General features: G+C 67.2%; 53 protein-coding genes (1 of these 53 only partly in view). 38 read left to right on the top strand and 15 right to left on the bottom strand.

Annotated features, from left to right (window positions below):
- The first annotated feature begins 29 nt into the window (after nt 1-29).
- Both GQY20_RS19500 and GQY20_RS19495 read left to right on the top strand, forming a co-directional pair.
- Nucleotides 30-740: a ParB-like protein gene (locus GQY20_RS19500; protein WP_232476158.1), complete on the top strand. Its 711-nt coding sequence runs from the start codon at nt 30-32 to the stop codon at nt 738-740.
- A gap of 42 nt (nt 741-782) precedes the next feature.
- A complete protein-coding gene (locus GQY20_RS19495; RefSeq protein WP_232476157.1) occupies nt 783-1,601 on the top strand; it encodes a universal stress protein in 819 nt (272 codons plus the stop codon).
- Nucleotides 1,602-1,760: 159 nt separating this feature from the next.
- On the opposite strand, the gene GQY20_RS19490 is transcribed toward GQY20_RS19495, so the two are convergent.
- Both GQY20_RS19490 and GQY20_RS19485 read right to left on the bottom strand, forming a co-directional pair.
- Nucleotides 1,761-3,308, bottom strand: a complete 1,548-nt coding sequence (locus GQY20_RS19490) for a bifunctional aminoglycoside phosphotransferase/ATP-binding protein (protein ID WP_157218810.1) — start codon at nt 3,306-3,308, stop codon at nt 1,761-1,763.
- The gene (locus tag GQY20_RS19485; protein WP_408641130.1) at nt 3,308-4,306 is read right to left on the bottom strand and encodes a zinc-dependent alcohol dehydrogenase family protein; all 999 of its coding nucleotides are present in this window, start codon (nt 4,304-4,306) and stop codon (nt 3,308-3,310) included. The genes GQY20_RS19490 and GQY20_RS19485 overlap by 1 nt, the downstream gene beginning before the upstream one ends.
- Nucleotides 4,307-4,564: 258 nt before the next feature.
- Here GQY20_RS19485 and GQY20_RS19480 point away from each other — a divergent pair, with 258 nt between their 5' ends.
- The 3 genes from GQY20_RS19480 (at nt 4,565) to GQY20_RS19470 (ending at nt 6,755) form a co-directional block, all read left to right on the top strand.
- Nucleotides 4,565-5,206, top strand: a complete 642-nt coding sequence (locus GQY20_RS19480; protein WP_157218809.1) for a hypothetical protein — start codon at nt 4,565-4,567, stop codon at nt 5,204-5,206.
- Between the two features lie 57 nt (nt 5,207-5,263).
- Nucleotides 5,264-5,875 carry an ATP-binding protein gene (locus GQY20_RS19475; protein WP_157218808.1) on the top strand — a complete coding sequence of 204 codons (612 nt, stop codon included), beginning with the start codon at nt 5,264-5,266 and terminating at the stop codon, nt 5,873-5,875.
- A gap of 76 nt (nt 5,876-5,951) precedes the next feature.
- Entirely contained in the window at nt 5,952-6,755 is an 804-nt protein-coding gene (locus GQY20_RS19470) for a universal stress protein (RefSeq protein ID WP_157218807.1), read from the top strand.
- 8 nt (nt 6,756-6,763) lie between these two features.
- Here the strand turns inward: GQY20_RS19470 and GQY20_RS19465 are convergent, their stop codons facing one another.
- The 3 genes from GQY20_RS19465 to GQY20_RS19455 all read right to left on the bottom strand — a co-directional run bounded on the left by GQY20_RS19465 (nt 6,764) and on the right by GQY20_RS19455 (nt 8,626).
- Entirely contained in the window at nt 6,764-7,114 is a 351-nt protein-coding gene (locus GQY20_RS19465) for a hypothetical protein (protein ID WP_157218806.1), read from the bottom strand.
- A 190-nt stretch (nt 7,115-7,304) separates the two neighbouring features.
- On the bottom strand, nt 7,305-7,868 hold the full coding sequence (locus GQY20_RS19460) for a hypothetical protein (RefSeq protein ID WP_157218805.1): 564 nt from the start codon (nt 7,866-7,868) through the stop codon (nt 7,305-7,307).
- Nucleotides 7,869-7,885: 17 nt separating this feature from the next.
- A complete protein-coding gene (locus tag GQY20_RS19455; RefSeq protein ID WP_157218804.1) occupies nt 7,886-8,626 on the bottom strand; it encodes a DUF72 domain-containing protein in 741 nt (246 codons plus the stop codon).
- A 54-nt stretch (nt 8,627-8,680) separates the two neighbouring features.
- On the opposite strand from GQY20_RS19455, the gene GQY20_RS19450 reads away from it, so the two are divergent.
- The 4 genes from GQY20_RS19450 to GQY20_RS19435 all read left to right on the top strand — a co-directional run bounded on the left by GQY20_RS19450 (nt 8,681) and on the right by GQY20_RS19435 (nt 11,391).
- Nucleotides 8,681-9,196 carry a 2'-5' RNA ligase family protein gene (locus GQY20_RS19450; protein WP_157218803.1) on the top strand — a complete coding sequence of 172 codons (516 nt, stop codon included), beginning with the start codon at nt 8,681-8,683 and terminating at the stop codon, nt 9,194-9,196.
- Nucleotides 9,197-9,265: 69 nt separating this feature from the next.
- Nucleotides 9,266-9,616 (top strand): VOC family protein, encoded by a 351-nt coding sequence (locus GQY20_RS19445; RefSeq protein ID WP_157218802.1) that lies wholly within the window; start codon nt 9,266-9,268, stop codon nt 9,614-9,616.
- 59 nt (nt 9,617-9,675) lie between these two features.
- Nucleotides 9,676-10,377, top strand: a complete 702-nt coding sequence (gene ung / locus GQY20_RS19440; RefSeq protein WP_157218801.1) for a uracil-DNA glycosylase — start codon at nt 9,676-9,678, stop codon at nt 10,375-10,377.
- A gap of 84 nt (nt 10,378-10,461) precedes the next feature.
- Nucleotides 10,462-11,391: an SDR family NAD(P)-dependent oxidoreductase gene (locus tag GQY20_RS19435; RefSeq protein WP_157218800.1), complete on the top strand. Its 930-nt coding sequence runs from the start codon at nt 10,462-10,464 to the stop codon at nt 11,389-11,391.
- Here GQY20_RS19435 and GQY20_RS19430 read toward each other — a convergent pair.
- Nucleotides 11,388-12,149 (bottom strand): HpcH/HpaI aldolase family protein, encoded by a 762-nt coding sequence (locus tag GQY20_RS19430; RefSeq protein WP_157218799.1) that lies wholly within the window; start codon nt 12,147-12,149, stop codon nt 11,388-11,390. The two genes, GQY20_RS19435 and GQY20_RS19430, sit on opposite strands and share 4 nt — an antisense overlap.
- Nucleotides 12,150-12,245: 96 nt before the next feature.
- Here GQY20_RS19430 and GQY20_RS19425 point away from each other — a divergent pair, with 96 nt between their 5' ends.
- The 4 genes from GQY20_RS19425 (at nt 12,246) to GQY20_RS19410 (ending at nt 17,167) form a co-directional block, all read left to right on the top strand.
- Nucleotides 12,246-12,986 carry an IclR family transcriptional regulator gene (locus tag GQY20_RS19425; RefSeq protein WP_157218798.1) on the top strand — a complete coding sequence of 247 codons (741 nt, stop codon included), beginning with the start codon at nt 12,246-12,248 and terminating at the stop codon, nt 12,984-12,986.
- A gap of 178 nt (nt 12,987-13,164) precedes the next feature.
- Complete coding sequence (locus tag GQY20_RS19420; protein WP_157218797.1) at nt 13,165-15,231, top strand: hydantoinase/oxoprolinase family protein; 2,067 nt, start codon at nt 13,165-13,167, stop codon at nt 15,229-15,231.
- 3 nt (nt 15,232-15,234) lie between these two features.
- Nucleotides 15,235-16,782: a hydantoinase B/oxoprolinase family protein gene (locus GQY20_RS19415; RefSeq protein ID WP_157218796.1), complete on the top strand. Its 1,548-nt coding sequence runs from the start codon at nt 15,235-15,237 to the stop codon at nt 16,780-16,782.
- A 49-nt stretch (nt 16,783-16,831) separates the two neighbouring features.
- A complete protein-coding gene (locus GQY20_RS19410; RefSeq protein WP_157218795.1) occupies nt 16,832-17,167 on the top strand; it encodes a cupin domain-containing protein in 336 nt (111 codons plus the stop codon).
- 19 nt (nt 17,168-17,186) lie between these two features.
- Here the strand turns inward: GQY20_RS19410 and GQY20_RS19405 are convergent, their stop codons facing one another.
- Nucleotides 17,187-17,897 (bottom strand): extensin-like domain-containing protein, encoded by a 711-nt coding sequence (locus GQY20_RS19405; protein ID WP_157218794.1) that lies wholly within the window; start codon nt 17,895-17,897, stop codon nt 17,187-17,189.
- A gap of 11 nt (nt 17,898-17,908) precedes the next feature.
- Entirely contained in the window at nt 17,909-19,195 is a 1,287-nt protein-coding gene (locus tag GQY20_RS19400) for a YihY/virulence factor BrkB family protein (protein WP_157218793.1), read from the bottom strand.
- 217 nt (nt 19,196-19,412) lie between these two features.
- Here GQY20_RS19400 and GQY20_RS19395 point away from each other — a divergent pair, with 217 nt between their 5' ends.
- From GQY20_RS19395 to GQY20_RS19375, 5 genes are read left to right on the top strand one after another with little or no spacing between them, the layout of a single operon-like run.
- On the top strand, nt 19,413-20,324 hold the full coding sequence (locus GQY20_RS19395) for a MurR/RpiR family transcriptional regulator (RefSeq protein ID WP_157218792.1): 912 nt from the start codon (nt 19,413-19,415) through the stop codon (nt 20,322-20,324).
- Nucleotides 20,321-21,670, top strand: a complete 1,350-nt coding sequence (locus GQY20_RS19390; RefSeq protein WP_198351068.1) for an aspartate aminotransferase family protein — start codon at nt 20,321-20,323, stop codon at nt 21,668-21,670. The genes GQY20_RS19395 and GQY20_RS19390 overlap by 4 nt, the downstream gene beginning before the upstream one ends.
- A complete protein-coding gene (locus GQY20_RS19385; RefSeq protein WP_157218791.1) occupies nt 21,667-23,733 on the top strand; it encodes an oxidoreductase in 2,067 nt (688 codons plus the stop codon). Before GQY20_RS19390 ends, GQY20_RS19385 begins: the two co-directional genes overlap by 4 nt.
- On the top strand, nt 23,730-24,932 hold the full coding sequence (locus GQY20_RS19380; protein WP_157218790.1) for a DmpA family aminopeptidase: 1,203 nt from the start codon (nt 23,730-23,732) through the stop codon (nt 24,930-24,932). The genes GQY20_RS19385 and GQY20_RS19380 overlap by 4 nt, the downstream gene beginning before the upstream one ends.
- A complete protein-coding gene (locus GQY20_RS19375) occupies nt 24,929-26,500 on the top strand; it encodes an aldehyde dehydrogenase family protein (protein WP_157218789.1) in 1,572 nt (523 codons plus the stop codon). The genes GQY20_RS19380 and GQY20_RS19375 overlap by 4 nt, the downstream gene beginning before the upstream one ends.
- A gap of 48 nt (nt 26,501-26,548) precedes the next feature.
- Here GQY20_RS19375 and GQY20_RS19370 read toward each other — a convergent pair whose 3' ends face one another.
- Complete coding sequence (locus GQY20_RS19370; protein ID WP_157218788.1) at nt 26,549-27,484, bottom strand: glutaminase; 936 nt, start codon at nt 27,482-27,484, stop codon at nt 26,549-26,551.
- 144 nt (nt 27,485-27,628) lie between these two features.
- Here GQY20_RS19370 and GQY20_RS19365 point away from each other — a divergent pair, with 144 nt between their 5' ends.
- Nucleotides 27,629-28,021: a VOC family protein gene (locus GQY20_RS19365; protein WP_157218787.1), complete on the top strand. Its 393-nt coding sequence runs from the start codon at nt 27,629-27,631 to the stop codon at nt 28,019-28,021.
- A 221-nt stretch (nt 28,022-28,242) separates the two neighbouring features.
- On the opposite strand, the gene GQY20_RS19360 is transcribed toward GQY20_RS19365, so the two are convergent.
- The 3 genes from GQY20_RS19360 to GQY20_RS19350 form a co-directional block, all read right to left on the bottom strand.
- Nucleotides 28,243-29,853, bottom strand: coding sequence for a choline dehydrogenase (locus GQY20_RS19360; protein WP_157218786.1), 1,611 nt, complete (start codon nt 29,851-29,853; stop codon nt 28,243-28,245).
- A 21-nt stretch (nt 29,854-29,874) separates the two neighbouring features.
- On the bottom strand, nt 29,875-30,702 hold the full coding sequence (locus tag GQY20_RS19355) for a hypothetical protein (protein ID WP_157218785.1): 828 nt from the start codon (nt 30,700-30,702) through the stop codon (nt 29,875-29,877).
- Between the two features lie 146 nt (nt 30,703-30,848).
- The gene (locus tag GQY20_RS19350) at nt 30,849-31,763 is read right to left on the bottom strand and encodes a LysR family transcriptional regulator (protein WP_157218784.1); all 915 of its coding nucleotides are present in this window, start codon (nt 31,761-31,763) and stop codon (nt 30,849-30,851) included.
- A 130-nt stretch (nt 31,764-31,893) separates the two neighbouring features.
- On the opposite strand from GQY20_RS19350, the gene GQY20_RS19345 reads away from it, so the two are divergent.
- Nucleotides 31,894-32,601 carry an SDR family oxidoreductase gene (locus GQY20_RS19345; RefSeq protein WP_157218783.1) on the top strand — a complete coding sequence of 236 codons (708 nt, stop codon included), beginning with the start codon at nt 31,894-31,896 and terminating at the stop codon, nt 32,599-32,601.
- Between the two features lie 24 nt (nt 32,602-32,625).
- Here GQY20_RS19345 and GQY20_RS19340 read toward each other — a convergent pair whose 3' ends face one another.
- Nucleotides 32,626-33,519 carry a Coq4 family protein gene (locus tag GQY20_RS19340; RefSeq protein ID WP_157219008.1) on the bottom strand — a complete coding sequence of 298 codons (894 nt, stop codon included), beginning with the start codon at nt 33,517-33,519 and terminating at the stop codon, nt 32,626-32,628.
- A gap of 147 nt (nt 33,520-33,666) precedes the next feature.
- Here GQY20_RS19340 and GQY20_RS19335 point away from each other — a divergent pair, with 147 nt between their 5' ends.
- From GQY20_RS19335 to eutC, 17 genes are all read left to right on the top strand, one after another.
- A complete protein-coding gene (locus tag GQY20_RS19335) occupies nt 33,667-34,419 on the top strand; it encodes a peptidase (protein ID WP_157218782.1) in 753 nt (250 codons plus the stop codon).
- Between the two features lie 101 nt (nt 34,420-34,520).
- Complete coding sequence (miaB, locus tag GQY20_RS19330; RefSeq protein ID WP_157218781.1) at nt 34,521-35,837, top strand: tRNA (N6-isopentenyl adenosine(37)-C2)-methylthiotransferase MiaB; 1,317 nt, start codon at nt 34,521-34,523, stop codon at nt 35,835-35,837.
- 416 nt (nt 35,838-36,253) lie between these two features.
- A complete protein-coding gene (locus GQY20_RS19325) occupies nt 36,254-37,249 on the top strand; it encodes a PhoH family protein (protein ID WP_157218780.1) in 996 nt (331 codons plus the stop codon).
- Between the two features lie 48 nt (nt 37,250-37,297).
- Nucleotides 37,298-37,807 carry an rRNA maturation RNase YbeY gene (ybeY, locus tag GQY20_RS19320; protein ID WP_157218779.1) on the top strand — a complete coding sequence of 170 codons (510 nt, stop codon included), beginning with the start codon at nt 37,298-37,300 and terminating at the stop codon, nt 37,805-37,807.
- A 9-nt stretch (nt 37,808-37,816) separates the two neighbouring features.
- Entirely contained in the window at nt 37,817-38,710 is an 894-nt protein-coding gene (locus GQY20_RS19315; protein ID WP_157218778.1) for a hemolysin family protein, read from the top strand.
- A gap of 26 nt (nt 38,711-38,736) precedes the next feature.
- The gene (locus tag GQY20_RS19310) at nt 38,737-40,065 is read left to right on the top strand and encodes a PQQ-dependent sugar dehydrogenase (protein WP_198351067.1); all 1,329 of its coding nucleotides are present in this window, start codon (nt 38,737-38,739) and stop codon (nt 40,063-40,065) included.
- Nucleotides 40,066-40,390: 325 nt separating this feature from the next.
- A complete protein-coding gene (lnt, locus tag GQY20_RS19305; RefSeq protein WP_408641129.1) occupies nt 40,391-41,884 on the top strand; it encodes an apolipoprotein N-acyltransferase in 1,494 nt (497 codons plus the stop codon).
- A gap of 79 nt (nt 41,885-41,963) precedes the next feature.
- Entirely contained in the window at nt 41,964-43,145 is a 1,182-nt protein-coding gene (gene metK, locus GQY20_RS19300) for a methionine adenosyltransferase (RefSeq protein ID WP_157218776.1), read from the top strand.
- 85 nt (nt 43,146-43,230) lie between these two features.
- Nucleotides 43,231-43,509, top strand: coding sequence for a hypothetical protein (locus GQY20_RS19295; RefSeq protein WP_157218775.1), 279 nt, complete (start codon nt 43,231-43,233; stop codon nt 43,507-43,509).
- Nucleotides 43,510-43,800: 291 nt separating this feature from the next.
- Nucleotides 43,801-44,826: a hypothetical protein gene (locus GQY20_RS19290; protein ID WP_157218774.1), complete on the top strand. Its 1,026-nt coding sequence runs from the start codon at nt 43,801-43,803 to the stop codon at nt 44,824-44,826.
- A gap of 76 nt (nt 44,827-44,902) precedes the next feature.
- Nucleotides 44,903-45,703 (top strand): hypothetical protein, encoded by an 801-nt coding sequence (locus GQY20_RS19285; RefSeq protein ID WP_157218773.1) that lies wholly within the window; start codon nt 44,903-44,905, stop codon nt 45,701-45,703.
- Nucleotides 45,704-45,746: 43 nt separating this feature from the next.
- Nucleotides 45,747-46,430, top strand: a complete 684-nt coding sequence (trmB, locus tag GQY20_RS19280) for a tRNA (guanosine(46)-N7)-methyltransferase TrmB (protein WP_157219006.1) — start codon at nt 45,747-45,749, stop codon at nt 46,428-46,430.
- Nucleotides 46,431-46,498: 68 nt separating this feature from the next.
- On the top strand, nt 46,499-46,957 hold the full coding sequence (locus tag GQY20_RS19275; RefSeq protein ID WP_157218772.1) for a DUF4126 domain-containing protein: 459 nt from the start codon (nt 46,499-46,501) through the stop codon (nt 46,955-46,957).
- Nucleotides 46,957-48,336 carry an FAD-containing oxidoreductase gene (locus tag GQY20_RS19270; RefSeq protein ID WP_157218771.1) on the top strand — a complete coding sequence of 460 codons (1,380 nt, stop codon included), beginning with the start codon at nt 46,957-46,959 and terminating at the stop codon, nt 48,334-48,336. Before GQY20_RS19275 ends, GQY20_RS19270 begins: the two co-directional genes overlap by 1 nt.
- Before the next feature lie 48 nt (nt 48,337-48,384).
- Entirely contained in the window at nt 48,385-48,906 is a 522-nt protein-coding gene (locus GQY20_RS19265) for a CcdC protein domain-containing protein (protein ID WP_157218770.1), read from the top strand.
- Between the two features lie 50 nt (nt 48,907-48,956).
- Entirely contained in the window at nt 48,957-50,357 is a 1,401-nt protein-coding gene (locus GQY20_RS19260) for an ethanolamine ammonia-lyase subunit EutB (RefSeq protein WP_157218769.1), read from the top strand.
- On the top strand, nt 50,350-51,093 hold the full coding sequence (gene eutC / locus GQY20_RS19255; RefSeq protein ID WP_157218768.1) for an ethanolamine ammonia-lyase subunit EutC: 744 nt from the start codon (nt 50,350-50,352) through the stop codon (nt 51,091-51,093). Before GQY20_RS19260 ends, eutC begins: the two co-directional genes overlap by 8 nt.
- Nucleotides 51,094-51,107: 14 nt before the next feature.
- On the opposite strand, the gene GQY20_RS19250 is transcribed toward eutC, so the two are convergent.
- Together GQY20_RS19250 and GQY20_RS19245 are read right to left on the bottom strand one after the other, a co-directional pair.
- Entirely contained in the window at nt 51,108-51,560 is a 453-nt protein-coding gene (locus tag GQY20_RS19250; protein WP_198351066.1) for an Lrp/AsnC family transcriptional regulator, read from the bottom strand.
- Between the two features lie 8 nt (nt 51,561-51,568).
- On the bottom strand, nt 51,569-53,503 hold the full coding sequence (locus GQY20_RS19245; protein WP_157218767.1) for an isoaspartyl peptidase/L-asparaginase: 1,935 nt from the start codon (nt 53,501-53,503) through the stop codon (nt 51,569-51,571).
- A gap of 130 nt (nt 53,504-53,633) precedes the next feature.
- Here GQY20_RS19245 and GQY20_RS19240 point away from each other — a divergent pair, with 130 nt between their 5' ends.
- Nucleotides 53,634-56,422, top strand: the 5' portion of a protein-coding gene (locus GQY20_RS19240) for a TonB-dependent receptor domain-containing protein (RefSeq protein WP_157218766.1). 46 nt of this gene lie beyond the right edge of the window; 2,789 of the gene's 2,835 nt are visible here — the first part of the coding sequence; it begins with the start codon at nt 53,634-53,636; its stop codon lies beyond the right edge, outside the window.

Here is a 56,422-nt window from a genome sequence, read left to right as displayed (position 1 = left end):
CGGAATCATCAGGGGACCATCGGCGCATCATGACCGCCAATCCATGCATGGACGATCCATCGCCCGCCATCCTCACCGGGCCTGTGCCCCAGCACGATGGCGGGCGCTATGGCAGCTTTGCAATCGACGCGCTGCGCCCGACACAGATGACACTCGGTTATGATCTCGTGGCGCGCAAGCGGAGGCGATGGCGGTCCTACAACGGAGCCCAGCGCCGCGTGACGTTGCGCGCGCATCCGCTGCAGGTCGTGATCGATCCGGACGGCGCGCCCTGGATGATCGACCGTCACCATCTCGTCCGTGCGCTTCACGAGGAAGGGGTGGCTCGGATCCCCGCGCGCATCCTCCGTCTGCCCAGGCGCATGGCAGGCATGCCCTTTCCGTACGCGCTGCAGGCGCTGGGATGGCTGCACCCGTTCGACGCGGGCGGGCGACTGCGCACGCCGGACGAGCTGCCGCACCATATCGGCGCGCTGGTCGACGATCCCTATCGCTCCCTGGCAGGCCGGCTGCGCGATGCCGGCGGCTATACCAAGGCCGGGGCGCCCTTCGCCGAATTCCGCTGGGCTGATTTTCTGCGCTGCCACCTGCCGCCCGAACGGCTCGCCGCCGATCCGCAGGCGGCGTTACGCGAGGCGCTGTGGCTGGCACGCAGCCCGGCTGCGGCGGATCTGCCCGGCTGGCGCGGTGAGACCGCTCCCGATGCGTATTATTCCTTACAGATCGCCGCCGCGTCCTGAGTCATCACTCTATCGCCGGCCGCGCGGAAGGATATGCGGCCCATGCTGGAGGTTCGCATGAAGAATATCCTGCTGCTCGTGCATGACGATCCCGGTGAAGAAGCGCGGTTGCAGGCGGCGCTGGATCTCACCCGTGCCCTTTCGGGCCATCTGAGCTGTATCGACGTGGTCGAGATGCCGGTACTGGTCGGCGCCGGCTATATGATGGCGGATGCCGAACTGGCGCTGCTCGAGGATGCACGCGAACGCGAGGCGCGCAACCGCGCGCGGCTGGAAGCGCGGCTCGCCAGGGAAGACGTGTCCTGGGACATGAAGGACGCCACCGGCGGCTTCGTCGAGACAATCAGGGAGGTTGCCGGGCTGAGCGATCTCATCGTGCTGAACACCGCATTCGCCGACCGCCAGCCGCCCGACATGCGCGCCGTTGCGGCCGATCTGGTGATGAGCGCCGGCCAGCCGATCGTCGCCGTACCCGCCGATGCGCATGGACTGGATGTGGGCGGCGACGTGCTGATCGCATGGAATGGTTCGGCGCCCGCACAGGAGACGCTGCGCGCCGCGACGCCGCTGCTCGCGCTGGCCCGCTCGGTGACGCTCGCCGAGTTCGGCGAAATCGCCGGCCCGGCGGCAGAGGACGCCGCCGCCTATCTGTCGCGCCATGGCATCCATGCGGATATCCAGCGCCGGCCGATCGGCGGGGACGGGGTCGCCGCCACGCTGCTCGCGGCCTGCCACGCGATGCATCCCGCTTATTGCCTGCTCGGCGCCTATGGCCATTCCCGGCTGCGCGAGGGCCTGTTCGGCGGCGTCACCCGGGCGATGCTCAAGGACAGCCCGGTTCCCTTGCTGATCGCACATTAGATCTGCGCGATATGGGAGTCGCACAGCTTGCTTTTAGCCTTGGGGTCGCATCGTTTGCGAAGTTGGTGGGCTAAGCTGTTGGCCCGGAAATCCGGGTAGCGAAAGCGCTGAGAGCCGTGATGTTCGGCTGATCGATACGTAAATCCCAGTTCGTCACCCTCAAGCACGATCGTCCGGCAGGGACAGGCGTGCACATGCCCGCGCTGTCACCTCCCGCATGTCCCCATCGGACGGCACGATCTGCCAGGCGCCCAGGGCCCCGACGTCGAGCCGGGACTGCGCCCGGGCGATGGCGCCATCGGCGTCCGAGGCGTCGCCCTGTCGCCGCTCGACGCGCACGACGCGTTCGGCTTCGTCCGAATGAAGCCAGAGTCCATCGAAACGGGCACCGGCGGTCGCAGCGACATACGCTATGGCCGCGCGTTCTCCCGTCCGCGCGAACACCGCATCCGCCACCACGGACTGGCCACCGGCCAGCGCGTCGGCGGCGAGCCGGTCCAGCAACGCGAAGACGCGCGCCGTGACCGGAGGCGTATAATGCTCCGGCCCGAGCCGGGTCTCGGGCGGGCGTCCGGCGAGCCGCTTGCGCAACACGTCGCTGCGCAGGATGCGGGCGCCGGGCGGCGGATCGAGCCGGTAGGCGAGCGCGCGCGCCAATGTCGACTTGCCTGTGCCGGAAAAGCCGCCGATCGCGACGAGCCGTGCCGCGCATGGCGCCAGCAGGTGCTCCGCCAGCGCCAGATAGGACGTCGCCTCCACCTCGGAAGCCCCGTCCGCCGGATCACGCACCGCCTCCCCCGCGGCAATATGCGCCCGGATCGTGGCACGTATCGAAAGAAAGAGCGGCATCAGGCACAGGCCGTCCTCATCCTCCGGCGAGAGATCGAGATAGCGGTTGAGCAGGATGTTCGCCTCGCGCTGCCGCCCGCGATGCCATAGGTCCATCACCAGGAAAGCGAGATCGTAGAGCAGATCTGTCGTCGCCAGCGCGTCGCTGAATTCCAGGCAGTCGAACGGCGTGGCCGCGCCGTCGATCAGCGCGATATTGGCGAGATGGAGGTCGCCGTGGCCCCGCCGCACCCGCCCGGCGCATGCGCGCGCATCCAGCCGGTCGGCGAAGCGATCGATCCACTCATGCTGTAGCCGGCACAGGGCCTCGACGCGATCGGGCCGCAGAACCGCGGCACTTTCGGCCATGCTCTCGGCATTGCCGTCGACGATCGCGCGCATCGCCTCGGCACCCGGCACGCCGCGATCGGCGGGGGCCGCGGCGTGGAGCGCGCGGATACGATCGGCGAGCGGCAGGATCAGCCCGTCGTCGATCGGTCCACGATTTGCGAGCCGATCGAGCAGCGCGTCATCGGGGAAGCGGCGCATTTCGAGCAGCCAGTCCGCCGCCGCGCCTTCGCCATCCAGCCGGTAGCCGCCGTCAGGATCGCCCGCGACGACGTGGACGGCCAGATAGAGATCCGGCGCGGTCCGCCGGTTGAGCCGCAGCTCCGCCTCCAGCGCCTGATGCCGCGCCTCGGCGGTGGAGAAATCGAGATAGGAATAATGCGCCGCGCGCTTGAGCTTCCAAGCCCGGTCCCGCGTCAGGAAGACCATCGCGGCATGGGTATCGATCCGTCTTTCCACCGGCGCGCCGAGCCCACCGCCTTCGAGGAAGGCGATCACGCCGTCCTGCGGCCCGGTCTGTCCGGCCGCCATCAGGACGAACGGGAAGGCGGCACGAGAACCGCCGCGCCTTCGATCCGGCCGTCGCGCAGCATCGCCATCGCCTCGTTCGCCCGATTGAGCGGGAAGCTGCGGGTGACGGTGCGCACGCCAGCCCGGACGGCGACGTCGAAGAAGCTCGTCCCGTCCTCCCGCGTCAGGTTCGCGACCGAGAGGATCGAGCGCTCGCCCCACAGATCGGCATAAGGAAAGGCGGGGATGTCGCTCATGTGGATGCCGGCGCAGACGACGCGCCCGCCCTTGCGCACCGCCTTCAGCGCCGCCGGCACCAGCGCGCCGACCGGCGCGAACAGCAGGGCCGCATCGAGCGGCTCCGGTGGCAGCGTGTCCGATCCGCCGGCCCAGCAGCAGCCGAGCGAACGGGCGAATGCCTGGCCCTCTTCATCGCCGGGGCGGGTGAAGCCATGCACCGACCGCCCCTGCCAGACCGCGATCTGGGCGAGGATATGCGCGGCGGCGCCAAAGCCGTAGAGGCCGATGCTCCGCCCCTCGCCCGCCAGCCGCAGCGCCCGCCAGCCGATCAGCCCCGCGCAAAGCAGAGGCGCCGCCTCGATATCCCCGAAAGCCGCGGGGATCGCAAAGCAGAAGCGCGCGTCGGCCACCATATGGCTGGCAAAGCCGCCATCCCGGGTGCAGCCGGTGAATTCCGGCGCATCGCACAGATTCTCCTGCCCGTCCCGGCAATAGCGGCACTGGCCACAGCTATGCCCGAGCCAGGGCACGCCGACGCGATTGCCGATCGCGAAACCCTGCACCGCAGCGCCGATCGCCGAGACCCGCCCGACGATCTCATGGCCGGGCACCACCGGATAGCGCGCCGCAATGTCCCCATCGGCAACGTGCAGGTCGGTGCGGCAGACGCCGCAGGCGGCGATCTCGATGAGCAGTTCCTCCGGCCGCGGCACAGGCAAGTCCCGCCTCACCGGGCGAAGCGGCCGGTGCGGCGCCTCGCAGACCATGGCTTCCATCATCGGCATGGGTTCATATTGCACCCCTCCGCGGTTCGCGTCGCTCCGTATCCTCCCGTAGGATCGTACGACAACCCGGCGGCGGCACGGCCGTTCCCCTGTCCTCATTTCGTCACGCATCCCTCCGTATCTCTGCGGATGGCCACGCCGCACGGAAGCGGCGATCAGCGCCCATACGGCTCGACGCAGGGAGACACGCGTGCACGTCCATCTCGCTTTCCACGCCGGCTGGCGGGCCCCGCGCCGCGAGGTCCAACCCGCATGACCAAGCGCATGGAAGAACTGGCGCGGGAGATCGTCCGCCTGCAGGCGGAGCTGGACCGAGAGATATACAGGCGACACAAGCAGCTCGGCTGGTCCGTCAAGGAACGGCTGGTCGAATTCGAGCATGGCGTCGTCGCCGAACAGAAGCGGCTGCGCACCGGCATCGCGGCCTATTTCGCGGATGCGCCGCTGGCTTCTATTCTGTCTTCGCCGGTGATCTATTCGCTGATCATACCGTTCGCGCTGATCGACCTGTGGGTGAGCGCCTATCAGGCGATCTGCTTCCCCATCTATCGCATCCCGCGCGTGCGGCGATCCGCCTACATCAGCTTCGATCGCAGGCGGCTCGCCTATCTCAACTGGGTGGAGGCACTGAACTGCGCCTATTGCGGCTATGCCAACGGCGTCGCCGCCTATGTGCGCGAAGTGGCCGCGCGCACCGAGCAATATTGGTGCCCGATCAAGCATGCGGTGCGGATCAGCGATCCCCATCATCGCTATTTCACCTTTCTCGAATATGGCGATGCAGAAGGCTATCGCGAGCGGCTCGAAAGCTTTCGGGAGCGGCTTCGCAGCGTGAGGGAGGAGCAAGACGGGGAGGCCCCGGCCAAGCCCGGCGGCCCGCCGGCTACGCAATAATCCGGATGGAAGGGCGCGATTTCCGTCGCCACTCTCGCGCAGAGCGAGGAGACAGCGATGCAGCCGAGACCCGTCCCGTTGCAACCCGCGCGCCGCAGATTGAGGGCGGCGGGCAAGCCGCGCCCGGCGCTCGCGCTCGTCGCATCAGATGGAGCCGGACCGGACGACGCCCTCGTGCAACGCCAGCGGCTCGGCCTGCTGGAAGCGGTCGAGGAGGCAGCCCGGATCGCCGCGAGCGCGGCCGGTGCCGAGCGCGAAGAGACGCTGCGCACCTTCGATCTCGGCCAGCGGCTGAGGCAGCTTGAGCCCATGATCCGCGCCTTGGCCGGCCAGCGGATCGACACCGCCATCGACTGTGCGGAGCGCGCATTGCCGGTGCGGCTGGATCCGGCGGCGTTCGATGCGCTGTTGATCGAGCTGCTTACCCGCAGATGCGCGGCGATGCCCGGCCATGGCTATGTGATTCTGCGCGCGCGGCGCGCCCGCGGGCGCATCTGGCTGATCATCGCTGACAGCGGCCGCAATCCGGATCCAGCGCACGCCTCGCTTGCCCACGGCGCGTTGCAGACCGTGCATGGCCGTGCCTATGCGCGCAGCCGATCCGGACACGGCAATATCACAGCGATCAGCCTGCCCGCGATACTCACCCTCTCGACCGGCGACGGCTGATCCACGCCTCCGTACAATCCCGCATTTCCGGTGCGGCCGCATCGGCATAGCGTCGCCTCCCGATGGAGAAGATGCGATGAAAACCGTGCTCTTGCTAATCCATGCGGATCCCGGCCAGGAATCGCGGCTGCAGGCGGCACTGGACCTCACCCGCGCGCTGCGCGGCCATCTGAGCTGCCTGGACGTCACCAGCCCGCTGCAGGTGATGGGCGATTTCTACAATACCGCCGGGAACCTGATGATCCTGGAGGAGGAGCGCGAGCGTGAAGCGCATAATCGCGCCGCGATCGAGACGCGGCTCGCCCATGAGGACGTGCCTTGGGACTGGACGGACATCACCGGCGAGATCGCCCACAGCGTCGTGGACAAAGCGCGGCTCGCCGATATCGTCGTGACCAGCCGGCTGCTCGACACGGCGCTGCTGCCCGACATGCGCGACATCACCGGGCGGATCGTCACCCAGACGCGCAAACCCGTGCTCGCGGTGCCGCAGGCGATGACCCGCTTTGCCGCGACCGGGCGCGCGCTGATCGCGTGGGACGGCTCGCGCACCGCCACCGAGGCGATGCGCGCCGCGATTCCTCTGCTCGCCCTTGCGTCCGACGTGCGGCTGTTCGCGGTGGACGATGGGCGCCGTACACTCTCGCTCAGCGAAGCCGCGGCCTATCTCTCGCGCCACGACATTCATGGCAGCGTCCAATCGGTGCGCGACGGGATCCACGCGGCCGACCGGCTGATCCAGGCGGAATGCGAAGCCTGGCACGCCGATTATGTCGTGATGGGCGCCTATGGCCATGGCCGGCTGAGCGAAGCGGTGTTTGGCGGGGTGACGCGCAGGATGCTGAGCGACAGCCGCCTGCCGCTCCTGCTCGGCCACTGAACCGGCTGTCAGACGATCAATATCGTGCCGAGCGCAAGGCCGACGAGCAGCGCATAGATCAGAAACAGCGCGCGCAGCCCGGCCACGCTCAGTCGCTCGACAGCCGGCGCGGCGGCGGTCGTCGCCAGGAGGAAGACGGGTGCGAAGAGCAGGAGCGTGCCGGACGGCGTCAGGCCCCATTCCGAAACCACCATCGCCTGCAACGGAAGGCTGATCAGCATCACGCCCGCCGCGGCCGCGGAAATCGCTATGGCGAGCGCCATCTGCAGCAGCACCGAGACGAGATGAGCCCCCAGGGCGCGTTCATGGGGCCGCGGCTCGGGAACCAAGTCGACGAGATCGGGAATCGGCCAGCCCATGAAACATCTCCGGCAGGCAAGCACCGGCCCGCCTCGCCTCACTTTCCTGTCGCAAAGGCGCAGGCAGACAAATCCGCAATGCTACTTAGAGCATCATGCGCCAAATCAGATGTCGGCCAGATTGAACGCGCGATGCTGCAGCGTCTTCCCAGCAACGGGATTGCCAGCCCTCCGCCCGTCCCTCACGCGCTTACATCGAGGGTTTCGATGCCGGGCAATCGCCGTCCCGCTTTTCGGGCTCGCCCCCGCCGGCCGGATACCAGAGCGAGCCGCCGCCGCTCTTTTCGGCATCATGATAGCACAGCGCGGCTTTCGCGCCGTCCGGATCGACCAGCAACGTCCAATTGTGATCGCCGCAATTATGCTGCTGGCAGGACCAGGCGGCGATCTTGCCGTCCTTCCGGTAGATGGTGTCGCTCGGCCCCGCATCGGGATCCGTCACCCAACGCAGGATCGCCTTGTCGGTCACGGTCCGGGCGATCGCCGCCTTGACCTTGGGATTTTCGATGAAGCTGACGCCGCCGACCTTGTCGAACGGATAATGGCCCACATAAGCGCCGAGATCGCCCTGATCCGCCCCGCCTGCTTCTTCTGCCGGAGCAGACACCATGGCATTCACCGGCCCACTCTCCGGGACCGTCACCACGTTGCCAGCGGTGACGTCGGCCGAGGCGGCATTGTCCGCCGCGGGCTTGGAACAGGCAGCCGCACCCAGCGCCAGCGCTGCCGCGAGGCAGATCCGCAATCCGGTCATCGTCCCTTCCCCCCTCGTCAGGAAAGCCGTGCGATCAGAGCCTGGGCAGCCGCCGGCGCACGCACTTTCGCCCCATTGATCATGAACAGGAAAATCTCGCGCGTCTTGCGCCATTCCCGCACCTTCTCCGCCCAAGCGTCGAGTTCGGCAGCGCTGTAGCCTGTCTCCTCCTCCTCGCGCGCCTGCTGCAACCGCACATAGGCGAAATCCGCCGTATCCTCGGCTATCTCGGGATAGGTGGCATGATCGGCATGGACGATCGCCGCACCGTGCGCCTTCGCCAGATCGACAAACGCCGCATCGCGGAAGCTCTCGTGGCGCACCTCCAGCGCGTGGCGCAGCGGCAGGCCGTCCAGCGTCTTCGGCAAGAGCTTCAGGAAAGCTCCGAAATCCTCCGCATCGAATGTCTTGGTAGGCGCGAACTGCCAGAGGATCGGCCCGAGCTTCGGCCCCAGCCGCGTCAGTCCCTGCGCGAGGAACTTCTCGATCGACGGGCCGGCTTCGGCCAGCACGCGCCGGTTTGTGGCGAAGCGCGAGGCCTTGACCGTATAGACGAAGCCCTCCGGCGCGGCATCGGCCCATTTCTGGAAGCTGTCCGGCTTCTGCAGGCTGTAATAGGTGCCGTTCACCTCGATCGCGGTCATTCGGGCCGCGGCATATTCGAGCTCTTTCGACTGGACGAGGCCCTTGGGAAAGAAGGTTCCGCGCCAGGGTTCGTAGGTCCAGCCGCCGATGCCGATATGGACGGGGTGGGTCATGGGCCATTCTCCGCGCATGGAATCGGGAGCGCGACCGTGCCACAGCCTGGCGTCATGGCAAAGACCATGCCGATCATCCTCACCGCGACGATGGGCGCGGCCGATTTCGCCTGGGCCGACGCGCAGCGCCGCGCCCATTTCCCGGCGGAGCGCAACCTCGTGCCTGCGCACATCACCCTCTTCCATCATCTCCCGCCCTCGCTGGAAGAGGAATTGATCGGCCGGCTGCGGCGGATCTGCGCGGAGCCGGCGCCTGCGGCGCGGATCGGGGGCATATTGCGGCTCGGCGGCGGCGTCGCCTATCGCGTCGAAAGCCCTGCCCTGCTGGCGATCCGCGACACGCTGGCCGAGGCGTTCGGGCCACTGCTCCAGCCGCAGGACCAGGCCCGTCCGCGGCTCCACATCACCATCCAGAACAAGGTGCCGCCGCAAGCCGCGCGCCGTCTCGCCGATGCGCTGGAAGCCGGCTTCCGCCCACGTCCTCTGGTCGTCGCGGGGCTCGCCGCCTGGTATTATGCCGGCGGCCCCTGGCAGCCGATCCGCAGCCTCTCCTTCCGCGGCCGGCCGTAGCATGCGCCCGCCGCGCCGCGGCACCCATGGCCCGCGCCGCGCGTTGTCCGGGAGCAAGGAGAAAGCGCGATGAATGTCGACAAAGTCTATTCCGTGATCGCCGTGTCCGATCTGGATCGGGCCAAGACCTTCTACATCCGGCTGTTCGGCCGCGATCCCGACGCCGCGCCGATGGATGGCCTCAGCGAATGGCATATGCCGGCGGCGGGGGTGCAGGTGCTGCGCGATACGGACCGGGCCGGCCGCTCCATGACGACGCTCGTCGTCGACAGCCTCGCCACGGTGCGCACGCTGCTCGCCGATCGCGGCCTGACGCTCGGCGAGACGATGAGAGGCGACTTCGCCAAGGTGGCGCAGATCGTCGATCCCGACGGCAATCGCATCAGCTTCGCCGAGCCGGTGATGGCACCGGCGCGATGACGCCACCCCGACGCACCATAGCCGATTGACTCCGTCACGCCCTTCCGGGACAGGGGGGCATGGCCGACGCGATCAAGCTCCATCCCAGCTGGCTCGACCCGCTCCGTCCCGAGTTCGAAAGCCCCTATATGGCGGCGCTGCGCAGCTTCCTCGTCGGCGAGAAGGAAGCGGGCAAGCGCATCTTCCCCAAGGGCTCCGAATGGTTCCGCGCTCTGGACCTGACCCCGCTGGAGCAGGTGCGCGTCGTCATCCTCGGCCAGGATCCCTATCATGGCGTCGGCCAGGCGCACGGCCTGTGCTTCAGCGTGAAACCCGGCGTCGCTGCGCCGCCCAGCCTGGTCAACATCTACAAGGAACTGGAGAGCGATCTCGGTATTCCGCGCGCGCGGCACGGCTTCCTCGAACATTGGGCGAAGCAGGGCGTGTTGCTGCTCAACAGCGTACTGACCGTGCAGATGAGCCAGGCCGCCTCGCATCAGGGCCGCGGCTGGGAGAAGTTCACCGACGCTGTGATCCGGCTGGTCAATGCACGTACCGAGCCCGTCGTCTTCCTGCTGTGGGGCAGCTATGCACAGAAGAAGGCGGCCTTCGTCGACAGCATCGACAAGGGCGGGCGCCACCTCGTGCTCAAGGCGCCACACCCCTCGCCCCTCTCCGCGCATAACGGCTTCTTCGGCTGCAAGCATTTCTCCAAGGCCAATGCCTTTCTGAAGGAACGCGGGCAGAAACCGATAGACTGGGCGCTGCCCGAATTGGGCTGACGCCCGCAAGGGCTTGCCGACCGGCCCCAAACCCGCGACACCAGCCCTCGCGCCCGACCGTTCGGGCAGCGGGAGTGGTCGCACATGTCGCTCTATGCCCTGATCAAATCCAATGGACCGAGCGGTTTCGGATATCGGTCGACCGCCGAGGACGTCACCGCCGGCGTGTCGCTGGCCGGAAAACGGATCCTGGTGACAGGTTGCAATTCCGGGCTCGGTTTCGAGACGATGCGGGTGCTTGCGCAGCGCGGCGCGCATGTCGTCGGCACGGCGCGTACCACCGGAAAAGCGCGGGACGCCGCGATGAGGATCCGCGAATCGGCGGAGGGAATCGCATGTGAGCTCTCCGATCCGGCCTCGATCCGCGCGTGCGTCGCCGCGCTGAAGGCGGAGGGCGTGCCGCTCGATGCTATGGTCTGCAATGCCGGCATCATGGCGTTGCCGAAGCTGGAGCAGGCGTTCGGCTATGAGCTGCAATTCTTTACCAATCATATCGGGCATTTCATGCTGGTGACGGGCCTGACCGACCTTCTCGCCGAAGACGGGCGGGTCGTGATGCTGAGCAGCGCGGCGCATCGCATGGCGCCGAAGGAAGGCATCCAGTTCGACAATCTCTCCGGCGAGAAGGGCTACAAGGCCGGCATGGCCTATGGCCAGTCGAAGCTCGCCAATCTGCTGTTCGCCAAGGAATTGGCGCGTCGCTTCGCAGGCAGCGAACGGACCGCCAACGCCGTGCACCCGGGCGTCATCGCGACCAACCTCATGCGCCACATCCCCGTCCCGCGCCCGATCCTCGCCGGCATCATGGGACTGCTCTCCGCCGTGGCCTTCAAGACCGTCCCGCAGGGCGCCGCGACGCAATGCTATGCCGCGGCCAATCCGCAGGCGGCCGCGCTGAACGGCCAGTATCTGGCGGACTGCAACATCGCGCCGGCCCGGCCCGATGCGGAGGATGCCGCCCTCGCGGCCCGCCTCTGGGACGTGTCGGAACAGATTGTGGCGAAGCTGCCCTAAGCGATCGCATCCTTCAGGGATCGGGCCATCGCCCGTCCCGCCGCGGCGAGATGGCTCTGGTCGCTGCCGCAGGCAAAGACGGTGATGCCGAGCGCCAACAGGTCGGGCACTTCCGCCATCGATGCGACGAAGATGCCAATGGTGCGATCATACCGCCGGCCGGCCTCGGCAACGGCGCGCACCGCATCGGCAATCGCGGCGTCGCCAGGCGCCACGCCCATCGCCATCGCCAGGTCCGCCCGGCCGATGAACAGGCAGTCGACCGCCTCCACCGCGGCGATTGCGTCGATCGCCGCCAGAGCGGCGGGATCTTCGATCTGGCACCATATGCCCGTGCCGGCGTCGGCGCGTTCGGCATAGCCCGTCGGGCCGTCAGCGCCGTAGCGGGCGGCACGGGTGGACGGCGAATAGCCCCGCCGCCCGCCATGGTAGCGCGCCTCGGCCACGGCGGCCGCTGCGGACGCCGCATCGGCGACATGCGGCACGACGATGCCGGACGCGCCGAGATCCAGCATCTGGCCGGCCAATGCCGGCGCCAATGCGGGCAACCGCACCAGGCAGGGCAAGGCGGCGCTGCGCGCGCCCAGCACCATGCGGTCGATCCGGTCCAGCCCTAGCGGCGCATGCTCCGCGTCGATCACCGCGAAATCGATGCCGGTGCCGCCCAGCAACTCGGCAATCTCGTGCGCACCCGACTTGATGAAGGTGCCGACCAGCGGTTCGTGCCGCCGCACCCGTTCGCGAAACCTCACGTCCATGGCCGCCCTCCCGATGCTTGACAGAACAGCCGCCGGACGCGACAAAGTCAATGATCGAAATGATATTCCGTTGAGCGGAATGATTCGGAGGATCTTTTGGCAAGCCGCGCGCTGGAAGAGGACAAACTGGAATCGGTCGATCTGGTGCTCGGCATGCTCGAGCTCCTGTCCGGATCGCCGCAGCCGCGCTCGCTCGGCGACATCGCCCGCGCCCTCGACATCTCGAAGCCCCGCGCCCATCGCCATCTGCGCGCGCTCCTGCTGCGCGATTATGTGCGCCAGGACGAGGATACCGATCGCTACGAGATCACCGCCCGGCTGCTCGGCCTCGGCGAGGCGGTGCGTAGCCGCATCTCCTTCGCGGGCACGGCACGCCCTGCGATGACGCGGCTGCGCGATGCGACCGGACAGGCGGTGACCGCCTCGACCATGGTCGCGGGCAAGGTGACGATCGTCGAACTGCTGCACGGCCGCACTCTCGTCGAGTTCGCAATCCGCCCCGGCACGGTGATGGACCCGCTGCTTTCGGCGCACGGCCTCGTCGCGCTCGCCTTCGGGCCGAGCGAACAGATACTGGCCGAGGCCGGTCTCTCCGGCGCGCCCGAGGCGGAGCTGGCGCAGGTCTATGGACAAGGCTGGGCCACCGCGCCCGGCCGGATCGTCACCGGCGTCAACGCGCTGGCGGCGCCGGCCTTCGGATATGACGGGACATGGGCGGGGACGGTTGCGATCGTCGGATCGGTCGACACCATCGCCGCCGAGCCGGACGCCTATCTGATCGACGCCGTGCGCACGGCCGCCGCGGATATCTCGGGGCGACTGGGATGGCGCGGATGAGCTGCTTCTTCATCCTCCCCGGAACGGGCAGGGGGACCACACGAAGTGTGGTGGAAGGGCCGCCGCTCACCGCAAACGCATCGCTTGCCGTAGGCAGTGGCCCCTCCACCGCCGTTCCGACGGTCCCCCTCCCCCTGCGGGGGAGGATGAAGAACAACCCCTCAGCACAGGACGCATCATGAGCTATTCGCTGGCGATCGATATTGGCGGGACCTTCACCGATGCGGTGCTGCGGCGCGCGGATGGTGCGCTGATCGTCGACAAGACGCTGACCACGCACGACAATCTGCTCGACGGCTTCTTCCGGGGTGTCAGCCTGGTGATGGAGAAGGCCGGCGCGACACCGGCCGACGTGACCGGCGTCGTCGTCCACGCCACCACCGTCGTCACCAATGCGCTGATCGAGCGCAAGGGCGCCGTCACTGCGCTGCTCGTCACCAAGGGCTTCCGCGACATCCTCTCGATCCGCAATGAGCATCGCTACGAGATGTACGATCCGCAGATCGAATTCGCCGACCCGCTCGTCCCGCGCGAACTTACCTTCGAGATCGACGAGCGCGTGCTGGCCGATGGCGAGCAGCTCCGCGCGGTGGACGAGGCGGAGGTCGCCGGGCTGGTCGACGCGATCAAGGCAGCGGGCGTCAGCTCGATCGCGATCTGCTTCCTCAACAGCTTCCGCAATGCCGCCAACGAGCAGGCCGCGGCCCGGGTGCTCGCGGAGAAGCTGCCGGGCGTCAGCCTCTCCCTCTCCTCCGCCGTCGCCCCGCAGATCCGCGAATATCCGCGCGCCTCGACCACCGCGGTCAACGCCTATACCGCGCCGATCACAGAACCCTATCTGCAGGGTCTTGCAGCCGGCCTCGCCAAACGCGAAATCGGCCATCGCCCGCTGATCATGCTGAGTTCGGGCGGGATCATCGGCGCCGAGGTCGCCGCGCGCAATCCGGTGCGGATGATCGAGAGCGGCCCGGCCGCCGGTGCGCTCGCCGCCGCCTATTTCGCAGAACAGCTCGGGCTGGACCGGCTGCTGGCGTTCGACATGGGCGGCACCACCGCGAAAGCCTGCCTGATCGAGAACAGGGAGCCGCTGGTCACCGGCAGCTTCGAGGTCGACCGCATCTACCGCTTCATGGAAGGCAGCGGCATGCCGCTCACCATCCCCTCGGTCGACATGATCGAGATCGGCGCGGGCGGCGGCAGCATTGCCTCGATCGACGATCTCGGGCTCTTGAAGGTCGGCCCGCGCAGCGCCGGATCGATGCCCGGCCCGGTCTGCTACGGCCGCGGCGGCACGTCGCCCACGGTCACCGACGCCGATCTGGTGCTCGGCCTGCTCGACGGCGCCAAGTTCCTCGGCGGCGACATGCCGCTCGACCTCGCTGGCGCCAGCGCCGCGATCGAAAAGCTGGGCAGCGCGCTCGGCACCACAACGATGCAAACCGCTGGCGGCATCTTCCGCATCGTCGCCGAGACGATGGCGGCCGCGGCGCGCACCCATGCCACCGATCGCGGCTTCGACTATCGCGGCCTGCCGTTGCTCGCCTTCGGCGGCGCCGGGCCGGTGCATGCCTGCGCTGTGGGCGAACTGCTGCAGAGCGCCTCGGTGATCTTCCCGCCGCAGGCGAGCGTGCTCTCCGCCTTCGGCACGCTGGTGACGCCAGTACGACTCGATCTGGTGCGCAGCGCGCTCGGCCGTACCGAGGCGATGGACTGGGCCGATGTCGACAGCATCCTTTCCGAGCTGATCGCCGAGGGCGAGGACGCGTTGACCGCGGCCGGCGTGCCGGCCGATGCGGTGCGGCTGCGCTTCGGCGCGGACCTGCGCTATGTCGGCCAGCAGAACGAAGTTGCCGTAGAGCTGCCCGAAGATCCGCGCATCGCAAAGGATGTCGCGGCGCTCAGCGAAGCGTTCGAGACTGCTTATTTCGCGCAGTACGGCGTCAATCCCTCGCATGTGCCGATCGAGATCGTGAGCTGGCGCGTCACCGCCGAGGGGCCGCGCCCCGAATTCGGCGGCGTCGCCCGCCCCGGCCACACGCATGGCGCAGCCAAGTCCGCCCGCCCGGTCGGGCTGTGGCCCGAGGCCGGCGACGTGCCGGTCTATGATCGCGTCGCCCTCGGCGTCGGCCAAACCATCGCGGGGCCGGTGATCGTCGAGGAGCGCGAGACCACCATCGTCGTGCCGCCCGGCTGGACGGTCGTGGTCGACGATATCGGCTGCCTCATCGCAACACGGAGCGCCTGACCCATGGACGGCATCGAACTCGAAATCCTCTGGTCCAACCTGATCGGCATCGTCAGCGAGCAGGCCAAGGCGCTGCAGCGCATCGCGTTCAGCCCCGTGGTGCGTGAGGCTGGCGACCTCGCCAGCGGTCTGTTCGACGCACGCGGCCGCATGGTGGCGCAGGCCAATACCGGCACGCCGGGACACATCAACTCGCTCTGCGCGGCGGGCCTCGCCCTCTCGAAGCATTTCGAGGGGAAGCTGGTGCCCGGCGACGTGGTGATCACCAACGATCCCTGGATGTCGGCGGGCCATTTCTTCGACATCACCGTGCTCTGCCCGATCTTCTGGGACGAACGGCTGATCGGCTATATCGGCTCGACCATCCACCACACCGACATCGGCGGCTACGGCATCGGTGCCGGCGCGCGCGACGTGCATGAGGAAGGCCTCTGGATCCCGCCGTCCAAGCTCTACGAGGCGGGCGTGCCCAGCGCGCTGCTGCACGACATCATCAAGCATAATGTCCGCACGCCCGACCATGTCTTCGGCGATCTCGCCGCGCAGGTCTCCAGCGGGCGGAGCGGCGGCGAGCGGCTGATCGCGCTCTGCAAGCGGCAGGGCATTGCCGACATCGAGGCGCTGTCGGACGAGATCATCACGCGCTCCGAGGAGGCCACCCGCCGCGCCATCCGCGCGTTGCCGGCCGGCACTTTCCGCGGCGAGAGCCGCTTCGACGTGCCGGGCGGCACGATGATCGACCTCAAGGCGGCAGTGACGATCGACAATCAACTGGGCGAGGTGACGATCGACTTCACCGGCAGCTCGGACGCGAGCCCGATCGGCATCAACGTGGTGATGAACTATACCCACGCCTATTCCACCTTCGCGCTGCGCAGCACGCTCAATCCCGAGCAGCCGAACAATTTCGGATCGCTGGCGCCGATCAAGGTGAAGGCGCCGGAGGGATCGATCGTCAACGCCAAATACCCCTCGCCGCTCAATGCGCGCCATGTGGTCGGCATGTTCGTGCCGATGCCGATCCTGAAGGCGCTGCACCAGGTGATCCCCGACCGCGTGCTGGCCGAGGGATCGGGCGCGGTGTGGACCGTGCAGGTGCAGGGCAAGCGCGAGAATGGCGAGGCCTTCACCTCCTCGATGTTCAACTATTCGGGCGGCATGGGCGCCCGCGCCGCCAAGCCGGGGCCGAGCGCCACATGCTATCCGACGGGCGTCGCGGCGGTGCCGGTCGAGATCCTCGAAGCGGTGATGCCGATCGTGTTCGATCGGCGCGAGCTGCGGGTCGGATCCGGCGGCGAAGGCCGGGTGCGCGGCGGCGACGGGCAGATCATCGGCTTTCACATGCGGACCTCATCGCCGTGGCTGCTCAACGCCGTGCCGAGCCGCCTCGATCGCGGTCCGGAGGGGCTGGACGGCGGCGAGGAAGGGGCTGCCGGGCGCTTCCTAGTGAACGGCCAGCCGATCTCCGAGGTGCGCAAAATGGCGATGGAGCCGGGCGACGTCGTGCTGCTCGAGACGCCGGGCGGCGGGGGATATGGCGCGGCGGCATAATTTCATCCTCCCCCTCCCCGTTCCGGGGAGGATAAGAAAGGAGAACGAAATGGATATCTCCACGATCAACTGGAACGACATCGAATGGGAGCATGTCCGCGAGGGCGTCTCCCGCAAGGCCTTCTCGGGCGAGGGCGCGACCGTCTCGATCAACCGGCTGATGCCTGGCCACGAGCCGCGGCCGCACGATCATCATTACGAGCAGATCGTCTACATCCTCGCCGGCCAGATCGATTTCCACATCGAGGACAGCGTGACCCGGCTCGGCGCCGGCGGCCTGCTGGTGGTGCCGCCCAATGCCCGTCACTGGGGCGTCGTGGTCGGTGACGAGCCGGTGCTGAACCTCGACGTCTTCACGCCCAAACGCGCGGAATATGCAAGCTGATTTCCTTCGCTGAATTGCGTCAACGGCATGCCCGCCAGCCCCATTCGCCCCGCCTCGCCTGATCGAGATGGAGATGGTCGGCATGGGCGGCGTTGTAATCCGGCGAGAGCACGGTGGAGAACAGCTTGCATGCGCCGTTGCGCGCGACGTGAAGGAAGGTGGCGCGTGCGTCATCGCCCTTCCAGTCGCGCTTGATGGTGATCCGCGTGCCGTCGGCGAAGCGGAAGCCGGCGACGTCGATCGCGTCGGCGGTCGCATGCTCGCTCCACGGCCCCCTGTTCGCGCCGTACATGCGCCGGCAATTGTAGCTGCCATAATGGTCGACGGCGACGACGCGGCTGCCAATATAATGTTGCGCCGCAGGTTGCACCACTTCCCATAGCCAGACCGAGAGACCGGCCGCGACCGGACAGGCGGTCTTCAGTTCCGGACGCCACGCGGCCGCCAGCGCGCCACCCGGATCGAGCTCCACCAGATCATCATAGCCGCAATGGCCGCCCTCCCGCCTTGCCGGCTCGGCGGTGAAGCGCACGCCTGCGCGATCAAGCAAGGCGCGGCAGCGCGCGGGCGCCTGCGTCAGCCCGGCGAGTTTGCGGCCGGTGAACAGGCCGATCGGCTGTCCCAGATCCAGCCGCGTCCAGGGCATGTCCTGCGGTGCGCGGCGCGCGTGCACGAACACGACAAAGGCGGCTGCGACAAACAGCGCGAGCACGACGAGGAAGCGAAGCATTATGCTCCAGTCTAGCGTCCGGCGGGCTTGGAGGCATCCCCCGTGCGGTCGCGGCTCAGCCAGGCAAGGCCGCCGCCGGCCGCAAGCAGTATCATGCCCACCGGCTCGCGCCCGCGCCGCCGCAGCATCGCGAGCGCACAGGTGGTGAGCAACGCCGGCACGGCGCCTACCTTCTTCGCGCCGAGGATCCGGCTCACGCGGTTGACCAGCCGTCCCGCAACATAATCTCCCGCGATCGAGCGCGGCGCGGGATCCGCATTCCCGGGGAATGGCGACTCCTTCACCACCTCCTCCGGCGCGTCGGAGAGGGGCGAGGCGCGGCCCTCGGCGGAAAGGCTGTCACCTGCGACATGGTCGGCGACCCAGGCACCGCGCTGGCCGAGCGGCCGTTCGGCACCCGCGGTAGTGTCGTGCTCGGTCTGATGTTCCAACTCGGAATTCAGCTCCGCGCCGAGCAGCAGCACATAGCTGGAGAAATAGAGCCAGGTGAGCAGCACGATCACCGCGCTCAGCGATCCGTAGGTGGCGCCATAATTGCCGAAATTGGCCGCGTAGAGACCGAAGCCGAGCGTCAGCAGCAGCCACGATACCGCCGCGCCGAGCGACCCCGGGGTCAGCCATACCCAGCGGGCGCGGGCGCGGTCCGGGCCATAGCGGTAGAGCGTCGCCGCGCCCGCCGCGCCAGCCAGCACCATCACCGCATAGGCAGCAATCTTGCCGATCGTGAGCACCCAGTCCGGCATGGTCGGCAACAGCGCTTCCAGATGGCCCAGCGCGGCCACGGCAAACAGCGCGATCATCATTACGACCACCATCGCCGCAGTGATGACCAGCGCCAGCAGGTTGAGCATCAGGAAGCTGCGTCGCTCCGTCTCCTCATAGGCGATGTTGAGCGCCGTGACGATCGAGGAGGCGCCGTTGCGCGCGCCGTAGAAGGAGATGGCGAGCGCGATCAGCAGCCCGAACCCCTTCTTCCCGGACGAACTCTGCACGACGTTCATCAACTGCTCGCCCACGAGCTTGGCCGCATCGGCCGGCATCACGTCGGTGAGGGCGTGCATGTCGCGGATCACCGTCTGCGGATCGGCGACGAGACCGTAGGAGAGCACGATAGCGCCGAGCAGCGGCACGAGCGCCAGAAAGGCGTAAAAGGCCACGCCTGCCGCGACGAGGCCGATATTGTCCTGCGACGCTTCGTTGAAGGTGCGGATCGCCACCTGTTTCCAAGCAGCACCCGGCAGTTTCCATGGATTGGTCGCCCTGCGGCCGGGCGGCGCCTCGGCGGTCAGACTGGTCATCTCATCGTCCCCTGTTCGTCACGGCAGGCCATGCGGCCGCCGACGCCGCGCGCCTTTCTGTCCTCTCAGACGCGGCAAATCGCCTCCCGTTCCGCCGATCCTCAATTATGCGCGGGCGAGGTGAAGAAACATATGACTTTTCTATCGGGGTATGAGAAACATCTGTTTTACAGGCGGAGTCGATGTTGATGGCGTGCGTCCATAGGGGAAATCGCGATTGCCGCCGCGTGGCGCGCACGAAGCCATGACGGCGCAGGGCATCGACGCCGCCGGCGCACGGATATTGGCGGAACTGCCCGCGCTCGCGCCGCAGCTTGCGGAAGGCGCGCGTTTCCTGCTCGATCATCCCGAAGCGGTCGCCACCTCATCGATGCGCGAGATCGCCGGGCGCATCGGCGTGGCCCCGGCGACCCTGCTGCGCCTCGCCCGCGCCCTCGGCTTTACCGACTGGTCGAGCATGCGCGACGTCTATGTCGCCGATTTCCGTGCCTCATCCCCGCTCTATGCCGAGCGCGCGGACGCGCTCGTGCGGCGCGAGGGGGGAACCGCACTCGCCAAGGACATGCTGCACGCGCAACAGGCCGGGATCGGCCACGTCCTGGCCGCCAACCCAGCCGAGGCGATCGAGGAGGCGGCACGCATGCTCGCCGCGGCCCCGCGCATCTTCGTCGCCGCCTTTCTGAGCTGCCGCGCGCCCGGCACCGCCTTCGCCTATATCTGCCGGCTGTTTCGATCGAACATCGTCATGCTGGGCGGCGAGGGATCGTCGCTGGCGGCGGACCTAGCCGCGATAGGGCCGGACGATGCCGTGCTGGCGATCAACTTCCGCCCCTATGCGCGCGAAATCCACGCCATCGCGGAGGCGGTGCGGCGATCCGGCGCGACTCTAGTTTCGATCGCCGATAGCCGCGCGACCCCGCTCGCCGCGCAGGCTCGATCGATCCTGCTGTTCGGCACCGAAAGCCCGTCCTTCTTTCCGTCGATCACGCCCGCAATGGCGCTGGTAGAAAGCCTCGCCGCGGCGATGCTGGCCCATGCCGGCGATGCCGCCGCCGCCCGCATCGGCGCGATCGAGCAGGCGCTCTACGACAGCGGCGCCTATGCGGCCACGCCGCGGGGCGGATCGTGACGCCGCCGGGCCATGTCTTCCACCGCGCGGCGCAAGGCCGCCCGCCGATGGCGGTCGGCGGCGAGGGACTGTGGCTGATCGATGCCGAGGGGCGGCGCTATCTCGACGCCTGCGGCGGCGCCGCGGTCTCCGCACTGGGACATGGCCATCCCGCCATCGCCGCCGCGATCGCCGAGCAGGCAAGGCGCATGGCCTATGCGCATAGCGGCTTCTTCACCAGCGCCCCGGCCGAAGCGCTGGCCGAGCTGATCGCCGAAGCGACGCCGGGATCGCTCGACCGGATATGGTTCACCGGCAGCGGATCGGAAGCGATCGAGGCCGCGATCAAGCTGGCCCGCCAATATCATCTCGAACGCGGCGAGCCGCAGCGCACCCGTGTGATCGCGCGCCGGCAAAGCTATCACGGCAACACGCTGGGGGCGCTCTCGGCAGGCGGCAATGCCGTGCGGCGGGCGCCCTATGCGCCGCTCCTGATCTCCGTCTCCCATATCGAGCCGTGCTTCGCCTATCGCCACGCTCTCCCCGGCGAAACGGCCGAAGCCTATGGCGCGCGCGCGGCACAGACGCTGGAGGAAGAGCTCGACCGTCTCGGCCCGGAGACGGTGATGGCCTTCCTCGCCGAGACGGTGGTGGGCGCGACCGCAGGCGCGGTGCCGCCCGCACCGGGCTATCTGCGGCGCATCCGCGAGATCTGTGATCGCCACGGCGTGCTGCTGATTCTGGACGAGGTGATGTGCGGTGCAGGCCGCACCGGACATTTCCTCGCCTGCCAGGCAGACGGCGTGGTGCCGGACATGGTGGCGCTGGCGAAGGGGCTGGGCGCGGGCTATCAGCCGATCGGCGCGCTCGTCTGCACGGCGCAGGTCCATCGCGCGATCGCGGAAGGATCGGGCGCCTTCCAGCACGGCCAGACCTATGGCGCGCACGCGATCGGCTGCGCCGCCGCACTGGCGGTGCAGAAGGCGGTGCGGGACGAGCATCTGCTGGCACGGGTGCGGGACGGGGGAGCCCACCTCGCGCGGCGGCTGGGCGAGCGCTTCGGCGCACATCCCCATGTCGGCGACATACGTGGCCGCGGTTTTCTTCAGGCGATCGAGCTGGTGACGGAACGCGACGGCAAGACGCCGTTCGATCCGGCCTTGCAGCTGCACGCGCGGATCAAGGCCGAAGCCTTCGCGCGCGGACTGCTGGTCTATCCGGGGGGCGGCACGATCGACGGCCGGCGCGGCGATCATGTGCTGCTGGCCCCGCCCTATATCGCCACCGATACCGAGATCGACATGATCGTCGATCGGCTTGGGGACGTCCTCGATGCCACCCTCTCCTCCATCGGAGCTCTCGCATGACCCGCGATCCGCGTTACGACATCCTCTTCGAGCCCGTGCGGATCGGCCCGGTGACGGCACGCAACCGCTTCTACCAGGTGCCGCATTGCAACGGCATGGGCTGGACGCAGCCGCGCGCGCTGGCGGCGCTGCGCGGCGTCAAGGCCGAGGGCGGCTGGGCGGTGGTGACGACGGAAGAGGTGGAGATCCACCCGACCTCCGATTGCGAGCCTTTCCACGAGGGCCGGCTGTGGGACGATCGCGACATGCCTGCACTCGCCCTGATGGCGGACGCCGTGCATCGGCATGGCGCGCTGGCGGCGATCGAGCTCATGCACCATGGCGCCTCCTGCGCGAACTGGGGCACGCGGCTGGCGCCGATCGCGCCTTCGCACCGGCCGATCATCTATTATGCGCCGGTGCAGGCACGCGCGATGGACAAGAGCGACATCCGCGCCCTGCGCCAGTGGCACCGCGACGCGGCACTGCGCGCCAAGCAGGCCGGGTTCGACATCGTCTACGTCTATTGCACGCAGGATCTTTCGATCGCCCAGCATTTCCTGGAGCGGCGCAAGAACGACCGGATCGACGAATATGGCGGCAGTCTGGAAAACCGCGTCCGCCTGCTGCGCGAACTGATCGAGGATACCAAGGAGGCGGTGGGCGATCGCTGCGCCGTGGCCGTGCGCTTCGGCGTGGACGAGCTGATGGGCGATGCCGGCATCACCCATGACGGCGAAGGCCGCGACGTGATCGAGATGCTGGCCGACCTGCCCGACCTGTGGGACGTCAATCTCTCCACCTGGGCCAATGACAGCCAGACCTCGCGCTTCGCGAAGGAAGGCTTCCAGGAACGCTACACCGCATTCGTGAAGCAGGTGACGGGCAAGCCCGTGGTCGGCGTCGGCCGTTTCACCTCCCCCGACATGATGGCGAGCCAGATCCGGCGCGGGATCATGGATTTCGTCGGCGCGGCGCGGCCTTCCATCGCCGACCCCTTCCTGCCGAAGAAGCTGGAGGAAGGCCGGATCGACGAGATCCGCGAATGCATCGGCTGCAACATGTGCGTTTCCAGCGACTATACCGAGACCAATTTGCGCTGCACCCAGAACCCGACGTCGGGCGAGGAATGGCGGCGCGGCTGGCACCCGGAAATCATCGCGCCCCGCAAATCCGAAGGCGCGGTGCTGATCGTAGGCGCGGGACCGGCCGGGCTGGAGGCCGCGCTGTCGGCGGCGCGGCGCGGCTATCAGGTGCATCTCGCCGAGGCCGGAACCGAGCTGGGCGGGCGTGTCACCCGCGAGGCGAAGCTGCCCGGCCTCTCCGAATGGGCGCGGGTGCGCGACTGGCGGGCCGGTCAGATCGAGCGGATGCCCAACGTCTCCATCTATCGAAACAGCCCGCTCGAGGCGGCGCATGTGCTCGAGTTCGGCGCGTGGCATGTGGCCATCGCCACCGGCGCGGTTTGGCGGCGCGACGGCGTCGGACGCGACAGCGGCTTTCCCGTCCCCGGCTTCGACGGCCCGGGCATCTACACGCCGGACGACATCATGGCCGGCCGCCTGCCGGCATCCGGCCCCGTGCTGATCTGGGACGACGATCATTATTATATGGGCGGCGTGCTCGCCGAGCGCTGCCGCGCCGCGGGGCTGGAGGTCGTGCTGGCGACGCCGGCCTCGATCGTTTCCGCCTGGACGGTCAACACGATGGAAGCGCTGCCGATCGCGCGCCGCCTCGCCCGGCTCGGCATCGGGATGCTCACCTACAGCAGCCTCACCGGCTATCGCAACGGCGCGGCGATCCTGCAGCACGGCGTTACCGGCGCCGTCACCGAACATGCCGCCGGCGCGATCGTGACGGTGACGGCACGGCTGCCGGTCGAGGCCCTGTACCTGGATCTTGCCGCGCGCGAGGCGGAATGGGCCGGCGCGGGCATCGCCAGCGTCACCCGCATCGGCGACTGCTGGTCGCCGAGCACCATCCAGCAGGCCGTCTATTCGGGCCACAAGCTGGCACGCGAGCTTGATGAAGCGCCCGAGGGCGATGTGCCGCGGGAATTGCCCATCCTCGAGGGCATGGCATGAGGGGAGGATCGTTCGCGCTGCTCCTCGCGCTCGCCATGCCGGCTCATGCCGAACGCGCGCGCGATCTCGGCATTCCCTTCGAGGGTACGCCCGGCAAGCTCAACGCGATCACGGACGTGCCGGGCGTCGAGGTCGGGCAGGTCACGCTCGTCTCGGGCGAAGGCCCGCTCGTCGTCGGCAAGGGGCCGGTGCGCAGCGGCGTCACGGCGATCTTCCCGCGCGGCCGCGCCGACGGCCGGCCGGTCTACGGCGGCCATTTCGATCTCAACGGCAATGGCGAGATGACAGGCATCGCCTACATGCAGGATTTCGGCGTGATCTATGGACCGATCGGGATCAGCAACACCAACGCCATCGGGCAGGTTTATGCTGGGATCCAGCAATGGTCGCAGCGGCGCTTCGGCCACGCCGGCTTTCCCGTGGTGGCGGAGACCTGGGACGGCTGGCTGAACGACATCGAAGGCTTCCACATTACGTCCGAAACGGCGATCGCCGCGCTCGAGGCGGCAAAGGGCGGGCCAGTGGCGGAGGGGGCGGTCGGCGGAGGCACCGGCATGCAGTGCTTCGGCTTCAAGGGTGGCATCGGCACCGCCTCGCGCCGGGTGAAGATCGCGGACAAGAACTATACGGTCGGCGTGCTCGTCCAGTGCAACACGGGCGACCGCGCGGTGCTGCGCATCGCGGGCGTGCCGGTGGGCCGCGAGATCGGGCAGCGCTGGATTCCGTGCTACGATCCCCGGCTGGCGCCTGCGGACAAGCAGCCCCGATGTTCCGGCGAGGCGCGCGCCGGGCACATGCCGGGCGACCGGGGATCGATCATCATCATCGTCGGTACGGATGCCCCGCTGATGCCGGTGCAGCTCGGCCGCGTCGCGAAGCGGGCCGCGATGGGGCTGGCTCGGCTCGGATCCTATTCCGGCAACGGCTCCGGCGATCTCATCGCCGCATTCTCGACGGCGGCCGCCGAGCCGAACCATCCCGACCAGGCCGCCCCGACGCCGATCGCACCGGTGCCCAGCGCCGCGATCGACGGGCTGTTCGAAGCGACGGTGGAGGCCACCGAGGAAGCGATCGTCAACGCGCTGACGGCAGCGCGGACGATGACGGGCGCGGACGGCTATCGCCTCTTCGCGCTGCCGCACGACGAGCTGCGCGCGATCATGAAGCGCTATGGACGACTGGAAGGACCGGCGAGATGACTGCCCTGCCCCGCGTCACCTACAGCAATATCGCCGAGGATTTTTCCGGGGTGCACGCGCATCTCGACGCACTGATCCCCGAGGTGGAAACGCGGCTGCTCGGACGCCGCCATGGCGCGTTCGTCGCCGGACGCGATCGCGACGAAGGCAGGATCGCCGTGCTGGCGAGCCCGATCGACCGCAGCTTGATCCTCGGCGAATTTCCGATCTCGTCACCCGCGCTGGTCGAAGAGGCGGTAGCGGCGGCGCGCGGAGCCTGTTCGAGCTGGCGCGCCCTGGGTTGGGAAAAACGGATCGCGATCCTGCGCGCCGGGGCCGCGGCGCTCGCCCGGCGCAAATATGAGGTCTCCGCCGCCTGCCTGATCGAGGTCGGCAAGTCGCGCATCGAGGCGGTGGGCGAGATCGAGGAGGCGATCGACCTCATCGGCTATTATTGCGCGGAGATGGAGCGGAACGACGGTTTCGCCGCCCCGCGCCCCGCCGCCGTGCCGGGGGAGAGCTCCCGCGTGGTGCTTCGTCCCTATGGCGTATTCGGGGTGATCGCGCCGTTCAACTTTCCGGTCGCGCTCTCCCTGGGCATGATGAGCGCGGCGCTGGCGGCCGGCAATACGGTGGTGTTCAAGCCGGGCGAGGCGAGCGCCCTTACCGGCCGGCTGATCGTCGAGGCGCTGATCGAGGGCGGCATGCCGGACGGCGTGGTGAACCTGATCTATGGCGGCCGCGAGACCGGCGAGGCGCTGGTCCGCTGCCCGGGCGTCGACGGCTTCGCCTTCACCGGATCCAATGCGGTGGGCATGGCGATCCTGCGCCATGCGGCATCGTCGCGCGGCAACCGCCCGGTGCTCGCCGAAATGGGCGGCAAGAACCCGACCTTTGTGACCGCTTCCGCCGATCTCGACGTCGCCGCGCAGGGCATGGCGCGCTCCGCCTTCGGACTGCAGGGGCAGAAATGCAGCGCGGGATCCAAGGTCTATGTCGCGCGCGCCGTGGTGGATGCCTATGTCGAGCGGCTGATCGCGATCACTGCCCGGCTTGCGGTCGGCGATCCGCGTCACGCCGGCATCTTCATGGGGCCGATCGTCAATGCGGCGTCGCTTGCGCGCTTCCACGGCGCGGTGGAGGAGGCGCAGCGCGACGGGCGCGTGCTGCACGGCGGCAGGCACCTTTCGGGCGATCTCTTCGATCGCGGTCCCTATGTGGCGCCGACGATCGTCGCGGGCCTCGACAACGATCACCGGCTGAACCGGGAAGAGCTGTTCCTGCCCTTTCTGAGCGTGCTGCCGTTCGACGCGCTGGACACGGCGATCGCGGATGCCAATCGCGATGATTACGGCCTGGCCGCCGGTATCTACACGCGCGAGGAGACCGAGCTCGATCGCTTCCTCACCACGATCGAGGCCGGCGTGCTCTACGCCAACCGGCCCAGCGGAGCGACGACGGGCGCCTGGCCCGGAATCCAGACCTTCTGCGGCTGGAAAGGATCGGGAACCAGCGGCAAGGGCGGTCTCGGAAGCTGGTATGTGCCGCAATTCCTGCGCGAGCAAAGCCATACGATCGCGGCCTGGTGACGGGACCATATCCCGCCCGCACCGCCTCCGCTCGCTTCTGCTAATCCGCTAATCCGCCGCCGGATCGAATACCGACCAGCCGGTTCGATGCACCAGCCGTTCCAGCGCCACGGCCCCGATCTTCGAATTGCCGCGCTCGTTGAGGCCGGGAGACCATACCGCGATGGAGGCGCGGCCGGGCGCGATCGCCAGGATGCCGCCGCCGACGCCCGATTTGCCGGGCAGCCCGACACGGAAGGCGAATTCGCCCGATCCGTCGTAATGGCCGCACATCATCATCAGCGCGTTGATGCGCCGGGCGCGGGCCGCGGAGACGATCCGGCCGCCGCCCGGCACGCGTCCCTGCATCATCAGATAGCGGCCGGCCTGGGCGAGCTGGCGGCAGCTCATCGCGATCGCGCACTGGTGGAAATAGACGCCCAGCGCATGATCGACCGGGTGGTGAAGATTGCCGAAGGCGCGCATGTAGTTGGCGAGCGCGATGTTGCGGAAACCGGTCGCCTGCTCGCCGCGCGCCACCGCCTCGTCGATGCCGATCGTGTCATCCTCGGCCACGGCACGCACGAAGCGCAATATTTCGCCGATCGCCTCGCGCGGGGCATGGCCGGACAGGATCATGTCCGCGACCACGATCGCGCCGGCATTGATGAAGGGATTGCGCGGAACGCCGCTTTCGGTCTCGAGCTGGACGATGGAATTGAACGCGCTTCCCGAGGGCTCCCGCCCCACCCGCTTCCACAGCGCGTCGCCCGCCTTGCCGAGCGCGAGGGTGAGCGCGAAGACCTTGGATACGCTCTGGATGGAGAAGGCCATGTCCGCATCGCCAGCGACATGGCAGGCGCCGTCCGCCTCGATAACCGCGATGCCGAAATGCCCCGGATCGATGGCCGCGAGCGGCGGGATATAGCTGGCGACGGTTCCCCGATCTTCGACGGTGGCCATCTCCGCCGCGATTTCGCTGATGATGCCCCCGATATCGGTCATGGCGGATGGGTAGAGAGGGCCATCGATGGGCGCAATCGCTTCTCGTTCCTGAACGGGAACGAAGACGCTAAGGCCTGAACTCGATCAGATGATTGACGGCGGCACTGGTGCCGCCAGAGTGTCGTCGCTGGTTGGAGACGATCGATGCATGTGCCTGAAGGGTTTGGCGTGGTGACGCCGTACATCTTTGCTGATGGTACCGAAGAGTATGTGCGTTTTCTCGAGGCGGCGTTCGGCGCACGCGAGATCGGCCGGAGCACGGCTCCGAACGGCCGCATAGCCAACTGCCAGCTTAAGTTCTCCGCGACGACGATCATGATCAGCGAGGCGTCCGAGCAGTTTCCCGCGACCCGCGCAGCATATTACCTGTATGTCGCAGATGCCGACGCCGCCATGGCGAAGGCCGAGCAGGCCGGTGCCGAGAAGATCATGGACGTTGGCGACATGCCCTACGGCGACAGGCAGGGCGGCGTCCGAGATCCAGCCGGGAATATCTGGTGGGTGTCGCAACGGCTGACGGACGAACCGTATTTTTGATGCTCGCTCGATCGTCCGCTGAGGCGGGACTGCTTTCCCGATTCACATGCGCCGCAGGGGGCGATCGAACCACATCTGCCGAAGAACCAGCCCGGCGCGCGGCGCGCCCGTTTCTGCCTTTGCCTCCTCCCGGCAACCGATTTCAGCGTACGCTCGTTCAAGTCGGAATTTGTCCGCGCAGCATAGAGCAAGCTGGGCGATTCCCTATCGACCAGCTTGCTCTAGGCGTCGGCCAGGATCATGTCGGCCGCTTTCTCGGCGATCATGAAGGTGGCGGCGTTGGTGTTGCCGCTGACGATGGTCGGCATCACCGAGGCGTCGACGACCCGCAGCCCCGCCAGCCCGCGGATCCTCAGTGCGGCATCGACCACCGCCAGCGGATCGCCATCCGCCCCCATCTTGCAGGTCCCGACGGGGTGGAAGATGGTCGAGGCATTCTCGCGAGCCCAGGCGTCGATCTCGTCGTCGCTGCGAACGGCGCGGCCCGGCTCCAGCTCGGCGACGCGAAACGCCGCAAGCGCGGGCTGTTCGCCGATCCGACGGGCGAGGTGGACCGCCTCGCGCAGCACGCGAACGTCGTTCGGCGTCGCGAGATGGTTGGGCCGTACGACCGGTGGCGCGAACGGATCGGCCGATGAGACATCCACCTCGCCTCGGCTTTCGGGATGCAGCGGCACCACATCGATCGAGAAACCGTCGATAGGCAGCATGCCCTTCTGACCATGATTGATCATGATGCCGGGCACGAACTGGATCTGGATGTCGGGCCGGTCCAGCCCTTCGCGGCTGCGCGCGAAGCCGCCGGCTTCCAACGAATTCTCGGCGCCGAGCCCGCCCCTGGTCAGCAGGTAGCGCAGGCCGATCAGCGGCTTTCGCCAGCCCTTGGTCTTCGAATAGAGCGACGGCCGCGTGCTCGACCAGGTGATCGCGACGTCGACATGATCCTGCATGTTGAGACCGACGCCGGACAGCGCATGGACCGGCGCGATACCGGCCGCCTTCAGCCGCTCCGGATCGCCGATCCCTGAAAGCTGCAGGATATGCGGCGATTGCAGCGCACCCGCACACAGGATCACCTCACGCCCCGCGCGCACGGTGCGTACCGGCGCGCCCGGCTCGCTTGCGAAGCTCACCGACACGGCGCGCCCGTTCTCGACGCCGATCGCGGTCACATGCGCGCCGGTCTCCACGCTGAGATTGGATCGGGCCATCGCCGGCTTGAGGAAAGCGCTGAGCGCACCCGAGCGTCGGCCGTCCTTGATGTTGAGCTGATAGCGGCCGAAACCTTCCTGCTCGGCGCCATTGAAATCGGGATTGAAGGGCTGTCCGGCCTGGATCGCGGCATCGATGAAAGCCTGATAGACCGGATCGCGCGACGTCCCGAAGGCGACATGCAATTCGCCGCCCGTGCCGTGCCAGTCGTCGGCCCCGGCGGCGCAATCCTCGGACTTGCGGAAATAGGGCAGCACGTCGGCATAGCCCCAGCCCGCAAGCCCCGTCTGACGCCACTGATCGAAATCGCGCGCATTGCCGCGCACATAGAGCATGCCGTTGATGGACGATGATCCGCCGAGCCCCTTGCCGCGCGCCAGGAAGATCGGCCTGCCGCCGAAACCGGGCACCGCTTCGGATTCGAAGCCCCAATTGGATGCGTTGCGGCTGGCCGAGAGCACGCCGACGCCGGCCGGCATCGAGACGAGCAGGCTGGTGTTGCGCCCACCCGCTTCGAGGAGGAGCACGCGGTGCCGGCCGTTCGCGGTCAGCCGGTTGGCCAATACGCTCCCGGCCGATCCCGCGCCGACGATGATGTAATCGACGCTGATATCGTTCATTGGCTATCGCTCTGCCGGAGTTCAGGCGGTCACGGGCGCCTTTTCGGCCCAGACCATCGACGGCCCCGTCGTGTCCACATCCTCCGCGCCGTGGATGCCGAGCGCCTCGCGCGCTTCGGCCAGCGGCAGATGGAAGACCGGCTCATATTTGAACATGAAGATCGGGCCGGAGGCATGGCCGACACGCATGCCGCGCTCGATCGCATTCTGGCAGGTCGGCCAGACGGTCGGATAATGGAGCAAGGTCCGGACGGTGTAGCGCAAGGTCACGCACAGCGACATGACCGAAAGCTCGCCCGCGAGCTCGGGGCTCAGATGCTTGAAATGGCTGGTGATGCGGCACCAGGCCGGCACCAGCTCGCCCATATAGTTGAAGTCGCCCCCGGTCAGGATATGCTCCAGATCGTGGTTCTGGCCCGAGCGGTAGTTGAAATATTCGAGCTGCGTCTTCGGCTTGGGCAGATCGTAGATCACGATCTCGAAATTCTTCTCGATCACGTCGCGATAGAAGACGTGGCCCAGCGTACCCGGCGCGAACTGCTTGAAATAGTCGGCATCGTAGTTGGAGAGATAGCCCTCCTCGAACCAGGCATCCAGCGCGGGATTCTTCTTGCGCTCGGCAGTGAACAGCTCCTCGATATGATCGAGGTCCTGGATCTCCTTGAGCATCTCGACCACCGGATACATCTCCGCCTGCGCGGGCACGTCCGGCCCGTTGCGCTTGAGCGTGATGTTGGCGATCCAGTCGCGCATCTTGGGGTTGTTGAGATATTTGGACGAGCTGATCAGTACCGAACTGTCGGTCGTCAGCTTTGTCACGCCGCGAAGCAGGTAGGGCACGTCGTTCATGCCGCAATCTCCCGGCCGCGCGCGGCGACAATGCTCAGCCTCGTCATCCTCTCAACTCCTTGCATTGCGAATCTGACATATCTGTCAGCCTGCGCAGGCAATAGGCCGGACAGCCGCCCGATGGCAAGATGCGTCGCGAGGCGCGCTCATTCCTGCGGCAACGCCGTCCGGCATAGCGCGATGACGGTATCGCGCAGCCAGCGGTGCGCCGGGTCCCGATCCATGCGGGGATGCCACATCGCCGAGATCACGATCCCCGGCGTATGGACGGGCAGCTCGAAACGGACGACTCCTTCGGTGCCCGGATCGCCGCCGGCGAAGCAGGAGCGTGGAACGAGCGCGAGCAGATCCGATCGACGGGCTATACTCAACGCCCCCCGATAGCTGCCCACGACGGCGGCGATATCCCGGCGCATCCCGCATTGTTCGAGCGCGGCATCGACCGGCCCGGTGAAAAGCTGCGTGCGCGACGCCACGACGTGCTTGCAGGCTGCATAGCGTTCGGCCGACACCGGCCCGTCCAGCAGCGGATGCCCGGTCCGCGCCGCGCCGACGAAATCGTCGCGAAAGAGAAAGCTGGTGCGCACCTCCGGGGCGGAAGCGCCGAGCACGCCGATTTCCAGATCGATCCGCCCTTCCCGAAGCGGTCCGGCATCCTTGTCGGGCTTGGGCGCGAAACGCAGGCGGACATGCGGTGCGGCCGCGGCGACTGTCGTCACCAGCGATGCCGCAAGCAGATCGACGAACCCGTCGTTCGCACGGATGACGAAAGTCCGATCGAGCGAGGCGAGGTCGAGCCGGTCGGTCTGCGGGCCAAGCACCCGGCGTACGTCCCGAACGAGTGCGTGAACCTCGTCGCGCAGCGCGGTGGCCCGCGGCGTCGGAACCAGCCCGCGGCCCGCGCGCACCAGCAACGGATCACCGGTGGCGGCGCGGAGCCGTGCGAGCGTCCGGCTCATGGCAGACGCGCTGAGATCCAGGCGACGCGCCGCGCCGACCACGCTTCCTTCGGTGAGCAGCGCGTCCAATGCGGTCAGCAGGTTCAGGTCGAGCGTCTGCATTCCTATGCCTATCCGATGCAATGGAGCAGACATAGCGCCGGATGCAATGACAGAGTGCATGGGCTGCGTCTGGCGCCATGGCGTTCGGGCACGCACATGCGTTGCGACCTCTTCAGCGAAGGATAGTCCCATGCCTCTTCCACCGCCGCCCGAGGGCGGCACGATCCTGCTCATCGGCGCCTCGCGCGGGCTCGGCCTCGCCATGGCGGCCGAGTTCGTCGAAAAACAGTGGGCGGTCGTCGGCACCGTGCGAGGCGGGCAAACGAAGCTGCACGATCTGGCGGAGGAGGCCGGCGGCCGGATCGAGATCGAGACGCTGGATATCACCCTGCCCGATCAGATCGCCGCGCTGCGCGACCGCCTGTCGCATCGGACGTTCGACATGCTGTTCGTGAATGCCGGCGTCGCCGACGAGAGCCGCAAGCCGATCGGAGACGTGTCGACCGACGAATTCATCCGGATCATGACGACCAATGCATTGAGCCCGATGCGCGTGATCGAGCAGCTGGAGCCTCTTCTTTCCGCCACCGCCCTGATCGGCGTGATGTCCTCCGGGCGGGGCAGCATCGCCAACAACGAGACCGGCGAAGACGAGCTCTATCGTGGCAGCAAGGCCGCGCTGAACATGTTCATGCGCAGCTTCGCGGCACGGCGCGCCGGAAGCGATCGGTCGATGGTGCTGATGGCTCCCGGCTGGGTCCGCACCGATCTCGGCGGGCCGAACGCCCGCCTCACCATCGAGGAGAGCGTCCCGAACCTCATCGACGTCCTCCTCGCCAGGCGGCGCGACCCCGGCCTGCACTATCTGGATTATCTCGGCCGCACCATTCCCTGGTGATCCCGGGGCAAGTCCCCGAAAAGCTCAGCCGGTGCAGGCTTCGATCGTCCAGTGCCAGTCATCGCCCGGCCCGCGCGCGAAACCGATCTCGGCGGCGATATCGTCGAGCTGCCAGTCGAGATAATCCTCCCAGGGATACATCAGCAGCGGCTTCTGGAGCGCGCGGCCGAGCGCGATGCCACGCTCCATCGCCTCCAGGATGGTAGGGAGCGCGGCCGGATAGTGGAGCGAGATGCGCTTGTAGCTGGCCGAGGAGACCCAGACATTGTGCGCGTTCATGAACTGCGCGAGATCGGGGCTGAAATAATGCGCCATCGCGGTCACGTTGGCCATGGCGAGCGCCATCTCGCCCGCGCTGTTCGGGCCGTAGCCGGTCACCATATGCTCTATGTCGTGGAGCGCGGTGCGGCGCTTCAATATATACTCGAAATCGTTCGCCGGCTGTTCGTCCTTCTTCATGAACTCGATCTCATAGCCCTTGGCCATGAACTCGCGGATCGTCGCGCCCAGCGTGCCGGAGGCATAATGTCCCATCTCCTCGGCGCGGTACGAAGTCAGGCGGCGCGCATCGACCCAGCCGCCGAATTCCGGATTCTTCACCTTCTCCGCCGCGATCAGCTTCATCGCCTCGGGATAGTCGGTAACCTCCGCGATCGCGCGCACCATCATCGGGATGGTGTAGGTGGGCGGCAGGTCGCGGCCGTGGCGGCGCAGCGCATGCTGCGCGTAGGAATCTCTGTAATAGGGATTGTTGAGATATTTGGAGTTGGAGATCAGCACGCTGGACGTCGCCGGTTCCACGTCACCTTGCATGTAGCGGGCCTCGTCCGCCTTGATCGCCGAGCGCGAAGCAGGTGGAGTCACCTGAAAGTCCTGCGATTCGGCCTCGGCCGCGGCGGTGGACACCAGCTCTTCCATCATCTCTCTCCCATTGTCTGCCCCACGTCGTTTACACTCTGTGCACGACATAGGTAAAGCCCGCCGCGCACAATCCCCGCAAACCCGCTCGACTTCGCCGGACCGCCACGCCTATGGGGTAAAAAGAAAAGGCCGGAGGGAGAGCCTGTGACCTATTGCGTCGGCATGCTGCCCGAAGCCGGGCTGGTGATGATCGCCGATACCCGCACCAACGCCGGGGTCGACAATATCTCCGTCTACCGCAAGCTGCACATGCTGGCGGATGGCGAGGATCGCATCGTCGTCGCCTGCTCGGCGGGCAATCTCTCTGTCACGCAGACGCTGCTCTCCACGCTCGAGGAAGGTCTGCCGCCACTCGAGGAAGGCGGCGAGCCGCGCAGGATCGCCCACGTCGCCACCATGTTTCGCGCCGCGCAACTGGTCAGCGAAGCCTCGATCCTGGCCAATCGCGCCGCCAACGTCCTACTGGCCGGCACCGGCATCGATTCGTCCACCACGTTGCTGCTCGGCGGGCGCATCGGCGACGGGCCGCTGGAGCTGTTCCTGATCTACCCCGAAGGAAATTTCATCCAGTGCCGGCCCGACACGCCCTTCCTCCAGATCGGCCAGACCATGTACGGAAAGCCGATCCTCGACCGCGTGCTCGACTATCGGACACCGCTGGAAGAGACGGTGAAGGTCGGCCTGATCTCGTTCGACGGCACACTGCGCTCCAACCTCGCGGTGGGCCGCCCGCTGGACCTGATCGCGATCCCGGCCGATCGCAGCGAGCCGGTCGTCCGCCGCCGCATCGCCGAGGACGACGCCTATTTCAACGAGCTCTCGACCCGCTGGAGCGCCTTGCTCAACGAAAGCCGGGCGGCGATCCCCGATCCGCCTTTCATGAAATCCGCGGGCTGAAGGCGGCGTAGCGCGCTCTCAAAAGCGTCATGACCGGTCATCGCCGGCACAACTTTCCAAAACCTAGCAACCGCGGTTCCGCGCCTGTATAGCGCCGCGCCATGACCCGTCCTTCCACCTATCACGTCAAGTCGTTCGGCTGCCAGATGAACGTCTATGACGGCGAGCGCATGGCCGAGCTGCTCGCCGCCGAGGGGATGACCCCTGCGGTGGGCGCCGACAGCGCCGATCTCGTCGTGCTCAACACCTGCCACATTCGCGAGAAGGCCGCCGAGAAGGTCTATTCGGACATCGGGCGCCTGCGCCGCGAGGATGGATCGACGCCGATGATCGCCGTCGCCGGCTGCGTCGCCCAGGCCGAGGGCGCCGAGATCCAGCGCCGCGCAAAGGAGGTCGACATCGTCGTCGGCCCGCAGGCCTATCACCGCCTGCCCGAGCTCGTCGCCAAGGGCCGCGCGGTCGATACCGACATGCCGGCCGCCTCCAAGTTCGACGCGCTGCCCGCGCGGCGGCTTTCCGGACCGACCGCCTTCCTGACCGTGCAGGAGGGCTGCGACAAATTCTGCACCTATTGCGTGGTACCCTATACGCGCGGCGCCGAGGTATCACGGCCGTGGAACGCGGTGCTCGACGAGGCGAAGGCGCTGGTCGATGCCGGCGCGCAGGAGATCACCCTGCTCGGCCAGAACGTCAACGCCTGGGAGGGCGAGGACGAGAAGGGCCGCGTCCAGGGCCTCGACGGGCTGATCCGCGCGCTGGACCGGCTGCCCGGCCTTGCCCGCATACGTTACACCACCAGCCATCCGAACGACATGCGCCAGGGGCTGATCGACGCGCATGGCGAAATCGCCAAGCTGATGCCTTTCCTGCATTTGCCCGTGCAGGCAGGCAGCGACCGCATCCTCAAGGCGATGAACCGCAGCCACAGCGTCGCGAGCTATTTGGAGGTGATCGGCCGGGTGCGTGCGGCGCGGTCCGACATCGCCATATCGGGGGACTATATCGTCGGCTTTCCCGGCGAGAGCGAAGCCGATTTCGAGGCGACGCTGGAGATCGTGCGTGCCACCGGCCATGCCCAGGCCTTCTCCTTCAAATATTCGCCGCGCCCCGGCACGCCGGCCGCGACGATGGAGGATCAGGTCGCCGAGGCGGTGAAGGACGAGCGGCTGCAGCGGCTGCAGGCGCTGCTCGGCGAACAGCAATTCGCCTTCAACCGCGCCACCATCGGCCGCACCGCCGAGGTGCTGATCGAGCGCAAGGGCAAGAAGCCGGGCCAGACGATCGGCAAGTCGCCCTGGCTGCAATCAGTGATCGTCGAGGACGGCCCGGCGATCGGCACGCTGGCGACGGTCGAGATCGTCGCCGCCGGCCCGAACAGCCTGACCGGCCTGCTCCGCGAGATCCGCGCGGCCGCCTGAGCGGCGCGGCCGACGCACGCGTGGAAGACATATCCGTCTTTGCCTTTTCCTTTCGTGATCCCGACTCATCCGGGATGACGGGGAGCGTCGCGACGACGCGGAGGAAAGGTGAGGCAGCCATGCCGCGCCGATATCCGTCCTGAATCGCCGGCGGCAAGACGATGTTGCAGCACCGCGACACTGCCCGACTTTCTGATGCCGGATTGCAGGCCCCCGCTGCGAACGGATAAATTCCCCCTGTCCCGCGGGGCGATCACCTGCCACAGTGACAGCGATGCTGTTGCACCGCCTTTGCGCGTCCTTGCCGGAACCGCTCGCCACGACGGGCCGTTTCATGAAACGGCCATGGAATACGGCAAGCATCGCGCGCGATGCGCACCCCATCGCCCTCACCTCGTCCACGCCGAAAGGACCGCATGAGCCGTAAGCCCGCCGCTGCCCAGGCCGGAGACCGCTCCCGCCTCGAGATCGTGTTCGACAAGCCCCAGCTCCTCGGCCGATTGTTCGGCGAATATGACCAGAATCTGGTCGCCATCGAAAACCGGCTGGGCGTCTACATCGCAGCGCGCGGCAACAAGCTGCAGATCGAGGGCGAGGCGCAGGCGGCCGCCCGCGCGCGAGAGGTGCTGACCGGCCTCTACAACCGCATCGTGCAGGGCCAGGATATCGACGCTGGCATGGTGGACGGCGTGATCGCCATGTCCGCCGAGCCGACGCTGGACGGCATCATCCGTGCCGATGCCGGCGATCCGCCGCCGGTGATGATCCGGACGCGCAAGAAGACGATCGTGCCGCGATCGGGCACCCAGATACGCTACATGGAGGCGCTGGGCCGGTCGGACGTGATCTTCGCGCTCGGCCCGGCGGGCACCGGCAAGACCTATCTCGCCGTCGCCCAGGCCGTGCAGCAGCTCATCGGCGGCTCGGTCGACCGGCTGATCCTCTCGCGCCCCGCGGTGGAGGCCGGCGAGCGACTGGGCTTCCTGCCCGGCGACATGAAGGAGAAGGTCGATCCCTATCTCCGCCCGCTCTACGACGCGCTCTACGACATGCTGCCCGCCGAGCAGGTGGAGCGGCGCATCGCCTCGGGCGAGATCGAGATCGCGCCGATCGCCTTCATGCGCGGCCGCACCCTCGCCGACGCCTTCATCATCCTCGACGAGGCGCAGAACACCACGCCCGCGCAGATGAAGATGTTCCTCACCCGCTTCGGCATGAACAGCCGCATGGTGATCTGCGGCGATCCGAAGCAGGTCGACCTGCCCGAACCCGGCAAGTCGGGCCTCGCCGACGCCGTGGCCCGGCTGGAGGGCGTCGAGGGGATCGCGACCGTCCGCTTCAATGCCGCGGACGTGGTGCGCCATCCGATCGTAGGCCGGATCGTCGAAGCCTATGAGGGCCCCAATGCGTAGGGCACTCACTTCGTCCTGCTCCGCAGGAGAGGATTTGAGGATCCTCCGATGATCGACGTCGCCGTGCAGATTGAGCCAGGCTGGCCCGCCGATGTCGATTGGGAAGCCCTCGCGAGCGAAGCGGTGGCCGCCGCGCTCGGGATCAGCCCCTATGCCTGGATCGCCGAGCGGAGCTTCACCGCGGAGATCGCCGTCCGCCTCACTTCCGACGAGGAGGTCCACAGCCTCAACAAAAGCTATCGCGGCAAGGACAAGCCCACCAACGTCCTGTCCTTCCCGATGGTGCAGGAGGACCTGATCGACAGCCTCGCCAATTCGGACGATGGCGAGGTGCTGATGGGCGACATCGTGCTCGCCGCCGGCGTCTGCGCGGCGGAAGCGGCGGACAAGGGCGTGAGCGTCGCACATCATGCCACGCACCTGATTGTCCACGGGACCCTTCACCTGCTAGGCTATGACCACCAGGGGGATGCCGAAGCCGAAGCGATGGAGGCGCTGGAACGCGTCGCTCTCGCCACGCTCGGCATCGCCGATCCTTATGCGGTGGATGAGGCGTAATACAGGGTAATGCCAGAGGATAGTAGTAGCAGCGACAGTCCCGGCCGATTGTGGGCGGGGCTGCGCGCGTTGTTCGGTTCGGACAGCGAGCCGACCTTGCGCGACCAGATCGAGGAAGCGATCGAGGAGCATGAGGACGATGCTCCGGCCAAGGGCGACCTTTCCGCCGTAGAGCGCCAGATGCTCAAGAATCTGCTGCATTTCGGCGATCGCACGGCGGGCGATGTGGGCGTGCCGCGGGCCGATATCGTCGCGATTGACGAGAAGGCGAGCTTTGCCGAACTCGTCGCCCTCTTTGCCGAAGCCGGGCACAGCCGCCTACCGGTCTATCGCGAGACGCTGGATACGGTGACGGGCATGATCCATATCAAGGACGTCTTCGCCATCCTGGCCACCGGCGCTCCGCACCCGCCCACGCTCGAGCGGCTCATCCGCCAGCCGCGCTACGTCCCCGAGTCGATGGGCGTGATAGATTTGCTGGCCGAGATGCGCGCCACGCGCACCCATCTCGCCGTAGTGCTGGATGAATATTCGGGTACCGAAGGGCTGATCACGATCGAGGATCTGGTCGAGGAGATCGTCGGCGACATCGAGGACGAGCATGACGACGAGGCGGTGGCCGAGATGGTGCCGCTGCCCGACGGCCGTTGGGACGTCGACGCGCGCACCGAACTGGAGGACGCCGCAGAAACGATCGATCCCCGCCTCGGCGAGGTGGAAGAGGATGTGGACACGCTGGGCGGACTCGCCTTCCTGCTGGCCGGCCATGTGCCGGAAATCGGCGAGGTGGTGGAACATGACAGTGGTTGGCGGCTTGAGGTTACCGGCGGCGACAATCGCCGCGTCACCCGCCTGACGCTCCATCCGCCCGCGGCGCGGGAGACAGTGACCGAACATCAATGAGGCGCCCGCCGCGCCGGAGATTGCCGATGAAGAAGCGCTACGCCATCCCCCTCGCCTTGCTGATCATCATTCTCGCCGGGGGATGGTATCTTCTCAAGGGAGATACGGCAAAGCTGCCGATCGAGGCGGGCTACGGCCCCAATCCGACGCTGCAGGCGCCCCGCGCTGCACTGATCCCCACCATACGCGTGGCCTCCGTCGTCGGCTGGAGCGGCAACGCCACGCCGATCCCGGCGCCGGGCCTCAAGGTCAATGCCTTCGCGACCGACCTCAAGCATCCGCGCCAACTCCTCGTCCTTTCCAACGGCGACGTGCTCGTGTCCGAGCCAGGCGCGCCGGCACAACCCGAGGAAGGAAAAGGCTTCCGCGGCTTCATGCAAGGCCTGTTGATGCGCCGCGCGGGATCGAAGAATCCCGCCGGCAACGACATCGTCCTGCTTCGGGACGCCGATGGCGACGGCGTTGCCGAGACGCGCACCGTGCTGCTGAGCGGCCTCAATGCGGCGTTCGGCATGGCCCAGGTCGGCGACCAGCTCTATGTCGCGGCGACCGACAAGCTGCTTCGCTATCCGTTCAAGCCGGGTGATACGAAGATCACCGCCAAACCTGTCGTGGTCGCCGAACTCCCGGCCGGCCCGCGCAACCATCACTGGTCGAAGAACGTCATAGCCAGCCCCGACGGCAGCAAGCTCTACGTTTCGATCGGATCGAACAGCAATGTCGGCGAAAATGGCGAGGCAGCCGAGCGGGAGCGCGCGGCGATCTGGGAGGTGGACGCCAAGACCGGCGAGCATCGCATCTTCGCGGCTGGCCTGCGCAATCCCAACGGCATGGCCTGGAATCCGGTGACGCATGAGTTATGGGCGGTGGTCAACGAACGCGACGAGATCGGTTCCGACCTGGTTCCCGACTATCTCACCAGTGTGCAGTTCGGCGGCTTCTACGGCTGGCCCTGGGCCTATTGGGGCGGCATTCCGGACCATCGGCCGCCCTATCCGCAACCCGGCCAGCTCGAGGTGGTCAACCGTCCCGATTACGGGCTGGGCTCCCACACCGCCGCGCTCGGCCTCGGCTTCGCGACCGGCCAGAAGCTTGCGCCGCGTTTCGCCGAGGGCGCCTTCATCGGCTTGCACGGCTCGTGGAACCGCAATCCCCCGTCCGGCTATAAAGTGATCTTCGTACCCTTCAAGAACGGTAAGCCGGTCGGCATGCCGATCGACGTCCTCACCGGCTTTCTCGACAAGGACGGCGACGCGCAGGGCCGGCCTGTGGGCGTCGCCATCGATTCGAAGGGCGCGTTGCTCGTCGCCGACGATGCGGGCAACCGCGTGTGGCGCGTCACCGCGGCACAATAGGCATCCAGGGCGAAAGCTCCACGGACAGGCATGTTTTTTCGGTCATGCTGAACTCGTTTCAGCATCCGCTGCGCGGCCTTCACTGGCTTTTCCAAAGAAAATGCCGTCGCTGCGGCATCGTCCCAGCGGCGACGGCGGTGCCTGGCGAACGGTGGATGCTGAAACAAGTTCAGCATGACGAAGAAGAGTCCGAACCTCCCCCTCTCCCTCCGGCATGACGGTTCAGATTTACGCGCGAAGCTCCAACACTCATGCCGGACGAAAATCCGACGGCGGAACAATCTCCCCTCTGGCATCCGCGGCGCGGCTGAGCGATAGCCCGCGCGTGCCGACTCCGCTCATCGCCCTCTTGCTCGGACTGGTGAGCGCGCTCGGTTTCGCGCCGCTCGACCTGTGGCCGATCACCCTCATCGCCTTCGCCCTGCTGATCCACGTCATTCCGAGGATACGGACTGCACGTGGCGCGCTGCTCTGCGGCTGGTGTTTCGGCCTCGGCCATTTCACCCTGGGGCTCAACTGGATCGCCACCGCCTTCACCTATCAGGCGGCGATGCCGGCCTGGCTGGGCTGGGTGGCTGTGCTGCTGCTGTCGCTCTATCTCGCCGTCTATCCGGCGCTGGCGGTGCTCGTCGCCTGGCTCGCGCGCCGCGCCGGCCTGGTTGCGCTCGCGCTCGTCTTCGGTGCGGGCTGGATCGTCACCGAATGGCTGCGCGCCACGATGTTCACCGGCTTCGCCTGGAATCCGCTGGGCGTCACCCTGCTGCTGCTGCCGGCCGCGGGCCTGACGAAGCTGGTCGGGACCTACGGCCTCGGCGCGATCGTCATCCTCGCTGCCGCCACGCTGGCGGCACTGCTGCGCCGCAGCTGGCGCGACGCGTTGCTGCTCGCTCTGCCGGTGCTCGTCGCGTGCGGCTATGGCGCGGCGACGCGCGGCCCCCTTCCCGGCCAGGCGGGACCGCTGATCCGCGTCGTCCAGCCCAATATCGGCCAGGACCAGAAGTGGAGCCCGGATTTCGAGAGCCGCAATTTCGACACGCTTGCCGGGCTCAGCGGCACGCCCGGAGCGCAGCCGCGGCTGGTATTCTGGCCCGAGGTCGCGATCCCCGCCTATCTGGAGGACGAGCCGGGCTGGCGCAGCACGATCGCCCATCTGATCGGCCCGCGCGACCTGATCCTGACCGGCGGCATCTCGATTGTCTGGGCGGACGCCGGGAAGCGTAAGGTGCAGGCAGCGCACAACAGCCTGTTCGTGATGGATGCGAACGAGCGGCTGGTCGGCCGCTACGACAAGGCGCATCTGGTGCCCTATGGCGAATATCTGCCGATGCGCCCGATCCTCTCCGCGCTCGGCCTCTCCCGCCTCGCGCCGGGCGACATGGATTTCCTCGCCGGCCCCGGCCCGCGCACCCTGGCGCTGCCGGGCTTCGGCGCAGTGGGCGGCCAGATCTGCTATGAGATGATCTTCTCCGGCCAGGTGGTGGACCGCGCGCACCGGCCCAATTTCCTGTTCAACCCTTCCAACGACGCCTGGTTCGGCCGCTGGGGCCCGCCGCAACATCTTGCCCAGGCGCGGCTGCGCGCGATCGAGGAGGGGCTGCCGGTGATCCGTTCCACCCCGACCGGGATCTCGGCGGTGGTCGATGGCGACGGCCGCCTGCTCAAGAGCCTGCCCTGGCGCACGGCGGGCGCGATCGACGCCCATCTGCCGCCGCCGCATGCGCCCACGCCATTTGCGCGTTTCGGCAATCTCCTCTGCTTCCTCTTCGCCGGAGTCCTGCTGATCGCAGCGGCATTTGCATCGCGCCGCAAGGCCGGCTAAAGGACATATAACGATTCCTTTATGTCTTTAAGTCCGATCACCCGCTAGGCTTGTCTTTCCGCAAGGGGACCCAGTACCAATGGCACGCAGCAACTATCTCTTCACCTCCGAATCCGTTTCCGAAGGGCACCCCGACAAGGTGGCCGACCAGATTTCCGACGCGGTCGTCGATCTGTTCCTCGGCAAGGATCCCGTTGCGCGCGTCGCCTGCGAGACGATGGTGACCACCAACCGCATCGTGCTGGCCGGCGAGGTCCGCTCGGCCGTGCCCATCCCCAATTCCGAGATCGAAGCCGCCGCGCGCGAGACGGTGCGCCGCATCGGCTATGAGCAGCACGGCTTCCACTGGAACCGCGCCGATTTCGCCTGCCACCTGCACGAGCAGTCCGCGCACATCGCCCAGGGCGTCGACGAGAGCGGCAACAAGGACGAAGGCGCCGGCGACCAGGGCATCATGTTCGGCTATGCCTGCGACGAGACGCCGGACCTGATGCCGGCCACCCTCTATTATTCGCACCGCATCCTCGAGAAGATGGCGCAGGACCGCCACGGCAAGATCGTCGATTTCCTCGAGCCCGACGCCAAGAGCCAGGTCACGCTGCGCTATGAGGGCGGCAAGCCGGTGGGCGCCAGCGCGCTGGTCGTCTCCACCCAGCACTCGGCCGCGCTCAGCAACGATGCCGGCCAGAAAACGCTGCGCGACTATGTGATGACCGTGTTCGAGGAGGTCCTGCCCAAGGGCTGGCTGCCGTCCGACCAGGGCCAGATCTTCGTCAACCCGACCGGCCTGTTCGAGATCGGCGGTCCGGACGGCGACGCCGGCCTCACCGGCCGCAAGATCATCGTCGACACCTATGGCGGCGCATCGCCGCACGGCGGCGGCGCGTTCAGCGGCAAGGATCCGACCAAGGTCGACCGCTCGGCCGCTTATGTCAGCCGCTACATGGCGAAGAACATCGTCGCCGCGGGCCTCGCCACCAAGTGCACCATCCAGCTCAGCTATGCGATCGGCGTCGCCGAGCCGCTGTCGCTCTATGTCGACACGCACGGCACCGGCACGGTCGACGAGGCGAAGATCGAGGCGGTCCTGCCGAAGCTCGTGCGCCTCACCCCGAAGGGCATCCGCACCCATCTCGGCCTCAACAAGGCGATCTACCAACCGAGCGCGGCCTATGGCCATTTCGGCCGCAAGCCGGATGGCGACTTCTTCTCCTGGGAGAAGACCGATCTGGTCGAGGCGCTGAAGGCCGAACTCGCCTGAAGCCGAGCTGTCCAACTCCTGACCGGTAGTTCATTTGAGGAAGTTCCGCTTCCTCCCTAGCGTTCGGCCGGTCAGGAGGATGTCCATGCGCCAGTTGCTTATTGCTGCAATCGTCTCCCTCGGTCTCGTCTCGGGTTTGGCCGCGCCGGTGGCTGCCGCACCTTGCAAGGATGCAAAGGGCAAGTTCATCAAGTGTCCGCCGCCCAAACCGGCTCCGCCGGCGACCAAGACGCCGTGCAAGGACGCCAAGGGCAAGTTCACCAAATGCCCGCAACCGCCAGCCGCAGCCAAGGCGCCGCCGCGGTGCAAGGATGCGAAGGGCAAGTTCACCAAATGCGGCACGCCGGGCTCCAAGGCGGCCTGATCCACTCGCCATCCGCGCTCAGCGCACCGACGGCGTGCTGCCGGAAACGGCGGCCCCGTCGCTTTCTGGCCTGCATGAGCCGCCGAGCCCCAAATCACTCACATCACGCGGCCCCGGAGATGCTGATCATCGGGGATTGAATTCGCTCAGTCGCCGCGGGGGGCTCATAGCCGGGCTCGATGAGCCAGTCCCATCGAGGCCGGCTATATTGCCGCCATCCCGGTGCATTTCGTCCATTGCGCGCCGTGTACCTTCGGTCCAGCTTAGCAGCGGGGCGAAGGGGGAAGATCGATGCGCGGGATGCTGCTTGCCGCTTGTCTGGTGATGGGCCTTTGCACAGGCGCGCCGGCCGGTGCGAGCCGCACGCTCGACGCACCGGATGGCAAGAACTGGACGCACGGCGCGACGCACCTCGCCCTGCCGCCCGCCATCGGCACGCTGAAGCGAAGCGGGATCGTCGACAGCGGCACGGCCGAGCTCGACATCATGGCGCAATATGCCACGCCGGATTCGGCGACGATCCTGACCGCTTATCTCTTCCGTCCCGCACTGGCGAGCGCCGCAATCTGGTTCGACCGATCCCAGGCGATGATCGAGGCGCGAGACATTTACCAGGGCGTCACGGCGGTGACGTCGGCTCCGATCGCCTTCGCCCGCCCGGGCAGCGGCACCAAGGATGTGCTGCGCCGCACCTATGTGCCGAGGGGCGGCGCCTATCGTAGCACCGCGCTCGCGATGATACCGGTCGGCAACTGGCTGTTCGCGCTGCGCATCAGTTCGACGGCGATGGACGACGCCGCCATGGATGCCCTGCTCGACACCGCGATCGCCGGCGTCGCCTTTCCGGCCAACACACCGGCCGGTCCCGCGGCGGCTGCGGTGGCCGGATGCGCCGAGCCACTGTATTTTTCGAAGGCATCCGCGGTGAAGCCGGACATGTCGCTCGTGCTGCTCGCCGCGACGCAGGAAACGATGCGGGGGGGCGGCGATGGCGCGGCGGATGCCGGCGCCTGGTGCCGGGAGGCGAGCGACACCGTTGCCTATGGCATTTATCGCCACCCTGGGGAAAAAGACCGCTACGTCATAGCTCTCGGCGATGCGGGAATCGTCGCGTCGGTCTCGCCCGAAGTCCCACTGCTCATGCGGAAACCGGGCGTGTTCGTGACCCTTCGCGAATTGGATGGCAGCAGGATCTACCCGGCTTTCGATCATCTGCCCTCGCCGGATCAAGCGATCGACCTTGTAATGCACGGGGCCCCGCTGGCATCGGTCAGGGACAAGGCGATCAGTCTCGATTCGAGCCTGATGAGCAAATGACGATGCTTCGGGCCGCCATCGGCCTGATCGGGGGCCAGTTAGCGCGCGCGCTGGTCCAGGCGGCGCCGATCGTCGCATGGGGAGCCGCGCCCGCGGCAGCCATTCCCTCCGCTTCGGTGGCTGCGGTGCAGCTGGCCCCGGAGAGGCGAGCGCTATCGAACAGGCCAGCCGCCGCGGCGCGCTGATCTATGCCTATGATCAAGCCGCCTGGCATGGCGCGGACGACATGCGCACGAAGATCGACGATCCGGCGAGCGTGCTGGGCGGCTGGATCGTCGACGGACCGGCCGAGGCACCGGAGCTGATCTTCTTCGACAAGGACGAAGATGATCCGAAAGCGGTCTATGTGGCCCGGTTCCGCGACGATCAACTGGTATCGAGCCAATTGCTCGGATCGAAGGACGATCGCACGCTGAACGACCTGCGCAAGCGGATGATCAAGGCGCTGGCGACCGCGAAATCCGCTTTCGCCGCCAGCGGCAAGCCGCTCTGTTCCGATCAGCCGTTCAACAGCGTGGTCGTGCCGCCGGAAAAGCCGGGCGGACCGATCCTCGTCTATCTTTTGACGCCGCAGACCACGTTCCAGAGCGTCCCTTTCGGCGGCCACCACCTCATCGCCGTCACGAGCGACGGCAAGGCCGGCCCGATAAGAGACTTTACCAAGACCTGCCTCGACATGCCGTTGCGTGACGGCAATGGCGGGAAGCCGGCCGCATTGGCCATCACCCATTTGCTGGATCCGACGCCGACGGAGATCCACGTCTTCACGTCGCTGACCACCCGCATGCCCATCTTCGTGTCGACGACCCAAAATGACAAACTCTGGTCGGTCGAGGGCACGCGGATTCGCCTGGTGGATCGCAAGCCAGCCCGATAAGCCGGGCTTGCGCTCGCCGATGCGGCTGCCCATAGGCACCGCGGTGAACGATCCGACCACCATCCGCCGCCTCTACGGACGCCGCCAGGGCCATAAATTGCGCGCCGGGCAGGAAGCGCTCGTCGAGGAGCTGCTGCCGACGCTCGCCGTGCCCGAGGACGGGCCGCTCGATGCGCTGCGCCTGTTCGGCGACGATCGCCCCATCCAGCTCGAAATCGGCTTCGGCTCGGGCGAGCATCTCGCTGGCCAGGCCGGGGCGCGGCCGGATCATGGCTTCATCGGCTGCGAGCCGTTCCTCAACGGCGTGGTCGGCGCGCTCGGCCATATCCGCGACGACGGGCTGGCCAATGTGCGGCTGCACATGGGCGATGCGCTGCAGGTGCTCGACCGTCTGCCCGACGCCTCGCTGGAACGCATCTACCTCTTGCATCCCGATCCCTGGCCGAAGGCGCGCCATGCCAAGCGCCGGATGATGAATCACGGCCCGCTCGACCGCTTCGCGGCCAAGCTCAGGCCCGGCGGGGAATTCCGCCTCGGCACCGATCATCCCGTCTACTGCCGCTGGGCGATGATGGTGATGAACCAGCGCACCGATTTCACCTGGCTGGCTGAGCGGCCGGCCGACTTCCTGAACCGTCCCGAAGACTGGCCGCAGACGCGCTACGAGGCCAAGGCGCGGCGCGAGGGCCGGGAGGTCTGGTACTTCCGCTATCTTCGTACCGGCTGAGCGGAATCACTTCCGCACGGTGGCGAAATAAGCCATCGTCGGCCCAGTCTCGACATGGGAGCGCGACGATGGATACCCTGCTCGCCTTCTTGATCGGTCTGGTCGCGGGCTCGCGGGCGATCATGGCGCCCGCGGCGATCAGCTGGGCCGCCGCGACGGGCCGCATCGACCTCGCCGGAACCTGGCTCGCCTTTCTCGGCTATCGCTGGACTCCCTGGATCCTGACGCTCGGCGCGCTGGGCGAGCTGGTGACGGATCAGCTTCCCACGACGCCCAGCCGCAAGGTGCCTGTCCAGTTCTCCGCGCGGATCCTCACCGGGGCGCTGAGCGGTGCGGCGATCGGCATCGGCGCCGGATCGGCCGCCATCGGCCTGATCGCCGGGGCCGTCGGCGCGATCGTGGGCACGCTCCTGTTCTCCTCGCTGCGGGCAAAGCTCGCCGCCCGGTCCGGCACGGATCGTCCGGCCGCGCTGATCGAGGATGCGGCCGCGATCGCCGGCGCCGCGCTGATCGTATTTGCGCTGTGATGCCCGAGCGCTTCGACGCGATCGTGATCGGCGCGGGTCAGGCGGGCCCACCACTGGCCGGGCGGCTGACGCAGGCGGGCATGACGGTTGCGCTGGTCGAACGCCATCTGGTGGGCGGCACCTGCGTCAACACCGGCTGCATGCCCACCAAGACGCTCGTCGCCAGCGCCCGCGCCGCCCATGTCGCACGGCACGGCGCCGATTGGGGCGTCACCCTGCCCGGCCCGATCGCCATCGACATGGACCGCGTGAAGGAGCGCGCCGAGACGGTGACGCGCAACGCCCGCAGCGGCGTCGAGGGCTGGCTCGGCGGGATGAAAGGTCTCAGCCTCGTGCGCGGCCATGCCCGCTTCGAGAGCGCGCGCACGGTGCGGGTGGACGATCGACTGCTCGAGGCCGAGCGCATCTTCATCAATGTCGGCGGGCGCGCGACGATCCCCGACATGCCCGGCGTGCACGACGTACCGGTGCTGACCAACACGACGATGCTCGCCCTCGCCGAGTTGCCCCGCCATCTCGTGGTGGTCGGCGGCAGCTATATCGGGCTCGAATTCGCCCAGATGTACCGCCGGTTCGGCGCCGAGGTGACGATCGTCGAGAAAGGGTCGCGGCTGATCGGGCGCGAGGACGCGGAGATCTCCGATGCGATCCGGGCGATGCTGGAGCGAGAAGGCGTCGCGCTGCGACTGAATGCCGAATGCATCCGTTTCGCGCGCCATGGCGGCGGCATAGCAGTAGGGGTCAACTGTACCGAGGGCGAGCCCGAGCTGGTGGGCAGCCATGTGCTGCTTGCCGTCGGCCGTACGCCGAATACCGGCGATCTCGGCCTCGATGCGGCGGGTGTGGAAACCGATGCGAAAGGCTATATCCGGGTCGACGACCATCTTCGCACCAGCGCGCCCGGCATCTGGGCGCTCGGCGACTGCAACGGCCGCGGCGCCTTCACCCATACCTCCTATAATGATTTCGAGATCGTGGCGGCCAATCTGCTGGACGGCGAGGATCGCAAGCTCTCGGACCGGATCACCGCCTATGCGCTCTACGTCGATCCGCCGCTGGGCCGCTGCGGGATGGGCGAGGAGGAAGCGAAAAAGGCCGGACATCGCATCCTCGTCGGCCGGCGGCCGATGAAGCGCGTGGGCCGCGCCACCGAAATGGGAGAGACCCAGGGTTTCATGAAGATCGTCGTCGATGCCGAGAGCCGGCAGATACTCGGCGGCGCGGTGCTCGGCGTTTCCGGCGACGAGGCGATCCACAGCATCCTCGACATGATGGCATGCAAGGCGCCGGTGGACAGGCTTGCCCGCACCATGCACATCCACCCGACGATCAGCGAACTGATCCCGACGATAGCCGGCGAGCTGCAGCCGCTCGAATGATCGCAGCGCAATTGCCCCAGGCGGCATCGGAACGATAAGCAGCATTCCATGCACCAGCCATCCTCTCCCCTTCTCCAATATCTGCTGCCCGCCGTGATCGTCGTCGTCGTGCTGGGGCTGCGCATGATGCGGATGCGCCGCGCACGCCGCCTTCGGCTGGAGACGCTGTGGATCGTGCCGGCGGTCTATGCCGGGATCGGCGCGATGATGCTCGCCACCCAGCCGCCGCAGGGCGCCATTGCCTGGGCGCTGATCGCCGCGGGCTTTGCCGCTGGCGCCGCGATCGGCTGGCAGCGCGGCCGATCGATCCACATCAGCGTCGATCCCGAAACCCACCAGCTCGACCAGCGCGCCTCCCCCTTCACAATGATCCTGCTGGTCGCTCTGATCCTGTTCCGCGCGGGCCTGCGCAGCGTGGCGACGGCCGAAGCCGCCGCGTGGCACCTCAGCGCCGCGCTGATCGCCGATGTGTTCGTGGCCATGGTGGTCGGCCTGCTCGCGCTGACCCGGCTGGAAATGTACCTGCGCAGCAAGCGCCTGCTGGACGAAGCGCGCCGGATGCGGGGCTAGTCTGCATTAAGCCCATCCCTTTGGAGGAGGGGTTCCAACACGGAGGGAGCATGCCCGCCTACCAGGTCGATCTCGCCGGCACGCGCTTCGCCTTCGCTTCGCTGCGCGCGCTGCTCGCCGCGGCGACGCCGCTGCGTTCGGGCGACGCGCTGGCCGGGATCGCGGCTGAGAGCGCCGAACAGCGGGTGGCGGCGCGTTATGCGCTGGCCGATCTGCCGCTTGCGACGTTTCTTGAGGATTTCGTCATCCCCTATGAGGCGGACGAGATCAGCCGCCTGATCGTCGACGGGCATGACGCCCCCGCCTTCGCCGCCGTGGCGCATCTCACCGTTGGCGGCTTTCGCGAATGGCTGCTCGACCCGGCGACCGACGGTGCCGCGATCGCCGCCGCATCGCCCGGCATCACACCCGAGATGGCGGCGGCCGTTTCCAAGCTGATGCGCAACCAGGACCTGATCGCCGCGGCGCGCAAGATCCGCATCGTCACCGCCTTCCGCTCCACCATCGGCCTTCCCGGCCGCCTCTCCGTCCGTCTGCAGCCCAATCATCCCACCGACGATCCGGCCGGCATCGCGGCCTCCACGCTGGACGGGCTGCTGCTGGGATCGGGCGACGCCGTGATCGGCATCAACCCGGCGAGCGACGAGATCGCCACCGCCGCCACGCTGCTCACCCTCCTCGACGAGCTACGCCAGGCCTATGAGATACCGACGCAGAGCTGCGTGCTCGGCCATGTCACCGGCACGATCGAGCTGATCCGCCGTGGCGCGCCCGTCGATCTCTGCTTCCAGTCGATTGCGGGCACGGAGGCGGCCAATCGCGGCTTCGGCATCGATCTCGCGCTGCTTGGCGAGGCGCATGCCGCGACGCAGGCGCTCGGCCGCGGCACAGTGGGCAGCGACGTCATGTATTTCGAGACGGGCCAGGGATCGGCGCTCTCCGCCGACGCGCATCATGGCGTCGACCAGCAGACGCTCGAATGCCGCGCCTATGCCGTCGCCCGCGCTTTCCGTCCGCTGCTCGTCAACTCCGTCGTCGGCTTCATCGGCCCGGAATATCTCTATGACGGCAAGCAGATCCTGCGCGCCGCGCTGGAGGACCATTTCTGCGGCAAGCTGCTCGGCCTGCCGATGGGGCTCGACATCTGCTATACCAACCACGCCGAGGCCGATCAGGACGATATGGACGGGATCCTGACCCTGCTCGGCGTCGCGGGCGTCAACTTCGTGATGGGCGTGCCGGGGGCGGACGACATCATGCTCAACTATCAATCGACCAGCTTCCACGACGCCCTCTATCTGCGCGAGACTTTGGGCCTGCGCCCGGCGCCGGAGTTCGAGGCGTGGATGCAGCGCATGGGCCTCGGCGACGAGCGCGGACGGCTGCTCGAAAGCGCTCCCGCCGCGCTGCCCTGGCGGCATATCCCCGCGCTGGCGCATCTCGATGGCTGAGGAGACGCCCATCCCGCTCGATCGCCTGCGCGGCCTCACCCAGGCGCGGATCGCGCTCGGCCGCGTCGGACAGGCGCTGCCCACCGGGGCGATGCTCGATTTCCAGCTCGCCCATGCCCGCGCACGCGATGCGGTAAGCGCCGAGCTGCGCACGGATGGCTTCGCCGAGGCGATCGGCCGAGAGGTGATCCAGGTGGCAAGTCAGGCGGGCGATCCCGTGACCTATTTGCGGCGTCCCGACCTGGGCCGGCGGCTCGATCCCGCCGATGCTGGCCGGTTGCCGCGCACAGGCGCCGATGCTGCGCTGATCGTCGGCGATGGCCTGTCGGCTACGGCCGTGCATCATCATGCCGCCTCGCTGCTGCTCGCCCTGTTCGAGCGGCTGGAGGGATGGTCGCTCGCGCCGGTAGTGCTCGCCCGCCACGCCCGCGTCGCGTTGGGCGATGAGATCGGCGCGGCGCTCGGCGCGCGGATGGCGCTGGTGCTGATCGGGGAGCGGCCGGGGCTCAGCGCGCCGGATTCTCTCGGCGCCTATCTCACCTGGGCGCCCCGCCGCGGCCGGCTGGACAGCGAGCGCAACTGCCTCTCGAACATTCGCCCGCCCCATGGTCTCGGCTATGCCGCCGCCGCGGACCGGATCGTCGCGCTGATGCGCGAGGCGCAGCGGCTGGAGCTGACGGGGGTCAAGCTGAATTCGGATGCCCTGACAGGGCCAGAACCTCCGCCCACACGGTGAGCTGAGGTCTCGATTTAGCGCTGAAGCTTGGTGGCGAGGATGATGGAGGAAGTCGTCTTCTCCACCCCGTCGAGCATGCCGATGCGATCTATCAGCGCATTGAGGCCGCCGACGTCCTCCGCCTCGATCATCGCTATCATGTCATATTCGCCGCTGATGGCGTGCAGGGCGGTCAGCTGCGGCATGGTCATAAGCTGCTCGCCGGTCGCCTCGCTGAGCTTGGGGAGCGCCTTGATCATCACATGAGCGCGGATCATCCTTCGCTCATGCTCGACGCCGACGCGCACCGTATAGCCCTCGACGATGCCTTCCTGTTCCAACCGGCCGATGCGGGCATAAACGGTCGCGCGGGAGACGCCGAGCGCGCTGGCGAGATCGGAAATCGGCCGGCGCGCATCCTGCCGGAGAAGCGCAAGCAGCTGGGCGTCCAGATCGTCGAGATGTTTACGCTCTGCGCTTCGTCCCACTTGGCCTCCTACGGCAACGTCCACTGCTCGTCGGCGTAGATAGCCGTGCGCGGTTCCATGTGCGACGATGCGGTGCCACGATACATGCCTTCGCTGTTCATTGCGAAGGCGATATGTCCATCGCCGTCCATCGCGATCAATCCTCCATCGCCGCCAATGTCACCAATTGCTTCGATCGTGTCGCTCGCAGCTTGCTGCACGCTTTCCCGTTTCAATGCAATGCGATCGCAAATCTGTCTTCCTGCCGACTGCCGGATAAAATATTCGCCGGTTCCCGTGGCCGATACTGCACAATCGTTGTCGATTGCATAGGTGCCCGCGCCGATGATCGGCGAATCGCCGATGCGTCCCCAGCGCTTGCCGGTGAGCCCACCCGTCGAGGTCGCCGCCGCGACATGGCCGCGCACGTCACGCGCCACGGCGCCGACCGTCCCGAAACGATGAGTAGGGTTCAGTGCGGCATGATTGTCCCGCTTCCACTCCAGATAATCCTGCCAGCGCTGGTCGGTACGGAAATAGGAGGGATCGACCTGCTCCAGCCCCTGCTCGGCGGAAAATTCATCCGCACCGGGTCCGGATAGCAGCACATGGCGGCTATGCTCCATCACCGCGCGGGCGAGGCTGATCGGATTCTTGGTGCGGGTGGCACCGGCGACGGCGCCGGCTCTGGTCGTGGCCCCATCCATGATCGCGGCGTCGAGCTGGTTCTTGCCGGTCGCATCGAACACGGCGCCCTTACCGGCGTTGAACAGCGGATTATCCTCCAGCACGCGCACCGCGGCTTCCACTGCATCAAGGCTGCTGCCCCCCTGCCGCAACACGGCCGATCCGGCCGCCAGAGCATCGGAAAGGCCTTTGCGATAGGCAGCCTCCTGTTCGGGCTTCAGGCTGCCGCGTGGAATCACGCCGGCGCCGCCATGGATGGCGAGCGACCAGCCTGAACCCGGCAGGAGCGGTGCACCCGTCAGCCTTCCGGCCTTGACCGAAGCCGTGCCGGTGAAGGCAGGATCGGTGACGGCCAGCGTCCGCAGATCGATCGTGCTCGCGCCGCCGATACCGGTAATCCGCACCTGTTGCCAGTCGAGCGGCTTGCCCAGCTGCGCCGTGCCGGGCAAGCCGATCGGCTGGATGAGCCAGGCATGCCCGTCGTCGGGCGAGAAGAAGCGCCCCCTGCCCTGCGCATCGACGCAGAGCGCGCCCTTTTCGTCGACGCCGAGCCCGACGGCGCGCGCGTCGCCGTTCGTACGCGCCTGGGCGACGAAGGCGATCAGCCGGCCAAGCCGATCCCGCGCGTTGAAATGCGTGTCGGTCACCACATGGGAGAGATGCGGCATGTGCAGGAAATCGCGCACCAGGGTGACGCCCGGCCCCATCGGATCAGCCAGCGCCACCATCGAATCGATGCTGCCGCCATCCATCGCGCCGTAAGCCGTGCCGCCGAGCACGGCGAGGCCGGCGCTCGTCCCACCGATCGGCCTGCCACGGGCGACATGCGCGTCGAGCGCCTTTGCGAGAGGCGTGCCCTTCCAGAAACGGACATATTTGGATTGATCGCCGCCGCCCAGGAAGATGCCGTCGGCATGGGCAACAATCGCCAGCACGCGCGGATCGCTGGCCGCCTTGCGATCGTCGAACACGATCGTCTGCACCGAGGCCAGGCTGCCGGCATCCTCGAAAAATTCCTTGCCCGCCTCGCCCATGCCGGACGCCTTGAGCACGACGACATGGCCATGGCCGGCCTTCGCGGCGAACCAGTCGAGCGCGCGCTTGTCCCAGTCGCCGCCGCCCATCAGCAGCAGCGCGGCTTCGGTCCGGCCGGGCGTATGCGCGGCGACGTCGCCGACCTCGTAATAAGCATAACCGCCGGGCGTGGCAGCATGAGCGGCCGCGGGCGCCAATAGAGCAGCCAGAGCCAGGAACGCAGCGCGCCACGGCTTCACCATTCGATTCCCCTTTGCCGTGCCACGGAAGACACAATCCGCGGCCTTTTCTGTTCAGGATGAAAATTTCTTCTTTCAAATCGTCGATAGTCTTGGCCAATATGTCAACGGGGACATCACAGGGGATTTGAACATGCTCGACATCCGTCGTGCGGCCACGCTGCTGGCTGCTACGAGCAGCCTTGCAGCCATCGCATCCGCCGCATCCGGCCAGAGCGCGACACCCGTCGCGCCGGTCATCACCGGCGATGTCGAAGCGCCGGCCGGCGGCGACATCGTCGTGCTCGGATCGCGCATTCCACGCGTGACGGTGGAAGGGCCGGCGCCGGTCACCGTCATCTCGTCCGACGACATACTGAAGAACGGCTATCAGAGCGTGCCGGATCTGCTGCGTGCGATCACCCAGAATGGCGGCGAGACACAGAGCCAGCAGAGCGCCTCCGGCGCCTCCTTCACCCCCGGCGCGCAGCAGGTGGATCTGCGCGGTCTCGGCCCCAATCATACGCTGGTGCTGGTGAACGGGCGCCGTATCGCGGACTTCCCCCTGCCCTTCAAGGGCCAGAGCAACTTCACCGATATCTCCAACATCCCGGTCGGCCTGATCGAGCGGGTCGAGGTGCTGAGCGGCAGCGCATCGGCGATCTACGGATCGGACGCGATCTCGGGCGTCGTCAATTTCCAGCTCAAGCAGAAGGCCGATGGCACGCGCATCGACCTGCGCCTCGGCGACACCCAGCATGGCGGTGGCGCGTCACAACGCCTCAGCCTGACCAGCGGCTGGGATACCGGCGCCTTCCATGGCGTGGTCGGCATCGAGCTGCTGCGCCAGAAGCCGCTGTGGGAATATCAGCGCAAGCGGCAGGATTCGACCGCGGACAATCCCACCACCGAGCAGCCGCTGGCGCGGCGCACCTTCCTGCGCACAGATCAATATACCGACTATATCGACCCCGGCGCGGCAACATGCGCCAAGCTCGCCAATCTCAACGGCGGCACGACCTATTATGCGAGCCGGCCGGGTTATGACGTGAATGGCAATGACGGCTATTTCTGCGGCAGCAACGAATCCGTAGGCTACGGCACGATGATCTCCAGCCGCAAGTCGCTGAACAGCTATGCCTCATTGGGCTATACGCTGAGCGACCATGCCGAGCTCTTCGCAGATCTCCAGTTCAGCTACAGCAAGCTCAAGCTCTTTCGCGACGTGCTCGACTGGTATTACGAAACCCCCGACGGCAACGAGGAAGGCACTTTCTACAATAAGCGCCAGCTTCCTGAAAACACCTACGACGGCTCGCTGCTCGACAATTGGTATCGCCAGTTCACACCCGAGGAGATGGGCGGCCTCGGCGCCGGAATGACGCGCAACCGATCGATCACCTTCAACATCACGCCCGGGATCAAGGGTCGGTTCGGCCGCGATGACAAATGGAGCTACGAAGTCTCCTACAATCACGCCGAATATCGCTCGCGCGTGGCCTTCCCCGAAGTGGTGATCGACAAGGCAAATGCCTTTTTCCTCGGCCCGCAGCTCGGCGTGGATCCGGACAGCGGCTATCCGATCTTCGATGCGGATCCGGCGCGGCTCTATACGCCTCTGACCCCGGCGGAATATCGTTCGATCACCCAGGACGCGATCTATCGCCCCAAATCGCGCACCGACAATTTCTCGGCCACGCTGAACACGACCGAGCTGTTCCACCTGCCGGCCGGCCCGGTCGGCTTCGCGGCGATCGGCGAGATCGGCAGCCAGGGCTATAATCTGCGGCCCGATCCGCTCGCTCTCGGCCATTATTATGTCGGTCTCACCGACTCGACCGGCAAGGGCAGCCGGCGGCACTGGGGCCTCGGCTACGAATTCCGCGTGCCGGTGTTCAGCTTCCTGCAGATCGAGACGGCCGGCCGCTACGATCATTATCGCGCCGCCGGCAACGGCTTCGGCAAATTCACCTATAATGCCGGCGCCGAACTGCGGCCGACGCGAAACCTGTTGTTCCGTGCCGCCTATGGCACCGGTTTCCGCGCTCCGGATCTTCACTATGTCTTTTCGGGACCGGGCGACACGCATCCGAGCGGCACGGATTATTATCTCTGCCGCACGCTGCAGCCCGACGTCGCCATCGGCGATTGCGACTATTCGGACGAAGGCATCGTCTCACACCGTACCGGCAATCGGGCGCTGAAGCCGGAAACTTCCAAATCGCTCAATGCCGGGGTGGTCTGGCAGCCCACGCGACGCTTCGACGTCTCGGTGGACTATTTCCGTGTCGCGCTGCGCAACGAAGTGCTCGACATGCAGGTCGACAGCGTCCTGCGCGACGAGGCGGACTGCCTGCTCGGCCAGACCGCGGCAGGAACGCCGGTCGATCCCAATTCGCCGACCTGCCTCGATGCGATCGCGCGCGTGCAGCGCTATGGCTCCGGCGCGCTGCAAGGGCGGCTCCAGGGCGTCTATATAAACCCGATCAACGTCGCGAAGGAGACCACCGACGGCATCGACATCGCCGCCCATATGCGCTTTCCGACGCGCAGCATCGGCGAATTCAGCCTCTCGGTCGGCTACACCTATGTGTTCAACCACACGACCCGCCAATATCCGGGCGATCCGACGATCAGCAAGCTCGCCTATGACAGCGACTATGATATTCCGCGCGACAAGGGTACGGCCAGCCTGAGCTGGAGCCTCGACAAGCTGAGCGCGACGATCCAGGGCCAGCGCCTGGGCCGCCTGCCCAACTATGACGAGGATCGCCACCTGAAGGCGACCTATCTGTTCAACCTCTCCGCCCAATATGACGTGACCGATCATGCCAGGATTTCGTTCACGGTCGACAATCTGTTCGATCAGGGTCCGCAACGGGATAGCAGCTATGCCTCCTACCCTTATTACGACATTTCCTGGTTCGACGGGGTCGGACGCAG

It is taken from the genome of Flavisphingomonas formosensis, from assembly GCF_009755815.1.
Classification (GTDB): domain Bacteria; phylum Pseudomonadota; class Alphaproteobacteria; order Sphingomonadales; family Sphingomonadaceae; genus Flavisphingomonas; species Flavisphingomonas formosensis.
This window is presented reverse-complemented; position numbering and strand designations above follow the sequence as displayed.

Coding starts and splice junctions, on each gene's coding strand:
- GQY20_RS19370 (WP_157218788.1), bottom strand. CDS start 27,484: ATGACCGATATCGGGGGCATCATCAGCGAAATCGCGGCGGAGATGGCC.
- GQY20_RS19245 (WP_157218767.1), bottom strand. CDS start 53,503: ATGGTGAAGCCGTGGCGCGCTGCGTTCCTGGCTCTGGCTGCTCTATTG.
- GQY20_RS19500 (WP_232476158.1), top strand. CDS start 30: ATGACCGCCAATCCATGCATGGACGATCCATCGCCCGCCATCCTCACC.
- GQY20_RS19325 (WP_157218780.1), top strand. CDS start 36,254: ATGAGCCGTAAGCCCGCCGCTGCCCAGGCCGGAGACCGCTCCCGCCTC.
- GQY20_RS19435 (WP_157218800.1), top strand. CDS start 10,462: ATGTCGCTCTATGCCCTGATCAAATCCAATGGACCGAGCGGTTTCGGA.
- GQY20_RS19265 (WP_157218770.1), top strand. CDS start 48,385: ATGCACCAGCCATCCTCTCCCCTTCTCCAATATCTGCTGCCCGCCGTG.
- ung (WP_157218801.1), top strand. CDS start 9,676: ATGGCCGACGCGATCAAGCTCCATCCCAGCTGGCTCGACCCGCTCCGT.
- GQY20_RS19340 (WP_157219008.1), bottom strand. CDS start 33,519: ATGGAAGAGCTGGTGTCCACCGCCGCGGCCGAGGCCGAATCGCAGGAC.
- GQY20_RS19260 (WP_157218769.1), top strand. CDS start 48,957: ATGCCCGCCTACCAGGTCGATCTCGCCGGCACGCGCTTCGCCTTCGCT.
- GQY20_RS19400 (WP_157218793.1), bottom strand. CDS start 19,195: ATGACCAGTCTGACCGCCGAGGCGCCGCCCGGCCGCAGGGCGACCAAT.
- GQY20_RS19365 (WP_157218787.1), top strand. CDS start 27,629: ATGCATGTGCCTGAAGGGTTTGGCGTGGTGACGCCGTACATCTTTGCT.
- GQY20_RS19345 (WP_157218783.1), top strand. CDS start 31,894: ATGCCTCTTCCACCGCCGCCCGAGGGCGGCACGATCCTGCTCATCGGC.
- GQY20_RS19475 (WP_157218808.1), top strand. CDS start 5,264: ATGCAGCCGAGACCCGTCCCGTTGCAACCCGCGCGCCGCAGATTGAGG.
- GQY20_RS19315 (WP_157218778.1), top strand. CDS start 37,817: ATGCCAGAGGATAGTAGTAGCAGCGACAGTCCCGGCCGATTGTGGGCG.
- GQY20_RS19490 (WP_157218810.1), bottom strand. CDS start 3,308: ATGGCGGCCGGACAGACCGGGCCGCAGGACGGCGTGATCGCCTTCCTC.
- GQY20_RS19450 (WP_157218803.1), top strand. CDS start 8,681: ATGGCAAAGACCATGCCGATCATCCTCACCGCGACGATGGGCGCGGCC.
- GQY20_RS19275 (WP_157218772.1), top strand. CDS start 46,499: ATGGATACCCTGCTCGCCTTCTTGATCGGTCTGGTCGCGGGCTCGCGG.
- GQY20_RS19360 (WP_157218786.1), bottom strand. CDS start 29,853: ATGAACGATATCAGCGTCGATTACATCATCGTCGGCGCGGGATCGGCC.
- GQY20_RS19485 (WP_408641130.1), bottom strand. CDS start 4,306: ATGATGGAAGCCATGGTCTGCGAGGCGCCGCACCGGCCGCTTCGCCCG.
- GQY20_RS19405 (WP_157218794.1), bottom strand. CDS start 17,897: ATGCTTCGCTTCCTCGTCGTGCTCGCGCTGTTTGTCGCAGCCGCCTTT.
- GQY20_RS19455 (WP_157218804.1), bottom strand. CDS start 8,626: ATGACCCACCCCGTCCATATCGGCATCGGCGGCTGGACCTACGAACCC.
- GQY20_RS19295 (WP_157218775.1), top strand. CDS start 43,231: ATGCGCCAGTTGCTTATTGCTGCAATCGTCTCCCTCGGTCTCGTCTCG.
- GQY20_RS19420 (WP_157218797.1), top strand. CDS start 13,165: ATGAGCTATTCGCTGGCGATCGATATTGGCGGGACCTTCACCGATGCG.
- GQY20_RS19350 (WP_157218784.1), bottom strand. CDS start 31,763: ATGCAGACGCTCGACCTGAACCTGCTGACCGCATTGGACGCGCTGCTC.
- GQY20_RS19470 (WP_157218807.1), top strand. CDS start 5,952: ATGAAAACCGTGCTCTTGCTAATCCATGCGGATCCCGGCCAGGAATCG.
- GQY20_RS19285 (WP_157218773.1), top strand. CDS start 44,903: ATGGGGAGCCGCGCCCGCGGCAGCCATTCCCTCCGCTTCGGTGGCTGC.
- GQY20_RS19410 (WP_157218795.1), top strand. CDS start 16,832: ATGGATATCTCCACGATCAACTGGAACGACATCGAATGGGAGCATGTC.
- GQY20_RS19385 (WP_157218791.1), top strand. CDS start 21,667: ATGACCCGCGATCCGCGTTACGACATCCTCTTCGAGCCCGTGCGGATC.
- GQY20_RS19355 (WP_157218785.1), bottom strand. CDS start 30,702: ATGAACGACGTGCCCTACCTGCTTCGCGGCGTGACAAAGCTGACGACC.
- GQY20_RS19430 (WP_157218799.1), bottom strand. CDS start 12,149: ATGGACGTGAGGTTTCGCGAACGGGTGCGGCGGCACGAACCGCTGGTC.
- GQY20_RS19380 (WP_157218790.1), top strand. CDS start 23,730: ATGAGGGGAGGATCGTTCGCGCTGCTCCTCGCGCTCGCCATGCCGGCT.
- GQY20_RS19415 (WP_157218796.1), top strand. CDS start 15,235: ATGGACGGCATCGAACTCGAAATCCTCTGGTCCAACCTGATCGGCATC.
- miaB (WP_157218781.1), top strand. CDS start 34,521: ATGACCCGTCCTTCCACCTATCACGTCAAGTCGTTCGGCTGCCAGATG.
- GQY20_RS19290 (WP_157218774.1), top strand. CDS start 43,801: ATGCGCGGGATGCTGCTTGCCGCTTGTCTGGTGATGGGCCTTTGCACA.
- GQY20_RS19270 (WP_157218771.1), top strand. CDS start 46,957: ATGCCCGAGCGCTTCGACGCGATCGTGATCGGCGCGGGTCAGGCGGGC.
- GQY20_RS19310 (WP_198351067.1), top strand. CDS start 38,737: ATGAAGAAGCGCTACGCCATCCCCCTCGCCTTGCTGATCATCATTCTC.
- GQY20_RS19375 (WP_157218789.1), top strand. CDS start 24,929: ATGACTGCCCTGCCCCGCGTCACCTACAGCAATATCGCCGAGGATTTT.
- GQY20_RS19465 (WP_157218806.1), bottom strand. CDS start 7,114: ATGGGCTGGCCGATTCCCGATCTCGTCGACTTGGTTCCCGAGCCGCGG.
- eutC (WP_157218768.1), top strand. CDS start 50,350: ATGGCTGAGGAGACGCCCATCCCGCTCGATCGCCTGCGCGGCCTCACC.
- ybeY (WP_157218779.1), top strand. CDS start 37,298: ATGATCGACGTCGCCGTGCAGATTGAGCCAGGCTGGCCCGCCGATGTC.
- GQY20_RS19480 (WP_157218809.1), top strand. CDS start 4,565: ATGACCAAGCGCATGGAAGAACTGGCGCGGGAGATCGTCCGCCTGCAG.
- GQY20_RS19445 (WP_157218802.1), top strand. CDS start 9,266: ATGAATGTCGACAAAGTCTATTCCGTGATCGCCGTGTCCGATCTGGAT.
- GQY20_RS19495 (WP_232476157.1), top strand. CDS start 783: ATGCTGGAGGTTCGCATGAAGAATATCCTGCTGCTCGTGCATGACGAT.
- metK (WP_157218776.1), top strand. CDS start 41,964: ATGGCACGCAGCAACTATCTCTTCACCTCCGAATCCGTTTCCGAAGGG.
- GQY20_RS19460 (WP_157218805.1), bottom strand. CDS start 7,868: ATGACCGGATTGCGGATCTGCCTCGCGGCAGCGCTGGCGCTGGGTGCG.